This window comes from Serratia sp. ME47 (genome assembly GCF_903970925.1).
In the GTDB taxonomy this organism is placed as follows: domain Bacteria; phylum Pseudomonadota; class Gammaproteobacteria; order Enterobacterales; family Enterobacteriaceae; genus Serratia; species Serratia ureilytica.
The window spans coordinates 1-54,892 of the sequence record NZ_CAJCKE010000003.1 but is presented as its reverse complement, the minus strand read 5'-3'; the positions used below and the strand labels follow the sequence as shown (position 1 = coordinate 54,892).

58 protein-coding genes (1 of these 58 cut by a window edge) are annotated in these 54,892 nt (G+C 62.3%); 27 read left to right on the top strand and 31 right to left on the bottom strand.

From position 1 onward, the window contains the following. Positions 1-1,357, top strand: the 3' portion of a protein-coding gene (locus H7A77_RS04240; RefSeq protein ID WP_033642396.1) for a GntP family transporter. The gene continues 14 nt to the left of window position 1, outside the view; the window shows 1,357 of its 1,371 coding nt (coding positions 15-1,371); its start codon lies beyond the left edge, outside the window; the stop codon is at positions 1,355-1,357. A gap of 63 nt (positions 1,358-1,420) precedes the next feature. Continuing rightward, positions 1,421-1,951 (top strand): GNAT family N-acetyltransferase, encoded by a 531-nt coding sequence (locus H7A77_RS04235; RefSeq protein ID WP_033650561.1) that lies wholly within the window; start codon positions 1,421-1,423, stop codon positions 1,949-1,951. 4 nt (positions 1,952-1,955) lie between these two features. Here H7A77_RS04235 and H7A77_RS04230 read toward each other — a convergent pair whose 3' ends face one another. After that, positions 1,956-2,828: a LysR family transcriptional regulator gene (locus H7A77_RS04230; RefSeq protein ID WP_047572167.1), complete on the bottom strand. Its 873-nt coding sequence runs from the start codon at positions 2,826-2,828 to the stop codon at positions 1,956-1,958. 91 nt (positions 2,829-2,919) lie between these two features. On the opposite strand from H7A77_RS04230, the gene H7A77_RS04225 reads away from it, so the two are divergent. Then, on the top strand, positions 2,920-3,903 hold the full coding sequence (locus H7A77_RS04225) for a nitrilase family protein (RefSeq protein WP_149542594.1): 984 nt from the start codon (positions 2,920-2,922) through the stop codon (positions 3,901-3,903). Between the two features lie 87 nt (positions 3,904-3,990). Here the strand turns inward: H7A77_RS04225 and ompX are convergent, their stop codons facing one another. Further along, on the bottom strand, positions 3,991-4,509 hold the full coding sequence (ompX, locus tag H7A77_RS04220; RefSeq protein ID WP_019454480.1) for an outer membrane protein OmpX: 519 nt from the start codon (positions 4,507-4,509) through the stop codon (positions 3,991-3,993). Between the two features lie 400 nt (positions 4,510-4,909). Here ompX and rhtA point away from each other — a divergent pair, with 400 nt between their 5' ends. Continuing rightward, positions 4,910-5,797, top strand: a complete 888-nt coding sequence (gene rhtA / locus H7A77_RS04215; RefSeq protein ID WP_033650558.1) for a threonine/homoserine exporter RhtA — start codon at positions 4,910-4,912, stop codon at positions 5,795-5,797. Positions 5,798-5,929: 132 nt separating this feature from the next. Beyond that, positions 5,930-6,397: an N-acetylneuraminate anomerase gene (gene nanQ / locus H7A77_RS04210; RefSeq protein ID WP_033642391.1), complete on the top strand. Its 468-nt coding sequence runs from the start codon at positions 5,930-5,932 to the stop codon at positions 6,395-6,397. Here the strand turns inward: nanQ and H7A77_RS04205 are convergent. After that, positions 6,379-6,930 carry a shikimate kinase gene (locus H7A77_RS04205; protein WP_047025035.1) on the bottom strand — a complete coding sequence of 184 codons (552 nt, stop codon included), beginning with the start codon at positions 6,928-6,930 and terminating at the stop codon, positions 6,379-6,381. The two genes, nanQ and H7A77_RS04205, sit on opposite strands and share 19 nt — an antisense overlap. Before the next feature lie 357 nt (positions 6,931-7,287). On the opposite strand from H7A77_RS04205, the gene dps reads away from it, so the two are divergent. From dps to ybiO, 6 genes are all read left to right on the top strand, one after another. After that, entirely contained in the window at positions 7,288-7,791 is a 504-nt protein-coding gene (dps, locus tag H7A77_RS04200; RefSeq protein ID WP_016928514.1) for a DNA starvation/stationary phase protection protein Dps, read from the top strand. Between the two features lie 142 nt (positions 7,792-7,933). Next, positions 7,934-8,200, top strand: a complete 267-nt coding sequence (locus tag H7A77_RS04195; RefSeq protein ID WP_033642389.1) for a DksA/TraR family C4-type zinc finger protein — start codon at positions 7,934-7,936, stop codon at positions 8,198-8,200. 338 nt (positions 8,201-8,538) lie between these two features. Beyond that, a complete protein-coding gene (glnH, locus tag H7A77_RS04190; protein WP_016928516.1) occupies positions 8,539-9,282 on the top strand; it encodes a glutamine ABC transporter substrate-binding protein GlnH in 744 nt (247 codons plus the stop codon). A gap of 103 nt (positions 9,283-9,385) precedes the next feature. Beyond that, entirely contained in the window at positions 9,386-10,045 is a 660-nt protein-coding gene (glnP, locus tag H7A77_RS04185) for a glutamine ABC transporter permease GlnP (RefSeq protein ID WP_004939229.1), read from the top strand. Continuing rightward, complete coding sequence (glnQ, locus tag H7A77_RS04180; protein ID WP_004939230.1) at positions 10,042-10,764, top strand: glutamine ABC transporter ATP-binding protein GlnQ; 723 nt, start codon at positions 10,042-10,044, stop codon at positions 10,762-10,764. Before glnP ends, glnQ begins: the two co-directional genes overlap by 4 nt. A 154-nt stretch (positions 10,765-10,918) precedes the next feature. After that, positions 10,919-13,138: a mechanosensitive channel protein gene (gene ybiO, locus H7A77_RS04175; protein ID WP_182073862.1), complete on the top strand. Its 2,220-nt coding sequence runs from the start codon at positions 10,919-10,921 to the stop codon at positions 13,136-13,138. A gap of 2 nt (positions 13,139-13,140) precedes the next feature. Here ybiO and H7A77_RS04170 read toward each other — a convergent pair whose 3' ends face one another. The 5 genes from H7A77_RS04170 to rlmF all read right to left on the bottom strand — a co-directional run bounded on the left by H7A77_RS04170 (position 13,141) and on the right by rlmF (position 18,104). Continuing rightward, a complete protein-coding gene (locus tag H7A77_RS04170; RefSeq protein ID WP_047572173.1) occupies positions 13,141-14,151 on the bottom strand; it encodes a S9 family peptidase in 1,011 nt (336 codons plus the stop codon). Continuing rightward, positions 14,139-14,777 carry a GNAT family N-acetyltransferase gene (locus tag H7A77_RS04165; RefSeq protein WP_149542592.1) on the bottom strand — a complete coding sequence of 213 codons (639 nt, stop codon included), beginning with the start codon at positions 14,775-14,777 and terminating at the stop codon, positions 14,139-14,141. Before H7A77_RS04165 ends, H7A77_RS04170 begins: the two co-directional genes overlap by 13 nt. An 11-nt stretch (positions 14,778-14,788) precedes the next feature. After that, a complete protein-coding gene (locus tag H7A77_RS04160; RefSeq protein WP_033642384.1) occupies positions 14,789-15,358 on the bottom strand; it encodes a TetR/AcrR family transcriptional regulator in 570 nt (189 codons plus the stop codon). Between the two features lie 180 nt (positions 15,359-15,538). Next, positions 15,539-16,843 (bottom strand): PAS domain-containing methyl-accepting chemotaxis protein, encoded by a 1,305-nt coding sequence (locus H7A77_RS04155; protein ID WP_033633761.1) that lies wholly within the window; start codon positions 16,841-16,843, stop codon positions 15,539-15,541. A 295-nt stretch (positions 16,844-17,138) separates the two neighbouring features. Continuing rightward, on the bottom strand, positions 17,139-18,104 hold the full coding sequence (gene rlmF / locus H7A77_RS04150; RefSeq protein ID WP_167325058.1) for a 23S rRNA (adenine(1618)-N(6))-methyltransferase RlmF: 966 nt from the start codon (positions 18,102-18,104) through the stop codon (positions 17,139-17,141). Between the two features lie 118 nt (positions 18,105-18,222). Here rlmF and H7A77_RS04145 point away from each other — a divergent pair, with 118 nt between their 5' ends. The 3 genes from H7A77_RS04145 (at position 18,223) to H7A77_RS04135 (ending at position 20,202) form a co-directional block, all read left to right on the top strand. Beyond that, positions 18,223-18,852, top strand: coding sequence for a flavin reductase family protein (locus H7A77_RS04145; RefSeq protein WP_047025039.1), 630 nt, complete (start codon positions 18,223-18,225; stop codon positions 18,850-18,852). 167 nt (positions 18,853-19,019) lie between these two features. Then, entirely contained in the window at positions 19,020-19,280 is a 261-nt protein-coding gene (locus H7A77_RS04140; protein WP_015377148.1) for a YdgH/BhsA/McbA-like domain containing protein, read from the top strand. Between the two features lie 286 nt (positions 19,281-19,566). Next, on the top strand, positions 19,567-20,202 hold the full coding sequence (locus H7A77_RS04135; RefSeq protein ID WP_182073861.1) for a carbonic anhydrase: 636 nt from the start codon (positions 19,567-19,569) through the stop codon (positions 20,200-20,202). Between the two features lie 62 nt (positions 20,203-20,264). On the opposite strand, the gene H7A77_RS04130 is transcribed toward H7A77_RS04135, so the two are convergent. From H7A77_RS04130 to H7A77_RS04115, 4 genes are read right to left on the bottom strand one after another with little or no spacing between them, the layout of a single operon-like run. Continuing rightward, positions 20,265-22,121, bottom strand: coding sequence for a M3 family metallopeptidase (locus tag H7A77_RS04130; protein ID WP_182073860.1), 1,857 nt, complete (start codon positions 22,119-22,121; stop codon positions 20,265-20,267). 46 nt (positions 22,122-22,167) lie between these two features. Next, the gene (gene ybiB, locus H7A77_RS04125) at positions 22,168-23,127 is read right to left on the bottom strand and encodes a DNA-binding protein YbiB (protein ID WP_033642380.1); all 960 of its coding nucleotides are present in this window, start codon (positions 23,125-23,127) and stop codon (positions 22,168-22,170) included. A 37-nt stretch (positions 23,128-23,164) separates the two neighbouring features. Then, positions 23,165-23,794 carry an FMN-binding negative transcriptional regulator gene (locus H7A77_RS04120; RefSeq protein ID WP_033650546.1) on the bottom strand — a complete coding sequence of 210 codons (630 nt, stop codon included), beginning with the start codon at positions 23,792-23,794 and terminating at the stop codon, positions 23,165-23,167. A gap of 57 nt (positions 23,795-23,851) precedes the next feature. Next, complete coding sequence (locus H7A77_RS04115; protein ID WP_182073859.1) at positions 23,852-25,276, bottom strand: MFS transporter; 1,425 nt, start codon at positions 25,274-25,276, stop codon at positions 23,852-23,854. 99 nt (positions 25,277-25,375) lie between these two features. On the opposite strand from H7A77_RS04115, the gene H7A77_RS04110 reads away from it, so the two are divergent. Continuing rightward, positions 25,376-26,215 (top strand): helix-turn-helix transcriptional regulator, encoded by an 840-nt coding sequence (locus H7A77_RS04110; RefSeq protein WP_046686666.1) that lies wholly within the window; start codon positions 25,376-25,378, stop codon positions 26,213-26,215. Here the strand turns inward: H7A77_RS04110 and H7A77_RS04105 are convergent. The 4 genes from H7A77_RS04105 to prpB all read right to left on the bottom strand — a co-directional run bounded on the left by H7A77_RS04105 (position 26,212) and on the right by prpB (position 30,510). Next, positions 26,212-26,841 (bottom strand): LysE family translocator, encoded by a 630-nt coding sequence (locus H7A77_RS04105; RefSeq protein ID WP_046896927.1) that lies wholly within the window; start codon positions 26,839-26,841, stop codon positions 26,212-26,214. The two genes, H7A77_RS04110 and H7A77_RS04105, sit on opposite strands and share 4 nt — an antisense overlap. Before the next feature lie 79 nt (positions 26,842-26,920). After that, entirely contained in the window at positions 26,921-28,372 is a 1,452-nt protein-coding gene (locus H7A77_RS04100) for a bifunctional 2-methylcitrate dehydratase/aconitate hydratase (protein ID WP_147823035.1), read from the bottom strand. A gap of 50 nt (positions 28,373-28,422) precedes the next feature. Further along, complete coding sequence (gene prpC, locus H7A77_RS04095; protein ID WP_015377141.1) at positions 28,423-29,586, bottom strand: 2-methylcitrate synthase; 1,164 nt, start codon at positions 29,584-29,586, stop codon at positions 28,423-28,425. Positions 29,587-29,619: 33 nt separating this feature from the next. Then, positions 29,620-30,510 (bottom strand): methylisocitrate lyase, encoded by an 891-nt coding sequence (prpB, locus tag H7A77_RS04090; protein WP_043137053.1) that lies wholly within the window; start codon positions 30,508-30,510, stop codon positions 29,620-29,622. Positions 30,511-30,754: 244 nt separating this feature from the next. On the opposite strand from prpB, the gene prpR reads away from it, so the two are divergent. Next, positions 30,755-32,356, top strand: a complete 1,602-nt coding sequence (gene prpR / locus H7A77_RS04085; RefSeq protein ID WP_182073858.1) for a propionate catabolism operon regulatory protein PrpR — start codon at positions 30,755-30,757, stop codon at positions 32,354-32,356. Between the two features lie 3 nt (positions 32,357-32,359). Here the strand turns inward: prpR and H7A77_RS04080 are convergent, their stop codons facing one another. Then, positions 32,360-33,268: a DMT family transporter gene (locus H7A77_RS04080; protein WP_182073857.1), complete on the bottom strand. Its 909-nt coding sequence runs from the start codon at positions 33,266-33,268 to the stop codon at positions 32,360-32,362. 136 nt (positions 33,269-33,404) lie between these two features. On the opposite strand from H7A77_RS04080, the gene H7A77_RS04075 reads away from it, so the two are divergent. Further along, the gene (locus tag H7A77_RS04075; RefSeq protein WP_042783967.1) at positions 33,405-33,839 is read left to right on the top strand and encodes an Lrp/AsnC family transcriptional regulator; all 435 of its coding nucleotides are present in this window, start codon (positions 33,405-33,407) and stop codon (positions 33,837-33,839) included. Here H7A77_RS04075 and dinG read toward each other — a convergent pair whose 3' ends face one another. From dinG to H7A77_RS04055, 4 genes are all read right to left on the bottom strand, one after another. Beyond that, complete coding sequence (dinG, locus tag H7A77_RS04070; protein WP_182073856.1) at positions 33,840-36,038, bottom strand: ATP-dependent DNA helicase DinG; 2,199 nt, start codon at positions 36,036-36,038, stop codon at positions 33,840-33,842. Positions 36,039-36,104: 66 nt separating this feature from the next. Then, entirely contained in the window at positions 36,105-36,497 is a 393-nt protein-coding gene (locus H7A77_RS04065) for a tautomerase family protein (RefSeq protein WP_042783965.1), read from the bottom strand. Next, the gene (locus H7A77_RS04060; RefSeq protein ID WP_042783964.1) at positions 36,487-36,819 is read right to left on the bottom strand and encodes a carboxymuconolactone decarboxylase family protein; all 333 of its coding nucleotides are present in this window, start codon (positions 36,817-36,819) and stop codon (positions 36,487-36,489) included. Before H7A77_RS04060 ends, H7A77_RS04065 begins: the two co-directional genes overlap by 11 nt. A 123-nt stretch (positions 36,820-36,942) precedes the next feature. Next, on the bottom strand, positions 36,943-37,599 hold the full coding sequence (locus tag H7A77_RS04055) for a glutathione S-transferase family protein (protein ID WP_182073855.1): 657 nt from the start codon (positions 37,597-37,599) through the stop codon (positions 36,943-36,945). Positions 37,600-37,839: 240 nt separating this feature from the next. On the opposite strand from H7A77_RS04055, the gene ompC reads away from it, so the two are divergent. From ompC to H7A77_RS04040, 3 genes are all read left to right on the top strand, one after another. Beyond that, the gene (gene ompC, locus H7A77_RS04050; protein ID WP_033637639.1) at positions 37,840-38,937 is read left to right on the top strand and encodes a porin OmpC; all 1,098 of its coding nucleotides are present in this window, start codon (positions 37,840-37,842) and stop codon (positions 38,935-38,937) included. A 179-nt stretch (positions 38,938-39,116) separates the two neighbouring features. Then, positions 39,117-39,965, top strand: a complete 849-nt coding sequence (locus tag H7A77_RS04045) for a GNAT family N-acetyltransferase (protein ID WP_042783961.1) — start codon at positions 39,117-39,119, stop codon at positions 39,963-39,965. 15 nt (positions 39,966-39,980) lie between these two features. Next, complete coding sequence (locus H7A77_RS04040; protein ID WP_049866662.1) at positions 39,981-40,811, top strand: 5'-nucleotidase, lipoprotein e(P4) family; 831 nt, start codon at positions 39,981-39,983, stop codon at positions 40,809-40,811. A 3-nt stretch (positions 40,812-40,814) separates the two neighbouring features. On the opposite strand, the gene H7A77_RS04035 is transcribed toward H7A77_RS04040, so the two are convergent. The 3 genes from H7A77_RS04035 to H7A77_RS04025 all read right to left on the bottom strand — a co-directional run bounded on the left by H7A77_RS04035 (position 40,815) and on the right by H7A77_RS04025 (position 43,494). Beyond that, positions 40,815-41,333: a GNAT family N-acetyltransferase gene (locus H7A77_RS04035; protein ID WP_172756124.1), complete on the bottom strand. Its 519-nt coding sequence runs from the start codon at positions 41,331-41,333 to the stop codon at positions 40,815-40,817. A 2-nt stretch (positions 41,334-41,335) separates the two neighbouring features. Beyond that, a complete protein-coding gene (locus tag H7A77_RS04030) occupies positions 41,336-41,905 on the bottom strand; it encodes a helix-turn-helix domain-containing protein (protein ID WP_033642366.1) in 570 nt (189 codons plus the stop codon). 134 nt (positions 41,906-42,039) lie between these two features. After that, complete coding sequence (locus H7A77_RS04025) at positions 42,040-43,494, bottom strand: MFS transporter (RefSeq protein WP_182073854.1); 1,455 nt, start codon at positions 43,492-43,494, stop codon at positions 42,040-42,042. A 103-nt stretch (positions 43,495-43,597) separates the two neighbouring features. On the opposite strand from H7A77_RS04025, the gene H7A77_RS04020 reads away from it, so the two are divergent. The 4 genes from H7A77_RS04020 to H7A77_RS04005 all read left to right on the top strand — a co-directional run bounded on the left by H7A77_RS04020 (position 43,598) and on the right by H7A77_RS04005 (position 46,235). Beyond that, on the top strand, positions 43,598-44,251 hold the full coding sequence (locus H7A77_RS04020; RefSeq protein WP_033642364.1) for a metalloregulator ArsR/SmtB family transcription factor: 654 nt from the start codon (positions 43,598-43,600) through the stop codon (positions 44,249-44,251). Positions 44,252-44,428: 177 nt separating this feature from the next. After that, the gene (locus H7A77_RS04015) at positions 44,429-44,923 is read left to right on the top strand and encodes a DUF2878 domain-containing protein (protein ID WP_046896911.1); all 495 of its coding nucleotides are present in this window, start codon (positions 44,429-44,431) and stop codon (positions 44,921-44,923) included. A 108-nt stretch (positions 44,924-45,031) separates the two neighbouring features. Beyond that, positions 45,032-45,955 (top strand): drug/metabolite exporter YedA, encoded by a 924-nt coding sequence (yedA, locus tag H7A77_RS04010; RefSeq protein ID WP_033650530.1) that lies wholly within the window; start codon positions 45,032-45,034, stop codon positions 45,953-45,955. Between the two features lie 103 nt (positions 45,956-46,058). After that, positions 46,059-46,235, top strand: a complete 177-nt coding sequence (locus H7A77_RS04005) for a hypothetical protein (RefSeq protein ID WP_004939348.1) — start codon at positions 46,059-46,061, stop codon at positions 46,233-46,235. On the opposite strand, the gene H7A77_RS04000 is transcribed toward H7A77_RS04005, so the two are convergent. Beyond that, positions 46,223-47,134 (bottom strand): LysR family transcriptional regulator, encoded by a 912-nt coding sequence (locus H7A77_RS04000; RefSeq protein WP_182073853.1) that lies wholly within the window; start codon positions 47,132-47,134, stop codon positions 46,223-46,225. The genes H7A77_RS04005 and H7A77_RS04000 overlap by 13 nt on opposite strands. 98 nt (positions 47,135-47,232) lie before the next feature. Here H7A77_RS04000 and H7A77_RS03995 point away from each other — a divergent pair, with 98 nt between their 5' ends. From H7A77_RS03995 to H7A77_RS03985, 3 genes are all read left to right on the top strand, one after another. Beyond that, a complete protein-coding gene (locus H7A77_RS03995) occupies positions 47,233-47,598 on the top strand; it encodes a DUF6516 family protein (protein ID WP_182073852.1) in 366 nt (121 codons plus the stop codon). A gap of 2 nt (positions 47,599-47,600) precedes the next feature. After that, entirely contained in the window at positions 47,601-47,978 is a 378-nt protein-coding gene (locus tag H7A77_RS03990) for a MarR family transcriptional regulator (protein WP_033638702.1), read from the top strand. A 106-nt stretch (positions 47,979-48,084) separates the two neighbouring features. Then, positions 48,085-48,804 carry an SDR family oxidoreductase gene (locus H7A77_RS03985; protein ID WP_033650527.1) on the top strand — a complete coding sequence of 240 codons (720 nt, stop codon included), beginning with the start codon at positions 48,085-48,087 and terminating at the stop codon, positions 48,802-48,804. A 6-nt stretch (positions 48,805-48,810) separates the two neighbouring features. Here H7A77_RS03985 and H7A77_RS03980 read toward each other — a convergent pair whose 3' ends face one another. From H7A77_RS03980 to H7A77_RS03955, 6 genes are all read right to left on the bottom strand, one after another. After that, positions 48,811-49,572: a phosphate/phosphite/phosphonate ABC transporter substrate-binding protein gene (locus tag H7A77_RS03980; protein ID WP_080273377.1), complete on the bottom strand. Its 762-nt coding sequence runs from the start codon at positions 49,570-49,572 to the stop codon at positions 48,811-48,813. 28 nt (positions 49,573-49,600) lie between these two features. Further along, positions 49,601-50,374: an ABC transporter permease gene (locus tag H7A77_RS03975; RefSeq protein ID WP_046896907.1), complete on the bottom strand. Its 774-nt coding sequence runs from the start codon at positions 50,372-50,374 to the stop codon at positions 49,601-49,603. Continuing rightward, a complete protein-coding gene (locus H7A77_RS03970; protein WP_047572208.1) occupies positions 50,371-51,306 on the bottom strand; it encodes an ABC transporter ATP-binding protein in 936 nt (311 codons plus the stop codon). The genes H7A77_RS03975 and H7A77_RS03970 overlap by 4 nt, the downstream gene beginning before the upstream one ends. After that, positions 51,303-52,463: an ABC transporter permease gene (locus H7A77_RS03965; RefSeq protein WP_072628081.1), complete on the bottom strand. Its 1,161-nt coding sequence runs from the start codon at positions 52,461-52,463 to the stop codon at positions 51,303-51,305. The genes H7A77_RS03970 and H7A77_RS03965 overlap by 4 nt, the downstream gene beginning before the upstream one ends. A 61-nt stretch (positions 52,464-52,524) precedes the next feature. Beyond that, positions 52,525-53,454, bottom strand: a complete 930-nt coding sequence (locus H7A77_RS03960; RefSeq protein ID WP_033650522.1) for an ABC transporter substrate-binding protein — start codon at positions 53,452-53,454, stop codon at positions 52,525-52,527. A gap of 13 nt (positions 53,455-53,467) precedes the next feature. Continuing rightward, positions 53,468-54,526, bottom strand: coding sequence for a fatty acid desaturase (locus H7A77_RS03955; RefSeq protein ID WP_182073851.1), 1,059 nt, complete (start codon positions 54,524-54,526; stop codon positions 53,468-53,470). Between the last annotated feature and the right edge of the window lie 366 nt (positions 54,527-54,892).

Below are 54,892 nucleotides of genomic sequence, written 5' to 3'. Positions count from 1 at the left end.
GCTGTTGCTGATTGCCGTACTCGGCGTGGTGCTGCTGTTATTGATGGTGATTAAGGCGAAGGTGCAACCCTTTGTCGCGCTGTTGGTGGTCAGTTTGCTGGTGGCGCTGGCCAGCGGCATTCCGACCGGCGAAGTGATGAAAGTGATGACCGCCGGAATGGGCGGCGTGCTCGGCTCGGTGACCATCATCATTGGTCTGGGGGCGATGCTCGGCCGCATGATCGAACAATCGGGCGGCGCCGAGTCGCTGGCGCAGCGTTTCAGCCAGGGTCTGGGGCCGAAACATACCGTCGCGGCGCTGACCCTCGCCGCGTTTATTCTCGGCATTCCGGTCTTCTTCGACGTCGGCTTTATCATTCTGGCGCCGATTATCTATGGTTTCGCCAAGGTCGCCAAAGTGTCGCCGCTCAAGTTCGGCCTGCCGATGGCCGGCGTGATGTTGACGGTACACGTCGCGCTGCCGCCGCACCCCGGCCCGGTCGCCGCCGCCGGCTTGCTCAACGCCGACATCGGCTGGCTAACCATTATCGGCCTCGCGATCTGTATTCCGGTCGGCGTTATCGGCTATTTCGCCGCCAACTACCTCAACCGCAAAACCTATCCGTTATCGATAGAGGTGCTGGAACAGCTGCAGCTGGCGGCGCCGGAGCCGCGTCCGGAAGATCACGCGCCGCTCAGCGATCGCATCAACCCACCCGGCGCCGGCCTGGTGGCGGCGCTGATCGTCATCCCGATCGCCATCATCATGCTCGGCACCGTCTCCGCCACGCTGTTGCCGGCCGGCTCGGCGCTGCGCGACGCGCTGTCGCTGCTAGGGTCGCCGGCGGTGGCGCTGATGATCGCCCTGCTGTTGGCCTTCTATTTCCTGGCGCTGCGCCGCGGCTGGAGCCTGCAACACGCCGGCGACGTGATGGGGGCCGCGCTGCCGACCGCCGCAGTGGTGATCCTGGTAACCGGCGCGGGCGGCGTGTTCGGCAAGGTGCTGGTGGAGTCCGGCGTCGGCAAGGCGCTGGCGGAAGTGCTGACGGCCATCGGCCTGCCGCTGGTGCCCGCCGCGTTTATCATTTCGCTGGCGCTGCGCGCCTCGCAGGGTTCCGCCACCGTGGCGATCCTGACCACCGGCGGCCTGTTGTCGGAAGCGGTCAGCGGCTTGAATCAGCTGCAGCTGGTGCTGGTAACGCTGGCGACCTGTTTCGGCGGGCTCGGGCTTTCGCACGTCAACGACTCCGGTTTTTGGATCGTCACGCGCTATCTGGGGCTGTCGGTGGCCGATGGCCTGAAGACCTGGACGGTGTTGACCACCCTGCTCGGCCTGAGCGGCTTCCTGTTCACCTGGCTGTTGTGGCTGGCGGCGTGATTTCTCTGGCATACTGAACGCCGTTGTTTTTCATCGCCTTTCACCCTGTGCAGGAGCAGCAACATGACCGTAATCAACACCGCGCCAACGCTTATCACCGAACGCCTGCGGCTGGACGCGCACACGCTGGACGACTTCGACTCGCTGGCCGCGCTGTGGGCCGACCCGCTGGTGGTGCGCTATATCGGCGGCACCCCGCGCGACCGGGAAGACTCCTGGGGGCGCCTGATGCGCTACGTTGGCCACTGGGCGCTGTTGGGATACGGGTATTGGGCGGTGCGTGACAAGCAGAGCGGCGAGTACCTCGGCAGCATCGGCTTTTCCAACTTCCTGCGCGACATCACCCCGGCGCTCGATGCGCCGGAGATGGGCTGGACGCTGGTGAGTTCGGCGCACGGCAAAGGCTATGCCACCGAGGCGCTGCGGGCGGCGCTGGCCTGGGGGAAAACGCACCTGCCGGGGGAAAAAACCGTCTGCATCATCTCACCTGAAAACCAGGCTTCGCTGGCGTTGGCGAAAAAGGTCGGCTTCAGCGAAAGCCACCGCAGCGAGTACCATCAAAACCCGATCGTGGTGATGCACTGCCCGCTTTGAATGCCTAAGCGCGTTGCACCGCCAACGCCGTCTGAATGAAGTTGTCCCGCAGCGCGTCGGTGCGCTGCGGATCCCAGGCGATACCGACCTGCCACTCCGTCTCCTCGCCGCTCAGCGGTAAAATGTCGATGCCGGCCGGCGCGATATGCGTGATGCTGTGCGGCAGCAGCGCGACGCCGACGCCGGCGGCGACCAACGCCAACAGCGTCTGGATGTCGCCGGCCTGCTGCACCACGTTCGGCGTCAGGCGGTGAGCGGCGATAAACCGCAGCGACTGATCGCTCAGCCCGCGCCCGCGTTTAGGGGTCAATTGCAACAGCGGCAGCTGATTGAAACGCGTCATCAGCTCGTCGGCGCGCAGCGCCAGCGCGCCCGGCGCGGCCAGCACCAACCGATCGCTCAACAACGCGACGCCGCACAGCGGCGTATTGACCGGCAAGCGCACGAACCCCGCCTGCAACTCTCCCTGCAGCAACAGCTGATACTGCCGCTCCGACGGCAGATCTTCGAGGCCAATCGCCACCTCGGGAAACCGTTGGCGAAAGGCGGCCACCAGCTGCGGCGCCAGATGAAAACTGGACAGGCCAAACCCCAGCGCCAGCCGCCCCGCTTCCCCGAGCGCTACCCGCCGCGCGCGCCGCTGAAACTGCTGATACTGTTCCACCAGCGCCTGCGCCTCCGGGTAAAGCCGCCGCCCGCCGGCAGTGAGCACCGCCCCTTGTCGGCCGCGCTCGAACAGCCGAACGTCAAGCTGGGCTTCCAGCGCCTGAATTTGCTTGCTCAGCGCCGGTTGGCTGATACACAGCAGGCTCGCCGCCTGCCGATAGTTGCCCTGCTCCGCCAGCGCCACCAGGGCGCGCAGTTGTTTTATATCCATTCCATTAGGTTATCAAATAAGGAATTTAATTGATTATACAGTAATCAATTCGCCTGCTGTAATCAATGCAGACCCCAACCGGAGAGATCCCATGACCACCTCATTACGCGCCGCCACGGTGCAATTCCAGCATCGCGCCAATGACAAGAATTACAACCTGTCGACCATGGAACGCTTTATCGCGGAAGCGGCCGAACAACAGATACAACTGTTGGCCTTCCCGGAAATGTGCGTCACCGGCTATTGGCACGTGCGCCATCTGTCCGACGCCGAAGTGCGGGCGCTGGCGGAGCCGATCGTGAGCAGCCCTTCGCTGGCGCGCATTCGCCCGCTGGCTGAGCGTTACAACATGGCGATTGGCGTCGGGCTGATCGAGCTGGGCGATGACGGCCTGTGTTACAACGCCTATGCCGTTTGTCTGCCGGACGGCGAACTGCATGTGCACCGCAAACTGCACGCCTTCGAGCACCCGGCTATCGCCAGCGGCGACCGCTATACGGTGTTCGATACCCCCTGGGGCGTACGCGTGGGCGTATTGATCTGCTGGGACAATAATCTGGTGGAGAATGTGCGCGCAACGGCGCTGCTGGGCGCGGAGGTGCTGATCGCCCCGCACCAGACCGGCGGCACCCATTCGCGCAGCCCGCACGGCATGAAGCCGATCCCGCAGGCGCTGTGGCAGCGGCGCGTGGAAGATCCGCAGGCGATAGAAGCCGCCTTTCGCGGCGAACACGGCCGCGGCTGGCTGATGCGCTGGCTGCCGTCGCGCGCTCACGACAACGGGCTGTTCTTGCTGTTCAGCAACGGCGTGGGCCGAGATGACGATGAAATACGCACCGGCAACGCGATGATCCTCGATCCTTACGGCCGGATCGTGGCGGAGACCTGGGCGGCGGAAGACCGGATGGTCAGCGCCGAGCTCGATCTGACGCTAATCCCGCTCAGCACCGGTCGCCGCTGGATCTACGGGCGGCGCCCCGAGCTGTACGGGTTGTTGACCGAGCCGCAAGGCTACGAGCGCGATGCCCGCAGCGCGCGCTTTTCGACGCAGCCGACGGGGCGCGGCGGTGAATGACAGATAAAAAAAAATCCGCCCGGAGGCGGATTTTTTATGGGTGCGGCAAACAAGGCCGCAGGTTCATGCCCGCAGGCACGAACACACTTAGAAGCGGTAGCCTACGCCAACGTTCCAGGTGCCAACGTCAACGCTGCGAATGCGGTTCTGCTCGTAACCGACATCCAGGGCAACGTTCTCGATTGGGTTGAACTGCAGACCGGCGCCGTAGGTGAAGCCGTAGTCAGCGGTGTCGTGACGAGAAGTGCCGTTCTGAGCGTTGGTAGTGAATTTACCGTAACCCAGGCCAACCAGACCGTAGATGCTCGCCCAGTCATTGATGCGGTATGCTGGACCGGCAGAGATAGAGTTGTACTGAGCTTTGTTATAGAAACCGTCCTGAGAACCGTCCTTTTCCAGGTGGGTAAAGGAACCGATTACGCCCAGTGGGTTGTTGTCGAACTCGTAACGGTATTTCAGGTTGAAACCGTCGGCTTTGTTAGCAACGCCTTGGAAATCACCCTGCGCATAGCCAGCGGATACGGTGCTCTGACCAGCGAATGCGGTACCTGCGCTAACTGCTAATACGCAAGCTGCTACTGCGGAAAGACATGCAATTTTTTTCATAACCACCTCAAACGCGTTTTATTATTAAGTACATCCATTTGTTCATGCTTTGAAAATATAACAAAAATTAGCGTGAAACTCTGCCTTGAAATGAGTGTCTAATGCTTTATATCGTGTAACAGAAGATTTCAAGAACAGTGTATCTTCTTCTTTTCGCTCTATTTTCGGCCGTATTCTACGACTTTCTGTGACAAAAATCACCTATTTAATATCCAGATAATTCTTAAGAAAAAGCGCATTTTTTGACCAAATCCGCCACATCTCATCCGAGGATCGGCGGATTTCACCGCGATGCGCGCTTTTCTCAGACAGATTTTCGCCATTTCATTTACACTGCTCGCATCCCCGTTTCGACCGTTTTCTCAAGGCTGAGGAACGGCGCATAAAAGGCCCGTTAAGGATGTCGTTATCTACTGCCGGCAGAGCGCCCTCCGCGCTGCTGCCCATTTGTCTGTTAATCATCGCCATGGTGTCGATCCAGAGCGGCGCTTCGTTGGCCAAAAGCCTGTTCCCGATCGTGGGCGCGGAAGGCATCACGACGCTGCGTCTTTTCATTGGCACCCTGATTCTGTTCATCATCTTCCGCCCGTGGCGCATGCGCATCGCCGCCGGCAGCCGCTTGCCGCTGTTGATTTACGGCCTGTCGCTCGGCGCGATGAACTACCTGTTCTACCTGTCGTTGCGCACCGTGCCGCTCGGCATCGCCGTGGCGCTGGAGTTTACCGGCCCGCTGGCGGTGGCCATGTTCTCGTCGCGGCGGCCGATTGACTTCCTTTGGGTGGCGTTGGCGATCGCCGGGCTGTGGTTCCTGCTGCCGCTTGGTCACGGCGTAGGCGGAATCGACCCGTTCGGTGCCGCCTGCGCGCTCGGCGCCGGCGCCTGCTGGGCGGTCTATATCATCTTCGGCCAGAAGGCCGGCGGCGATCACGGCCCCGGCACGGTGGCGCTCGGCTCGCTGATCGCCGCGTTGGTGTTCTGCCCGATCGGCGCCTGGCAAACCGGCAGCGTGCTGTTCAACGTTGAGATTCTGCCGATAGCGCTGGCGGTGGCGATCCTCTCCACCGCGCTGCCTTATTCGCTGGAGATCATCGCGCTGCCCAAAATTCCGGCGCGCACCTTCGGCACCTTGATGAGCCTGGAACCGGCGATGGCGGCGTTATCCGGCATGCTGTTCCTCGGCGAACACCTGAGCGGCGTGCAATGGCTGGCGCTGGCGGCGATCATCGCCGCCTCCATGGGCTCCGCCCTCACCATTCGCCCCAAACCTCGCCTCGAAAGCCTTTCCTGATGACCCGACTCGCCTGCAGACCGCAACGTCGGAATGCAGGCGGGTTAACTGTTTTCCTCGTGACAAGTCGGCATACTTCCCCTTAGCCTGTATCGCAGGCTCTTTGGACTTTCGCTCACATGGAGAATAACAGTGATTCACAACAGCCTGTTCAACCCACGCTTCGGCCGCGGACTCGCGCCGGCGCTGGTTTCAACCCTGACCGAATTGCGCCGATGCGACCTGCCAGAACTGGCGCTGGGGCATCACCCGATCGACGGCGACAACATCTTTATGGACGTGATGACGCTGACCACCGCGCCGGCGGCGGAAAAGCGCGCCGAAATGCATCAGGAATACATTGCGCTGCATCTGCTGATCAGCGGTGAAGAGCGCATCGAATACGGTCTGGCGGGCAACGGACATCGCGAACAACCCCACGCGGAAAATAGCGATCTGCTGCTGCTGGACATCAAACGCCACCCGCAAACACTGCACATGACGCACGGCATGTTCGCCCTCTTTTTCCAGATGGAGCCGCACAAGACCGGCTGCGTGTGGCAGCGGCCACAGCAAATCAAGAAAGCGGTGGTGAGGATCCATCACCGTCTGCTGCTGTGAACCTGCGGCAGCGCCCGTAGAAAATCGGCGGCCTGGCGGGGAGAACGCAGGCGCACGAAACGGCGTCCGGCGTCGGGACGAGCCATCTCCGCCAGGTATTTTCGCCGGTTCTTCGAGTAAGTGCGGATCGTCCAGAGCACGATCGACTCGCGGCTGAAGAAAGAACGGCGGAAGCTTTCCCGATTGCCGGTGCCCGGCCACAGCTCGCTTTTGCCGGCCGCGCGTCGGCACGCGCGGCGCACGGCCTGCCACAGCGTGCGGCCGAAACCGTAGTCCAGCCACAGAATATAATCGACCTCGCGCCACTTGATCGGCTGCGTGCGGCTGTAATTGCCGTCCAGCACCCAGCCCTCCCCCGCTTCGGCCAGCGTCTGTTCAAGCCGCGCCAGGAACGCGTCATCGGGCGTTCCCTGCCATTCGGGCCGCCAATACAGCCTGTCCATCTCGATATAGGGCACACCAAGCCGTTCCGCCAGTTGACGCGCCAGGGTACTTTTACCGCTGCCGCTGGTGCCGACGACGTTAATTTTCATTATTCGCCTATAAAGAGAGAGGATAATTGCCCTACTGTAGCGGCATCAATTACCGCTATCAATATGAATGGATGAGAAATTAACACCACGATAACAAAGCGGATATTTAGCCGAAGCCCGCAGGCGAAAAAATAAAATAACCAAGGTAAATTTTCACAGCCATAAACAATAAATCAGCGAATGATAAATAACTATATTTTTCATGGTGTTGCATTAATTAAAAATTCAACCAGATCCATTATTCGTAGGCTAACCCTATTTGTGCAATAGCCATTTTCGTCCGGCAAAAATAAACAGCCCTGCTATAATTGATCCCGTAACGAAATAGGACAACGACTAATCAAGAGGATATCTGATATGAGTACCGCTAAACTGGTGAAAACGAAATCTTCTGATCTGCTGTATACCCGTAACGATCTGGACGAAAAAATCAAACTGGCCGCCATCAAGGCGCTGAACCATCAGGTCGTGCAATTCATCGATCTCTCGTTGATCACCAAACAGGCGCACTGGAACATGCGTGGCGCGAACTTTATCGCGGTTCATGAAATGCTGGACGGCTTCCGCACCGCCATCATCGAGCACCAGGACACCTTCGCCGAGCGCGTGGTGCAGCTGGGCGGCGTGGCGCTGGGCACCGTACAGGTGGTGAACGATCGCACGCCGCTGAAAAGCTATCCGACCAATATCCACAGCGTGCAAGAACACCTGAAAGCGCTGGCCGATCGCTACGGCGCGGTGGCGAATGACATCCGTAAGGCCATTACCGAAGTGGAAGACGAAGACACCGCCGACATGTTCACCGCCGCCTCGCGCGATCTGGACAAGTTCCTGTGGTTCATCGAATCCAACATCGAATAACGCCGCAGCGCGTTGCAGACCGCCCGTTGTGCCGGGCAGAACAGGCTGGGCTTCGCCCGGCCTGTTTTCTTTTGCGCGGCCGTTGAATTGTGCAAAAAACGGCCCATATTAAACGGTAGGTTTCCCTTGTCAGGAGGTCATGATGGCCAGCGGCTGGGCGGCGGACGGCGCCGTACAAGATCAAATTGATTCTACCGTCGACGATGCGGTGCAGCGCGCGCGTGATGCGCTCGGGCATGGCGAGAGCGAGCGCTATTGCCAGGAATGTGGAGAACCGATCCCCGAGGCGCGCCGCAAGGCGCTGAAGGGGGTGCGTTTTTGTGTCACCTGCCAGGCCGAACAAGACAAAAAACACGCGGCCAGCAGCCTGTACAACCGGCGCGGCAGCAAAGACAGCCAGTTGCGCTAGCATTATCTGCTCCCCTTTTTCCCCTCTCGCGGTCACGCTTGCACCGTCAATGGATCATGAAAGTTAGAGTTAGTTATCAATATTGAAGCAAAAACGTTAAAGAACGGTTGTTTCACAGCCAAAATTTGGTTAATGATAGCCCCGTGCACCAAGATAATTCTTACGCACCATTTCGGTGCCTCATTGTGGTGCATAACCATAACTATTCGCCGTCACGGCACAACATCACGCAGTAACTCTTTGTTTTTATATTAGTTGAAAACATGGCACGATTTTTTCATGGCACCAACTGCAATATAAAAAATGGGTAATCCGCAACCTGTACAGGAATTCCTCTCATGAAGTCGATTTTTAAAGTCTCCCTGGCCGCACTCTCCCTGGCCTTTGCCGTAAGTTCCCACGCAGCAGACAAACTGGTGGTCGCCACCGACACCGCTTTCGTTCCTTTTGAGTTCAAGCAAGGCGACAAATACGTCGGCTTCGACATCGACCTGTGGGCCGCCGTCGCCAAAGAGCTGAAGCTGGACTACACCCTGAAACCGATGGACTTCGGCGGCATCATTCCGGCGCTGCAGACCAAAAACGTCGATCTGGCGCTGGCCGGCATCACCATCACCGATGAGCGCAAGAAAGCCATCGACTTCTCAGACGGTTACTACAAAAGCGGCCTGCTGGTCATGGTCAATGCCGACAACAACAGCGTGAAAGGCATCGACGATCTGAACGGTAAAGTGGTGGCGGTGAAGAGCGGCACCGGCTCGGTGGATTACGCCAAGCAGCACATCAAAACCAAGGATCTGCGTCAGTTCCCGAACATTGACAACGCCTATATGGAACTGGGCACCAAGCGCGCCGACGCGGTGCTGCACGACACGCCAAACATCTTATACTTCATCAAGACGGCCGGCGCCGGCAAGTTCAAAACCGTCGGCGATTCGCTGGAAGCGCAGCAGTATGGCATCGCCTTCCCTAAAGGCAGCGATGCGCTGCGCGAGAAGGTGAACGGCGCGCTGAAAACCCTGCGCGAGAACGGCACCTATAACGAAATCTACAAGAAGTGGTTCGGCACCGAACCTAAGTAAGCGGTGAACTTGGCACGCTATTAACTTAAGCACAGGGGGTCGCTTAACCCCCTGCGCTTCGTTGTATCTGATACCCACGTTTGGGATCACCGGGAGAAATATCATGCAGTTCGACTGGAGCGCCATCTGGCCCGCCATTCCTATCTTGTTAGAGGGCGCCAAAATGACCCTGTGGATTTCGGTCCTCGGTCTGATTGGCGGCCTGATCATCGGCCTCGTCGCCGGCTTTGCCCGCACCTACGGCGGATGGATCGCCAACCACATCGCGTTGGTGTTTATCGAAGTGATCCGCGGCACGCCGATCGTGGTGCAGGTGATGTTCATCTACTTCGCCCTGCCGATGGCGTTCACCGATTTGCGCATCGATCCGTTCACCGCGGCGGTGGTGACCATCATGATCAACTCCGGCGCCTACATCGCGGAAATCACCCGCGGCGCGGTGCTGTCTATCCATAACGGTTTCCGCGAAGCCGGGCTGGCGCTCGGCCTGTCGCGCCGCGAAACCATCCGCTACGTCATTATGCCGCTGGCGCTGCGCCGCATGCTGCCGCCGCTGGGCAACCAGTGGATCATCAGCATCAAAGATACCTCGCTGTTCATCGTGATCGGCGTGGCGGAGCTGACCCGTCAGGGTCAGGAAATTATTGCCGGTAACTTCCGCGCGCTGGAAATCTGGAGCGCCGTGGCGGTTATCTACCTGATTATTACTCTGGTGCTGAGCTTCGTGCTGCGTCGTCTGGAAAGAAGGATGAAAATCCTGTGATTGAATTTAAAAACGTCTCCAAGCATTTTGGCCAAACCCAGGTGCTGCACAACATCGATTTGAAGATCGACAAAGGCGAAGTGGTGGTGATCATCGGGCCGTCCGGCTCCGGCAAATCCACCCTGCTGCGCTGCATCAACAAGCTGGAAGAGGTGACCAGCGGCGATCTGATCGTCGATGGCCTGAAAGCCAACGATCCGAAAGTGGACGATCGGTTGATCCGCCAGGAAGCCGGCATGGTATTCCAGCAGTTCTACCTGTTCCCGCACCTGACGGCGCTGGAAAACGTCGCCTTCGGCCCGATCCGCGTGCGCGGCGCGAAGAAGTCCGATGCGGAAAAGCTGGCGCGCGAGCTGCTGGCCAAGGTCGGTCTGGCGGAGCGCGCCCATCACTACCCGTCCGAACTGTCGGGCGGCCAGCAGCAGCGCGTGGCGATCGCGCGCGCGCTGGCGGTGAAGCCGAAAATGATGCTGTTCGACGAGCCGACCTCCGCGCTCGATCCGGAGCTGCGCCACGAAGTGCTTAAGGTGATGCAAGACCTGGCCGAGGAAGGCATGACGATGGTCATCGTCACCCACGAAGTCGGCTTTGCCGAAAAAGTGGCGTCGCGCCTGATCTTTATCGACAAGGGCCGGATTGCCGAAGACGGCAACCCGCACGATCTGATCAACCATCCGCCGAGCCCGCGTCTGCAGGAGTTTCTGCAGCACGTGTCCTGATCCTGGCGATTTAACGGCGGGCGTTGCACGCGCCCGCCGCTTTCATTCCGCACGCTCTCCCACGCCCCATCGCGCTTCCTTTCCTACTATATTGATTGTTTTTCATCGTATTGCTCTGACATCCGCCGATCACAGAACGCCAAAGAGAGGAACCATGCCGCCAAACGCAGACTCCCGACGAGGTTCTCATCTGCGAGAACACCTGCTTTTCCTGCTGCTGCTGTTGACCCTGAGCGTCTTCGCAGCACCGGCGCTGGCGCAAAATGCGCCGCCTGCGCCCGCCGACAAGAGCGAGCAGCAGAAAGCCGCCTACGCCGCGCTGGCCGATCTGCTGCAAGACGACCAAGCGCGCGCGGAACTCATCGACCACCTGAAACAGACCGCCGGCGACGCTACGGCCGCCGCGCCGACAACGCCGGAGGAATCGACGCCCGTTACGCTGAGCGACAGCCTGAACTCGCTGGCGCAGGAAGGCATCGGCATCTTTAACCAGAAGCTCGGCGCGCTGCAAAAGCTGATCGATTCCGGCCCGAAGCGCGTTTTCAATCCCGCCGGCTTTTTCCGCGCGCTGGGCTACTTTCTGCTGACGGTGGCGGTCACCTTTGCGCTGTTCCACCTGATCCGCCGGCTGATCGCGCCGCTGTACAAGCGCATGGGCAGTTGGGGGCACAACGCCAGGCTGCAGCGCGGCCCGTGGTATAAGCGCCCCGCCGCCATTCTCGGCGCTTTCGCCATCGATCTGCTGGTGCTGCTGCTGGCGCTGGCGGCAGGCAACCTGTTCGCCCGCCACGTCCACGCCGACAGCGCCACCATCCTGCGGCTGCAGACCCTGTTTCTCAGCGCCTTCGCGGTAATTGAATTTTTCAAGGCGGTGCTGCGGCTGATTTTCGCCCCCAGCTTCGACTATCTGCGCCCGTTCCCCTTCAGCGATCGGAGCGCGCGCTATTGGAACACCCGCCTCGCCTGGCTCAGCGGCCTGATCGGCTATGGCCTGATGGTGGTGGTGCCGGTGGTGGCGGTGCAGATCAGCTATTCGGCCGCCGCCGCCGTCAACCTGGTGGTGATGCTGGCGCTGACGCTGTACGCCATTTGGCTGATCCTGCACAACCGCAAACCGATACAGCAACAGATCAACCTGCTGGCCGAACGGTCGATGGCGTTTTTCAGCGTGATCCTGCGCGGGCTGGGGCATGTCTGGCACCTGCTGGCGATCGCCTATTTTCTGGTGCTGTTCGTGCTGTCCCAGTTCGACATCGGCAACAGCCTGCGCTTTATGATGAGCGCTACGGTAAAAAGCCTGCTGGTGGTCGGCGTCGGCGCCCTGCTGTCCGGCATGCTGACCCGCTGGATTTTCCGCCGCATTTCGCTGCCGACCGACGTCAATTTGCGCTATCCGATGCTCGAGCGGCGCATCAACTCTTACATCCCCAACGGGTTGAAGATACTGCGGGTGATGGTGGTGCTGGCAGTGACGCTGTTTCTGCTCGATGCCTGGCATCTGATCAACCTGTATCAATGGGCGGGCAGCGAAAATGGCCAGCGGACGCTCGGCGGACTGGTGCATATTCTGCTGATCCTGTTGATCGCCGTGTTCAGCTGGACGCTGATGGCCAGCATCATCGAGCACCGCCTGGCGCTGGAGCTGAGCAACGGCGTGCGGCCGAGCGCGCGCGAACGCACGCTGCTGACGCTGTTTCGCAACGTGTTGGCTATCGTTATCAGCACCATCACCGTGATGATCGTGCTGTCGCAGGTCGGACTGAACATCGCGCCGCTGCTGGCGGGCGCCGGCGCGCTGGGGCTGGCCATCAGCTTCGGCGCCCAGACGCTGGTGAAAGACGTGATCACCGGCGTGTTCATCCAGTTTGAAAACGGCATGAACACCGGCGAATACGTGACCGTCAGCGGCATCACCGGCACCGTGGAGCGCATGACCATCCGCTCGATCGGCCTGCGCGACGACTACGGCGTCTATCACATCGTGCCGTACTCTTCGATCACCACGCTGGCCAACTATGCGCGTGAGTTCGGGGTATACCGCGCCAATTACACCGTCAGCCGCGACGAGGACATCGATCGGGTCAATGCGGTGCTGCATCAGGCCATCGAGGCGCTGAAGCAGGATGAACAGGTGAAGCATTTCCTGATTGGCGAGCCGGTCTTCAACGGCGTGGTGGCGCTGGGCGATCGCTCGTTCACCACCCGCGTGACGGTGCGCACGCAGGCGCTGAAACAGTGGGTGGTGCAATACGCCCTCGACCGGCTGGTGAAAATCCATTTCGATCGGGCCGGCATCGGCATGCCGCAGCAGGCGATGCAGATTTCCCGCGCGCCGCAGCCGCATGACGAGCAGGCGCCGCCCGCGGCGATCTGAGGTTAGCGCCCGCGCCCGCAGGGCTGAGCGGCCAGGAAGGCCGCCACGTCCTGCCGGTAGGCGTCGTATTGCACCGAGCGCGGGGCAAACAGGCCCACCACGTTGATCAGCCACGGATGGCGCGCGAACAGCGGCTTGACCATCACATGATCGGCCTCGTCGATGCGCGTCACCGTCAGCAGCGAGGCCGGGATCGTTTGCCGATACACGCGCTCGGTTTCGTCCGCGTCCACGTTGACGTCGCGCCCGCCCAGGATCAGGTGCACCGGCGTGGCGAAATGCCGCAATCCCGCCGTCGCGTCGCTGGCCATGTTGGCGCGAATAAAGCGCCAGCGGTCGGCGCTCAATGCAGCGGCGGCGCCAGACTCACGGCGGTACTGTTCGTAGCCGTCCGGCTGTTCGAGCAGCGTTTGGATGTGGCGCCAGTGCGCCTCGCGCGCGGCGATCGACGCTTCATCGTCCCCTGCCGCCGCCATCGCCGCCCGGGTGTTGTAGCGCCCCTGCCGCAGCCAGTTGATCGCCGGCGCCACCGCCAGCGTAAACGCGATGTCGGGGCGCAAACGCGCCACCTCCGGCATCACCCACCCCGCCTGACTGGTGCCCCACAGCCCCACGCAGCGCGCATCGAAGCGCCCGTCCCGCCGGGCCCAGTCGATGATATCGGCGGTTTCCCGCGCGCGATCCGCCATGGTCTGATGCAGCCAGTTGCCGCCGGAGCCGCCCACGCCCGGCTTATCGAAGGATAAAACCGCATAGCCCTGCTGCGCCATCGTCTCCCAAATGCCGTAATAGCCTTCGTCGCGGCTGGCGTTGGCCGGTCCATCGCCGTGCACGAACACCACGACGCCGGGCTTCACCGGCGCATGCTCCGGCAGCACCAGCGTGCCGGTCAGCCGATTGCCGCCGGCGGTCACCACGACCGGTTCGGTGACAAAGCGAAAGTCGTTGACGTAAATCACCCAGCCGAGCACCGGCAAGAGCAGCGCCACGAGACACAGCCCTATTCTGCGCACGTCGCCTCCCCGCTGCGTTTCTCCATCAACACCCAATCGGCCTTGCCGAACAGCAAGCCCAGCGAGGCGTAATGTTCTTCGCGCCGCACCTGAAAACCGCAGCGCTGATACAGACGCTGCGCATCGACGTTGCACCGGCTGACGTGCAGGCTCAGGCGCCGGCCTGCGCCTTGTTCGGCGGCGTAGTCATTCATCCACTGCAGCAGTCGCCTGCCCACCCCTTTGCCGCGCTGACTCTCGGCCACCGCCAGGTAGGAAAGATACAGCTCATCGGCCGCCGGGGTGTGCTGCAACACCGCAATTTGCAGATACATACGCCAAACGTTTAGCCAGCCATAGCGGCGACACAGCCGCCAAATCGGCAAGGCGCGCGGACGTGGCCCAGCGCGGTTCTCGCCATCGATGGCATTCAGGGCAAAGACCGCCACCACCTGTTCATCCTGTTTCACCACGAAGCTGCGCTCCCGGCTGCCGCTTTGCTTCCAACTCCACAGCCGATAGAACAGACGCCACTGAAGGCGGGCGCTCAGACTGCGCGCGCGCTGGAATTTGTCGCAGAACGCGGCGTAGATCAACGCCGCCGTTTGCAGGCGGTCAGCGTCGCGATAAGGCTCAATGTGCAACATATCAACCTCGACTAGGGTTGGCGGTAGAGCAGCTGTTCCAACAGCCGCACCGGCGTGATCGCCTCCGGCGAAGGCGACGCGAAGATCGCCTGCCGCCAAGCCTGGCTTTCGATCACGTCCAGCACCAGCTGCGCGAGCGGCAAGGGCGCTATCGCCGGCGCGATCTCGCCGATTTGCTGAGCCTCGGCGATCGTCGTCGCCAGCGCCTCAATCAACTGCCGCTGGTTGGCGCTGAACGGCTCGGCCAATGCCGGGTTACGCGCCACTTCAGCCACAATCTCCGCCGACAGTTGCACATTGTCCGGTTCGGCGACAAAAGCGTGATAGGCGGTGAAAAAGGCCGACAGCGCCTGTTTCGGCCGCTTTTTCTCGGCCCGCAATGCGGCGGCGAACTCGGCGAATACGCCGTTTTCCAGCAGCGCGATCTCGCCGATCAGCGCCTCCTTGCCGGAAAAATGGTTATAGAGGTTGCCCACGCTGACGCCCGCCGCCTGGGCGATATCCCGCATGCTGGTCTGGTGAAATCCCTTATGGGTAAAGCTGTGCAGCGCAGCGTCGACAATCTTTTCTCGGTTTCCCATCGGCAGCTCCCGAAGCAATGAGGGCGCTGGGCGCCGTAAATTGATACAAACAAGTGAACGAACGTTCGTTCATTTTCAAGTCTAGCATAGACCGGTAAAATTGAACTACGGCTCAACGGGGCAGAGATCGGTGGGAAGAGACAAACGCCGCCCCACTTTCAGGGGCGGCGCCCGGCAAACTCAGTGCAGCGCGTCGCCCTGCTTCACCGACGTAAACGCCTGCATCAGTTTCACGACGTCATGCATGCCGATGTTGACCTGATTGATCACTTCTCCGGCGTCATGGGTCAATGCCACACCGCCGCCGGCCTGTTCCACGCAGGTCGCCATGCCGGCGATCGCCGCCGCCACGCCTTGCTGGATAGACTTGGTCATGCGTTCGATCTCGGTCGCCGCCTTGCGCGACTGTTCCGCCAGCGTGCGCACCTCGTTGGCCACCACCGCAAAACCGCGCCCGTGCTCACCGGCGTGGGCGGCTTCGATGGAGGCGTTAATCGCCAGCAGATTGGTTTGCGAGGCAATTTTACGAATGGCTTCGACGATGGTGCCGATCTGCTGAGAACACTTGCCAAGCTCGGTGACCACGTCCGACGTTTCGCGCGCCGCCGCTTCGACCTGCTGCATGCCCTTCACCGCCTGCTGCACGATGACCGCGCCCTGCGCCGCCTGCCGGTCGGTATCGAGCGACAGATGATGCGCGTTGCGCACCATCTCTTCTTCATGCTGCTGCTGTTGCATCAGCCGGGTGATGTCCTGGGCGATCTTCACCACTTTCACCACCTGGCCGTCGTTGTCGAGGATCGGGTTATAGCTGGCCTCCAGCCAGACCCGTTCGCCGCGCCGGTTGACGCGCTCAAAACGCCCGGTGATGAACTCGCCGCGCGCCAGGCGCTGCCAGTGCCGCCGATAATCGTCGGAAGCGGCGAACGCCGGTGGGCACAGCACCGCATGCGACTGCCCGCACGCCTCATCCAGCCGATAGCCCATCAGCGCCAGCATATTGTCATTGGCGCTGACAATGTCGCCCTGCGGCGTGAAAGAAATCATCGCCATCGAGCGATTCAGCGCCGCCAGCAGGCTGCGGTGTTCCTGCGCCTGGGTCACTCGCTCGGTCACTTCGCTGGCTATCTTGACGATTTCCACCACCTTACCCTGTTTATTCAGCACCGGCGCATAGGTGCCCTGCAGCCACACCGCCTCGCCGTTTTTCGCGATGCGCTTTATCGTGTCCGTGATGGGTTGCCCTTTATTCAGCGTCTCCCAATGTTCGCGATATAACGGGCTGGCGACATAGTTCGGATCGCAGAAAATACGGTGATGCCGGCCTATCACATCATCGCGTTGAAATCCGAGCGTGCTGAGAAAGAGATCGTTGGCGCGCAATACCGTGCCGTCGGGCGAGAATACAATCATGGGAACGGCGTGTTCTATCGCGCTCAGCTCGGCGCCTTTGTGGGTAGTTAACTGACTGAATCGTAACAGCATAGGGTGTAGTCCTTGTGGCAGATGATCGCGCTTTTCTTATTTTGTCTGGCCACATGCCGCGCCCACACGCAGACGTGCCATCGCGGAAGGAGCGGGCAGCGCCGATCCTTCTGGTTATTGCTCTTAACCGGATTAAATTTATTTATTCAGTAAAGTAATTATTCGAATTTAAATAAACCAACAACCTAAGATTTTTATTATGAATAACTGTATTGAGAATAACGTAAGTGATGAAAATTGAAAGGTAAAATGCGGATTTTTGTCGGCGCCGGCAGGATAACCGGCGCCGGGAAGATTAACGCCAGCGTTCGGCTGCCCAGGCGGCCTGTTGCTCGGCGTCATGGAAAGTCCAGGCGACGAAGCGGCTGATCTTCTGCCCTTGCGCCATCTCGATGGTGCGCACCTCGGCCGCCCCCGCCACTTTCAGCGCATGGTAGATGGCCGGCAACGTGGTGTTTTTCGAGATAAGCGAGGTGAACCACAGGCAGTTATTGGCCTTGCTGACGCTCTCTTCCACCATCTTGCGCACAAAGGCTTCTTCGCCGCCTTCGCACCACAGCTCGTTGTTCTTGCCGCCGAAGTTTTGCACCGGCTTGTCGGCCACTTCCCCTTTGCCCAATTTATGCAGCTTGCGGCGGGTGCTGGCGCGCGCTTCCTGCTCGGACGCGTGGAACGGCGGGTTGCACAGAGTGGCGTCGAATTTCTCGGCCGCGCCGATGATGCCGCTAAAAATCAGTTCAGGCTGTTTTTGCAGCCGCAGACGCACGCTGTTGCGCAGCGTCGGGTTCATCTCGACGATCATTTTGGCTGCGTTCAGCGACACCGGATCGATTTCGGAGCCGGTGAAACGCCAGCCGTATTCGCGCAGGCCGACGATCGGGTAAATGCAGTTGGCACCGACGCCGACGTCGAGGATCGCCACGCCCTTGCCGCGCGGGATCTCGCCGCCGTTGCTGGTCGCCAGCAGATCCGCCAGGTGGTGCAGATAGTCGGCGCGGCCGGGGATCGGCGGGCACAGGTAATCAGCCGGAATATCCCAGTGTTCGATGCCGTAAAAGTGTTGCAGCAACGCACGGTTGAGCATTTTCACCGCCGCCGGATCGGCGAAGTCCACCGAGACATCGCCCCAGGCGTTCGGTTTTACGAACGGCGCCAGCGCCGGGCAGCTGGCGATCAGCGCCGGGAAGTCGTAGCGCGAACGATGACGGTTGCGCGGATGCAGGCCGCTTTTCTGCTGCGGGAAGGTTTTCTTTTTTTCCACCGTGACGGGCTCTCTTGAAGGTATTTCCGGCGCGTAAGATAACACATCCGGCCCGGAATGGCGCAGCGGCGGGAAACCCGGCACAATGAAAGCTTCATCGATTGCCACAGGGGCCCCCATGAGCCGTGAATCTCGTTATTATTATGAACCCGCCGCCGGCCACGGCCTGCCGCACGATCCGCTGAACGCCATCGTCGGCCCGCGCCCCATCGGCTGGATCTCTTCCCGCAGCGCCGCCGGCTTGCGTAATCTGGCGCCCTACAGCTTTTTCAACTGCTTCAACTACCGCCCGCCCATCATCGGTTTCGCCAGCACCGGCTGGAAAGACAGCGTGGCGAATATCGTGGAAACCGGCGAGTTCGTCTGGAACCTGGCGACGCGCCCGTTGGCGGAAGCGATGAACAACAGTTCCATCACCCTGCCGCGCGGTGAGGACGAATTCGCCTTCGCCGGCGTCACGCCGCTGCCCGGGCGTCGGGTCAAAGCCGAGCGCGTGGCCGAAAGCCCGGTGAACTTCGAATGCCGCCTGACCCAATGCATTCAGTTGCAAACCGCCGCCGGGGAACAGGTGGAGACCTGGCTGGTGTTGGGCGAAGTGGTGGCGGTGCATCTCGATCCGGCGCTGCTGGATGAACACGGCGTTTACCAGACCGCCGCCGCCGAACCGATCCTGCGCGCCGGCGGCCCGAGCGCCTACTACGGCATTTCCGAGCAGCACCGTTTCGATCTGACGCGCCCGACGCGCTGATCGCCTCCCCCCGTTTATCTCGGATGTAAACGGGGGGATTAACAATCAAAAAATCTGAACAAAACTATCAACACTCTCCGATTTCATCACGTCTTCTCCTGCGCAATAATCTTCCCATCGAAAGGCACTCCCTTTCTCCCTAATCCGCTTTGACAGGAATGACGAACATGAAAACCATCAAAACTTTTGCTGCTGCTATTGCTCTGGCTACCGTTTCTTTCACCACTTTCGCCGCTGAACACGTCAGCGCGCAGGATGCCGCCCAATTCGAAAAAGCCGGCGTGATCGTCGCCAGCGGCGCGACCGACCTGAGCAGCCTGAAATCCCAGTTGGCCGCCAAAGCCGATGCGGCGGGCGCCAAGGCTTTCACCATCACCTCCACCAGCGGCAATAACCTGATGCACGCCACCGCGGTTATCTACAAATAATCGCCGCCCCAGACGTCAAAAAGCCCGCCGGCTATCACCCCGGCGGGCTTTTTTTATGTTCGCGTACGTCAGCGCTGAATGGGTACGACAGCTATTTTCCTATCGTCAGCTTCGTCAGCCCCCATGCGTAAACGAGCCGGAAAATTCTGTCGCCAACAGGCAGAAACCCTGTATTCAATGGGGTTTGCGGGGGGTTTGCACACACATTTTTTTACCTGCCCATAGCTGGACTAACGGGAGAGGATGATTATCATGTTACGCAGACTACAGATGCAGAGAGCGTTGTATGCAACATATCATTGAAGGTTTCCTCAGTTTCCAGAAAGAGATTTTCCCGCAGCGCAAGGAACTGTTCCGCAGCCTTGCCTCCAGCCAAAATCCCAAAGCGCTGTTTATCTCATGCTCTGACAGCCGTTTAGTGCCCGAGCTGGTCACACAGCAAGAACCTGGGCAGCTTTTCGTTATCCGTAACGCCGGCAACATCGTCCCTTCCTTCGGCCCGGAGCCGGGCGGCGTCTCTGCCACCATCGAGTATGCAGTGGTGGCGTTGAGGGTTACCGATATCGTGATTTGTGGCCACTCGAACTGTGGCGCCATGAAGGCTATCGCGTCCTGCCAGTGCCTCGACCCCATGCCTGCGGTAGCTCACTGGCTGCACTACGCGGATGCGGCCAAAGCGGTGGTCGAGAAGAAAACGTGGAATAGCGAAACAGACAAAGTTAACGCTATGGTCGAAGAGAACGTTATTGCTCAGCTAAATAATATCAAAACCCACCCTTCTGTGGCGGTGGGTCTGCGCAACAGCGGGCTGCGCCTGCACGGCTGGGTGTACGACATCGAAAGCGGCGAAATTCGCACGCTGGATAGAAACACCAAGAGCTTCGTGTCTTTGGCCGATAATCCCGACGTCTATTTCGAATAAAATAGCGTCCGGTTTAGCCATTAAATAAAATCCACGCCGCGGCGTGGATTTTATTATCCGCCTTAAGCCAAGCGCGCCTCTATCGCCGCAGCGAAGTCGCGGCACATCCGGTCGTCACCCTCAGCGTTGTCCGCCAATACCGTCTCGCCATCCACCACCCGGATGTGCGCCTGCAAATCGAAATCTGCCGGCGGCTGCGGGCGCTTGGCCGCGGCGGCCATCGTCTGCTGCGCCTCGTGCCACGCCTGCGCCACCGTCTGGTTGCAGGCCTGCGCCAGATAGTCCGGATTGAACCCTTCGCCGGTCAGGCTGCGCAGCGTGTCGTCATGGCTGACGCTGTTGCCCGGCAACCAGTAGTGTTGCGCCAGATCCGGGCCGATGGCCGGGTTGTCCGTCAGGTAACCGTCGCGCTGCAGGAAGAAGTGACGGGTTTGCTCCACCGCCATCATCGCCAGCAGATAACCCTGATAGGAACAGGCGGACTCCAGCGACAGCAGGTGCGGGATCGCCAACGTCGGGCGCGGGCTGCCGCTGATGCCGAGGATCTTTTGCTCGACCTCGCGCGCCAGCGCGGTGATGGCTTCCGGCGTGCGCTGCTCGTCATCCCACTGATACAACGCCCACTCGAAGTACGGCACCAGCAGGATATGGCGTTCGTTGAACGCGCGCATCGGCTGGCGCGCCGCGATGCCGGCCTCAATCAGCGCATCGGGCACCGCTTCGCCGGCGGCGTTTTTCGCATAGCGTTTCAGCCAGTCGGCGTCGTCCAGCAGGCTGTCGCAGAACATCGACTGGGTTTCGGCATAGGCCATCGAGGTCGGCGGGAACTCCTGCGAGAAGCACGGTGCATTCTGGCGGATGTTGGCGAAGTGCGCCGCGTGGCCGCCCTCGTGGAACAGGGTGTTGAGCCCGGAAGCGCCGCTGCCCACCTGCCCCGGCTGCGCCAGGCTGGTGAAGTTGATGCGCGCCGGCACCCATTCCCCCTGGCGCACAAACGGCGGCACCGGGCCGTGCATGAAGCCGTTCTCAAACTTGCCTTTGCGCACCAGCAGATCGAGATTCATCTCGGCGCCGCCAAAACCGATGTGCAGACGTTTGAAGCTGTCGACCCAGCGTTCCAGCGAACGAGAAAACGGGAAGTAAGGATCCAGTTGACGGGTAACGTCGCCGGCACTGGCGAAGCGTACGTTCCACGGCTCCAGCGCCTGGTCGCCCTTGTCGGCCGCCAGCTGCCGCAGGCTGCGCGCGTTGGCCGCGCGGGTTTCCCGCTCGAAGCGATCCAGAATGGCGAACAGCTGCTCCGGCGTCATGCGCTCGGTTTTGTTCACCTTGTAATCGAAGTAGTTGCGATAGCCCATCTGGCGCGCAAAGCGGTTGCGCAGGCCGATCAGCTCCGGCAGGCCGTTATGCAGCAGCCATTGCTCCAAATCGCGCAGCGCCTGCTGCGAGCTGCGGCGAGAGTCTTCATTCGGGTTGGTCGCCTGGTTGGTCAACAGCTCGCCGAGCGAGGCCGCCACCCGCCGCCCGTCGGCGTTCAGGTGCGTGACCTGATAGCCCTTGCGGCGCGAGTAGAGATCGGACTCGGCGTGGATGATTTGATCCAACAGCGCCTGCGCCTGCGAGTCTTCAATGGCGTTGCAGTCGAAGAAACGCAGCCAACCTTGCAGACCATGGATCAGCGCATCGCGCTGCGCCTCCTGCGGCAGCGCTTCCAGCCCGGCAAGCAGACTGCGGATCTCGGCCAGCCGGCGCGGTTCGGCGACGAAGCGCTTATAGGCGCTTTCCGCGGCGGAAAAGCGCGCCGAGACGTCTTCATCGCCGGTGCCCATGTAGTTTTGCCAGAACAGCTCTTCTTTGGCGCGGTGAACGTCGAGGTAATCCTGGTTCAATTGATTGAAGTAATCGAGAGCCTGTTGCATAACCGTCCTTCTCAGCCGATGAGGAAATATCCCAGTATAGTCGCGCTTAGGCCTGACGCAGGCGCTGCAGCCCCTGCTCCAGCGTCTCGCTCTCGCCGGCGGCCACCAGGCAACAGGCGACCTGCCGCTGGATGGCCTGCGGGATCGCCACCTCGCCCGCCAGACAGCGTTCAGTCCAGCGCGCGGTGGTTTCCGCGTCTTTCGCCGCCGGCAATGCCGGTGTTTCATCCGGCAAGGTGCGCTCCAGCAGCACCTGCTGTTCGCCGCCAACGATGTGGTGAATCTGCGGGCAGCGCAGCGGGTTGGCGTAGGCCTCGCCTTCCGTGCCGTGCATCAGCAACCCGCGGGCGCCGATCTGGCGGAAAAACGACGCCACCCGGCCAACATACTCCGGATGTGAGACGCTGGCGAGGCGCAACGCATCCTGTTCGCCAAACGGCGTCGCCAGCTTGGCCAGCGTATGGGCGCTGTTGCGCACCCCCATGCGCCAACGCAATCCGAGCTGCCGCGCCAACGGCGCCGACAGCGTGGAAACCGGCATGAATACCGCCTCGCCGTTATCGAGACGCCGCTGGGCGTGAGCGGCCTGTTCCGACCACGGCAGCCCCAGAGCGCGGAAAATCTCGGCGCTGGTCACGCGGGTGCTGTCGTCCAGGACGCCGTGCACCACCACCGGCAGGCCCACTTTCGCCAGCAGCAGCGCCAGCAGCGGCGTCAGGTTGGCCTGCTTGCGCGCACCGTTGTAGCTCGGCAGCACTACCGGCAGCGGGCGCCCTTGCGGCGCCTGCAGCGACAATACCTGCTGCTGCATCGCCTGGTAGAACCCCAGCATCTCCTCTTCGGCTTCGCCCTTGATGCGCAGCGCGATCAGAATGCCGCCCAGCTCAAGTTCGGGGACCTCCCCGGCCAGCATCGCCTGATACAGTTGAAAAGCGGTCTGTTGATCCAGGTCGCGCGCATGATTTTTGCCGCGGCCTATTTCTTTGATAATTTTGGTGTAATCCATCCGAAGGTTCCCCTGGCTGCCCTTCAGTTAGCATACCCTATCCGCGCCGCCGCTCAACCTCCTGCGCCAGCCGCCGCTGCGCGTCATCGCCCTCGCGCAGCCCGGCGATGACCCCGCCGGCGTCGTCGGCGCTGCGGTTTTGGCTCATCTTCCATTTGCCTTCACGCCGGGTGACGGCGATCTCGATGCCGACGATGCCTTTAAGCTGCGCGGCGATGTAGTTGGCCGGCGCATCATCGAGCCGCCAGGGTTCCGGGCGTCGCCCTTCCTGCTGCGCGGTAAGAGCGATCAGTTGGCGGCGCAGCCAGGCCGGATCGTCCGTCACCGTCGGCACGCCATAAAGCTGCACCACGCTGTAATTCCAGGTCGGCACCACCTTGCCGGTCTGGCGTTTGCTCGGGTACCAGCCTGGCGACACATAACCTTCCAGGCCTTGAAAGATCACCAGGCATTCCGCGGCGTGCCGCAACCGCCGCCAGTGCTCATTGGCGCGCGACAGGTGCGCCCGCAGCCGCAGCTGCCCCTGCTCGACATCAGCCACAAACGGCAGCGGGTCGGCCGTCAATCCGTGCTCGCCGTGGCTGACCAACAGCCCCAGCGGGTGGGCGCGGATCAACGCCAGTTGGGCATCCAGATCGTCTTCGCGAAATGCGGCGGGTTGAAACATCAGTGGGGCTCCTTATCGCGCTCTCATGATGACGACAGTAAAGCACCCGCCGGCGGCCTACTTAAGATCCGCTTTCTGAGTATTTCGAGTGATCCGCTTTAACAACAACAGGGCCACGCCCATCGCCAACAGATTAAATACCATGGCGCCGGCAAAGGCCTGGGCATAGCGCTCCGCCGCGCCGCCGCTCGCCAACAGCGGCACAAAACCGACGCCGCTGACCACGATGCCCAACGCGCCTCCCACCTGCTGCACGGTGGCGACCAGACCCGCCGCCATCCCCGCTTGCCGCTCCTGCGCCAAACCCAGCACCAGATTCAGCAGCGGCGTCATGCTCAGCGCCTGACCGAATCCCAGAATCACCAACCCCGGCAGCAGCCGCAGCGGATGCGCCAGCGCCTCACCCCACAGCGCCTGCGCCATCAATAGCGCCAACCCGGCGGCGTAAATCGCCACGCCCACGCTCAGCACGCCGTTGCCCCACCGCTGCGCCAACCGGGGCGCCAGCATCGAGGCCAACATAAAGGCCGCGCTGGCCGGGGCGAACAGGCTGCCCGCCTGAAAAGGCGTCAGCCCCGCCCCCGCCTGCAGCAGCAGTGCGAAACACAAGAAAAACGAGGAGGCGGTGGCATAAATCGCGAGCACCACCGCCATACCCGGCGCGAAACCCGCCTGGCGAAACAGCGCCGGATCGAGCACCGCATCGTCACCGCGCTGCGCCAGACGCCGCTCCCAACGCAGGAAGCCCCACAGCGTCAGCATCGCCAACGCCAACATCGGCGCTATCCACCACGGCCAGCCGCGCGCCGGCCCTTCCAGCAGCGGCAGCAGCAACAGCGACAGGCCGGTCGCCGCCAGCCACAGGCCAACGCCGTCCAGCCGCTGCGCCTGCGCCACCCGCGATTCGGGAATGCGCCGCGCCGCCCACAGCGCCAGTGCGCCGATCGGCAAATTGATCAAAAAGATCATGCGCCAGCCGCTGCCGAACAGGTTGGCCTCAATGATAAATCCGCCGAGGATCTGGCCGAAGATCGCCGCCAACCCCAGCGTCATGCCCAGCCAGGCGAAGGCGCGCCGCCGCTGTTGCGGCGCGTACAGCACCCGCATCAAGGCGTAAATTTGCGGGAACAACAGCGCCGCCGTCGCCCCCTGCAGAATACGCGCGGCGATCAGCAGGATGAGCGATCCCGCCAGCCCGCACAGCAGGGAGCTCAACGTGAATCCCAGCATGCCGAGGCTGAACAAGCGCCGACGCCCGAAGCGATCGCCCAGGCGCCCACCGGCGATCAACAGCACCCCAAACGCCAGCTCGTAACCGGCGACGATCAAACCGACCCCGGCGAAATCGGCGGCGAACTGCCGCTGGATCACCGGCGCCGCCACGTTGACCACGAACAGATCGAACACCGTGACGAAACCGCCCAACAGCAGCACCGGCAGGCCGGGCAGCCCTCGCCGCTCACGAGATAATGAATGTTCCATACCACCTCCAGAGATTATGATGGCCGCAGTATGGAACAAGGTTTAAACTGTTACTATATAGCCATTTATACTATTACTGACAGCAACAGGACGGCCGACATGCCCCCACGCACCCTCGAACGCACCCGCCACGAACTGGGGGATTTTCTGCGGCAAAAGCGAGAACAACTGTCGCCAGAGGCGGTCGGCTTGCCGAGCGGCAGCCGCCGCCGCACGCCGGGATTGCGGCGCGAGGAGGTGGCGGCGCTGGCCGGCGTCGGCCTCACCTGGTACACCTGGCTGGAGCAAGGCAGGGAAATCAATGCGTCGGTGACGTTTTTGGAAAATCTGGCGCGGGTGCTGCAGCTCGACGCCGCCGGCCGCTACCACCTGTTCTTATTGGCGCATCAGCGCCCGCCGGTGCCGGTTGGGCATCAGTGGTGCCAGGTTTCGCCGTTGGTGCGGCGTCTGCTGGACGATTTGGCGCTGCGGCCGGCCTACGTCATGAACCTGAGTTGGGACATCATCGCCTGGAATCCGGCGGCGCAGCGGCTGTTCGCCATCGGCGAGCGCCCGGCGCAAGAGCGCAACATGTTGTGGATGCTGTTTGCCGATCCGCAGCTTAATGAGCGCCTGCTGGAGTGGCAGGCGCAGGCGCCGCAAATCCTGGCCAGCTTCCGTCGCGACTACGCCCGCGCGCCGGAGGATGAGGTGATGCGCCAACGGGTGCAGGCGCTGGAGCGGGTGTCGCCGCCGTTCCGCCGGCTCTGGCGGCAGCATGACATTCACGGACGCTGTCAGGGGCGGCGCAGCTTCGTCGTCCCGGAGATCGGCCCGGTCACCTTTGACCACGCCTCTTTCATCGTCGACGAAGAAAACCATCTGCGGCTGGTGATGTACAGCGCGCTGCCGGACGAACCGGCCAGCGCGGCGTTTGAAGCGCTGCTGCGCGAGGATTAACGACGGCTGTCGAAAATGAGTTTGCAGGCCAGCCCGGCGAACACGCCGCTCAGCAGGTAGTTCGGCCAGCGGGCGCTGAAACGGCGGCCGGCGAAACGGCTTTTCATGCCGCTGACCGCCAGGATCACCCCGCCATTAATCAGCAAGCCGACCAGATTCAGCACCGTCGCCAGCGCCAGCATCTGCACCACCACCGAACCGGCGCGCGGATCGATAAACTGCGGGAACAGCGCCAGCACGAACAGCGCCATCTTCGGGTTGAGGATGTTGGTCAGCAGCCCCTGTCGGAAAATGCGCGCCGTCGGTACCGCCTGCAACCCGGCGGAAGCCTGCAGACTGCTGCCGGATCGCAGCGTTTTCCACGCCAGATAAAGCAGATAGGCTGCGCCCAACATTCTCACCGCGTCGTAAGCCAGCGGCACCGCGACGAACAGTTGCGACAACCCCAGCGCCGCCGCCAGCGCATGGCAGTAAGTGCCGAGTTGAATGCCCGCCAGCGAAGCGAAACCGGCCCGCCGCCCCTGGCTGACGCTGCGCGAAGCGATCAGCAGCATATCCGGGCCGGGGGTCAGCGCCAGCGCCACGCAGGCACCGGAAAACAACAACAGCGTTGCGGCATCAATCATGAATCACCTGATAAGAAGACGGACGGGGATGGAGCGTTCATCATAGCGACGCCGACCTGGCTTGTCAGCGCCGCTCGCGTCAGATCACCCACAAATCGAGATACTCGTTGACCGGCATCTGCGCCAACCGCTGCCGGTCCAGCGACACCTCAAGAATGCGCTGCTGCTGCAGGGCCGGGAACTGGCGCGCCAGGTTGGTTTTAAACTTCTCGATCAGCAGCGGGATGCCCTCTTCGCGCCGCCGCGCATGGCCGATAGGATACTCCACGGCCACCTCATCCAGACGGCTGCCGTCGGCGAACTCCACCGTCAGCGCATTGGCTATCGAGCGTTTTTCCGGATCGTGATAATCGCGCGTGAAGGCGGGATCTTCATGGCAATGTATCTTGCTACGCAATGCGTCGATGCGCGGATCTTCGGCCACCCGGTCCTCGTAATCCGCCGCCGTCAGCCGGCCGAACAGCAGCGGGATCGCCACCATATACTGAATGCAGTGATCGCGATCCGCCGGATTATCCAGCGGCCCCTGCTTGTCGATAATGCGCAGGCAGGCCTCGTGGGTGCGGATGCTCACCCTGGCGATATCGGCGGCGGTTTTGCCGGCGGCCTGCATCTGGCGGTGCAGCGTCATGGCCGCCTCCACGGCGGTCTGGGCATGGAACTCCGCCGGGAACGAAATTTTAAACAGCACGTTCTCCATCACATACGCGCCGTATGGCCGCTGGAAGCGGAAAGGTTTGCCGTTGAACGAGACGTCGTAGAATCCCCAGGTCGGCGCCGTGAGCGCCGAGGGATAGCCCATCTCACCGGTGGCGGCCATCAGCGCCAGCCGCACCGCACGGGCGGTCGCATCCCCCGCCGCCCAGGATTTGCGGGTGCCGGCGTTCGGCGCGTGGCGGTAGGTGCGCAGCGACTGCCCGTCCACCCACGCCAGCGACACCGCGTTCAGGATCGCCTCGCGGCTCAGGCCGAGCAGCTGCGCCACCACCGCGGTGGACGCCACCTTCACCAGCAGCACGTGATCCAACCCTACCCGGTTGAAGGCGTTTTCCAGCGCCAGGCAGCCCTGGATCTCATGCGCCTTGATCATGGCGATCAGCACCTGCCGCATGGTCAGCGGCGCTTTGCCCGCCGCCACCGCCTGGCGAGAGAGCCAATCGGCCACCGCCAGGATCCCGCCCAGGTTGTCCGACGGGTGGCCCCACTCCGCCGCCAGCCAGGTGTCGTTAAAGTCGAGCCAGCGGATCATGGCGCCGATATTGAACGCCGCCTGCACCGGATCCAACTGGAAACGGGTGCCGGGCACCCGGCTGCCGTTCAGCACCTCGGCGCCCGGCACCACCGGCCCCATCAGTTTCTTGCAGGCCGGGTAGCTCAGCGCCTCCAGCCCGCAGCCGAGGGTATCGAGCAGGCAATAATGGGCGGTGCGGTACGCCGCCGGGGTATCGACGGCCTCTTTCATCACATAATCGACGATATCGACCATTTCGCGATCGAACGGCGGACGGCGGGTATTGGCAGACTCAAGCATCATGATTCCCAAAGGCTCCAGAGTGAAAACAACACGATAACGACCGGCGCTCAGCGCTGATCCAGCGGTACGAAGGCTCGCGCTTCCGGCCCGGTATAGTTGGCGGACGGGCGAATGATTTTGTTGTCCTGCCGTTGCTCGATGATGTGCGCCGACCAGCCGCTGACGCGCGCCATGACGAACAGCGGCGTGAACATTTCGGTGGGCACCCCCAGCTGGTGGTAAGACACCGCCGAGAACCAGTCGAGGTTGGGGAACATGTTTTTGGTGTCGCGCATCACGCTTTCCAGCCGGTCGGCGATGTCATACAGCTTCATCGCACCCGCTTCCTGCGACAGGCGCAGCGCGATCTCTTTGATCACCTGATGGCGCGGATCGGAGACGGTATACACCGGGTGCCCGAAGCCGATCACCACCTCTTTGTTGTCGATGCGGCGGCGAATGTCGGCTTCCGCTTCGTCCGGCGTTTCATAGCGTTGCTGGATCTCCAGCGACACCTCGTTGGCGCCGCCGTGCTTCGGCCCGCGCAGCGCGCCAATGGCGCCGACGATCGCCGAATAGACATCGGATCCGGTGCCGGCGATCACCCGGCCGGCGAAGGTCGAGGCGTTGAATTCATGCTCGGCGTACAGGATCAATGACGCGTGCATCGCCTGCTCCCAGCTGGCGGAAGGCGCTGCGCCGTGCAGCAGGTGCAGGAAGTGGCCGCCGATGGAATCGTCGTCGGTCTCCGGCTGAATGCGCTCGCCGTTGTGGCTGTAGTGATACCAGTAGAGCAGCATCGATCCCAACGACGCCAGCAGCCGGTCGGCGATGTCGCGCGCGCCGGCCGCGCCGTGCTGCTCTTTTTCCGGCAGCGTGCAGCCGAGGGCCGAAACGCCGGTGCGCATCACGTCCATCGGGTGAGATGCCGCCGGCAGCGCCTCCAGCACCGTGCGCACGCTGGCGGGCAGGCCGCGCAGCGCTTTGAGCCGCTGCTTGTAGGCATGAAGTTCGTCGCGGTTGGGCAACTTGCCGTGGATCAGCAGATGGGCGACCTCTTCAAACTCGCAGTGGCGCGCGAGGTCGAGAATGTCGTAACCGCGGTAGTGCAGATCGTTGCCGCTGCGCCCTACGGAACACAGCGCGGTATTCCCGGCGGGCACGCCGGATAACGCCACAGATTTTTTCGGCTTAACGCCAGTCGGGCTTTGCGGGGGGATCGCTTGGCTCATACTGTCCTCATTTGGCTTCTGCGTGAATGGCGCTTATTCGTCGCGTTGGCGAGCGAACAGAGCGTCGAGTTTCTCTTCGAACAAATAGTAGTTGATGCTTTCATACAGCTCGTTGCGGGTCTGCATGGTGTCGATGACGTTTTTCTGCGTGCCCTCTTCGCGCAGGGCGCGGTACACCCGCTCCGCCGCCCGATTCATCGCCCGGAAGGCCGACAGCGGATACAGCGCCATATCCACCCGGGCGCTGCGCAGCTCCTCGGTAGTGAATAGCGGCGTCGCGCCGAATTCGGTGATGTTGGCGAGGATCGGCACCTGCGTCGCTTCGGCGAAGCGGCGGTACATGCCCAGCTCGGTAATCGCTTCCGGGAACAGCATGTCGGCCCCGGCCGCCACGTAAGCCTGAGCGCGCTCGATGGCCGCCTCCAGCCCCTCCACCGCCAGCGCATCGGTGCGCGCCATGATCACGAAGTCCGGATCGCTGCGCGCATCTACCGCCGCCTTGATGCGATCCACCATCTCTTCGGTGGAGACGATGGCCTTATTGGGCCGATGGCCGCAGCGCTTGGCGCCGACCTGATCTTCGATATGCAGCGCCGCCGCCCCGGCCTTGCTCACCGAGCGCACCGTGCGGGCGACGTTGAACGCCGATGCGCCGAAACCGCTGTCGACATCCACCAGCAGCGGCAGCGGGCAGACATCGGTGATGCGGCGAATATCGGTCAACACATCGTCCAGCGTCGAAATCCCCAGGTCCGGCAGCCCCAGCGAACCGGCCGCCACGCCGCCGCCGGAAAGATAGATGGCCTGGAACCCCGCCCGCTGGGCCAGCAGGGCATGGTTGGCGTTGATCGCGCCGGCGATTTGCAAGGGTTTTTCTTTACTCAGGGCCTGACGAAAGGCGAGCCCGGGTGAGCGCAGCGTCATGACGTTCTCTCCAATTAGCTAGATGGAACAGATAGAGCAAGGGGCGGGCCAGGTTGCACTTTGGCGAGGAAAAAATTAAAAGCGATAAAAATAAGTGAGTTATAAAATTCGCATCGCCATTGGGCAGACCAAGCGATAAAAAACGTTTCAGTTAACGTTTCAATCGCGGTTTCAGTCGGCATATTTGAAACATGACTGAAACAAGGCTACACCTAATGCAGCCACTTTCATTCGGTAACCCACCATGAGCGATCACATCACGCCGTCCCGCACGCCGGACAAACCGGTGATCTGGACCGTCTCCATCACCCGCCTGTTCGATCTGTTCCGGGATATCAGTCTCGAGTTCGACCATCTGGCGACCATCACCCCGATCCGTCTCGGCTTCGAGGAGGCGGTGCAGCATATCCGCGCTCGCCTGGCTACCGAGCCTTGCGACGCCATCATCGCCGCCGGCTCCAACGGCGCTTACCTGAAAAGCCGCCTGTCGGTGCCGGTCATTTTGGTCAAGCCCGGCGGCTTCGACCTGCTGCAGGCGCTGAGCCAGGCGCGCAGAACCGCCGACCGGATCGGCGTCATCACCTATAAAACGCCCCTGCCCGCGCTGATGGAGTTCCAGCAAACCTTCGATCTGCCGCTGGAGCAGCGCAGTTACGTCACCGAAGAGGACGCGCGCGGCCAGATCGCCGAGCTGAAAGCCGCCGGTATTCAGGCGGTGGTCGGCGCCGGCCTCATCAGCGATCTGGCGGAAGAAGCCGGGCTCACCGCCATTTTTCTCTATTCCGCCGCCACCCTGCGCGCCGCCTTCAGCGATGCGCTGGACGTAACGCGCCTGATGCTGGGCGGCGCCAAGCGCGGCGGCGATTACGCCGCACGCGATACCCTGCAGCCGCGCTATGGGCTGAGCGATTTACAGGGCGATTCCCCGCAGATGGAACAGACCCGGCGCACCATCATGCTGTACGCCCGCTCGCCGGCGGCGGTGTTGATCGAAGGCGAAACCGGTACCGGCAAAGAGCTGGCGGCGCAGGCGATCCACCGCGAATACTTTTCCCGGCGCGGCGCGCCGTCCAGGGGCGCGACGCCGCCGTTCGTCGCCATCAACTGCGGCGCCATCGCCGAATCGCTGCTGGAGGCGGAGCTGTTCGGCTATGAGGAAGGCGCCTTCACCGGTTCACGGCGCGGCGGCCGACGCGGGCTGCTGGAAACCGCCAACGGCGGCACCCTGTTTCTGGATGAGATCGGCGAAATGCCGCTGCACCTCCAAACCCGGCTGCTGCGGGCGCTGGAAGAAAAAACCATCACCCGGGTCGGCGGGCAACAGCCGGTAAAGGTCGACTTTCGCGTCATCAGCGCCACCCACACCCGCCTGGAGCAGGCGATTCAACAGGGCGATTTTCGCGCCGATCTGTTTTACCGCCTGAGCGCCCTGCGGCTGCGGCTGCCGCCATTGCGGGCGCGCGGCGACGATATCGCGATGCTGGCGGAACACTTTCTGAAACAGTCGCTGGCGGCGCTCGACGTGCCGCTGACGGAGCCGCTGCGCGCCGCCCTGGCCGGGTGTTACGCCGCGCTGGGTCATTACGCCTGGCCCGGCAACCTGCGCGAGCTGCGCAACATGATGGAGCGGGTGGCGCTGATGCTGAGCACCGGCGTCGCGCCGAGCGGCGAGACCCTGCAGTGGCTGCTGCCGGAGCTGGCGGTGGCGCCGCCGCCCGAGACGCCGGCGGCGCCCGTCCCCGCCCACGAAGCCCTGGCGCGGTGCGGAGGCGACCACGCCGCCGCCGCCCGGTTGCTCGGGATCAGCCGCACCACTTTATGGCGCCGGCTGAAAAAACCGCACTGAGCATCAGCCGGCGCGCCGGCCGTCCGAGGCCGGCAGCAGTCGCGCTCGCCGCTCGCCCAACAGGTTCATGCCCGCCGCCGCCAGCAGGATGATCGCCGTCCCCAGCAGTTGCCATGCCGACAGCCGGTGGCCAAACGCCAGGCGATCCACCAGCATGGCGGCGATCGGGTAGATGAACGACAGCGAGCCGATCAGGTGGGTCGGCAGCTTCTGCAACGCGCCGTACATCAGCACGTACATCAGGCCGGTATGCAACACGCCGAGCGTCGCCAGCATCCCCCACTGCCCCACGCTGGCCGACGCATGAAAATCCACCAGCGGCAGCAGCATCACCGCCCCCACCGTTACCTGGATCAGCGCAATAAGATGGGGCGGCGTGCCCTTCAGCCGCTTGGCCGCCAGCGCCATCAGGGCGTAGAAAAACGCCGCGCCGAGCGCCAGCGCGATGCCCGCCAGATAATGGCTCTGCTCCCCCGCCTGCCGCGGCTGCGCCAGCACCACCAGCATCATGCCGCCGAACGCCAAGTCCAGCCACAGCAGCTTGCGGGCGGTCAGCCGTTCCCCCAGAAACAGCGCCCCCAGCCCCACCAGCATAAACGGCTGGGTGTTGTACACCGCGGTGGCGATGGAGATAGAGGCATAGGAATAGGCGGCGAACAGCAGCAGCCAGTTGATCACCAGCGCGACGCCGCCGGCGATCGCCAGCAGCAGCGTGGCGCGCGTCAGCGCATCGCGGCGCAGCTGGCCCAGCGCGCCGCACACCGCCAGCAGCACCAGCGCCCCCACCGCGCAGCGCCAAAACACCACGTTGACCACCGGCTGGCCGGACATCAGCACAAACCAGCCGATGGAGCCGGAAATCAGCATCGCCGCCGCCATCTCCAGCGAGCCGCGTTTTATCTCTGCATTCATTCTGCGTTCCTCAAAGCTTGCCCAGAGACATAGCTTGCGGCTTCGCAGGGCGGCTTTCCATAGCATAAAAAAGGCAGATATGCTTAACTGCCTTTTTCTCGCAGCTACAATCAAGAAAACACCTAACGGAGGCGTTATGGATGATATCGATCGCCAAATCCTGACCATTCTGGCGGAAGATGCGCGCGCATCGTTGAAGACGCTGAGCGCGCAGGTGGGCCTGTCGTCGCCGAGCACGTCGGAAAGATTGCGGCGGCTGGAGGAAAGCGGCGTGATCCAGGGCTATACCCTGAACGTCAATCTACAGGCGGTGGGTTACGCCTTTCAGTCGCTGGTGCGCATCAAGCCGCTGCCGGGCATGCTGAAGAAGGTCGAACAGCTGATTCAGGCGATCCCCGAAGTGGTCGAATGCGATAAGGTGACCGGCGAAGACTGCTTTATCGTGCGGCTGGTGGCGCACTCGATGGAACAGCTCGACCACACCCTCGATCGGCTGGCCGAACACGCGCAGAGCAACACCTCGATCGTGAAAACCACGCCGGTCAAGCGCCGCCTGCCGCCGCTGCTCTGATCAACGCCGCCGTTTGCGGGCGAACGGGTTGCCGCGCTTCTTCTCTTTTTTAGTCGCGTCGGCGGCGGATTTCAGCGCCGCCAGATGCGCCTTGTCTGGCTCCGGCACCGCGCGCTGCTCAATCGGGAACACCGGCAACGACGCCAACAGCCGCGAACCGTAGTTTTTGGTCAACAGCCGGCGATCGTAGATCACGATCTCGCCGTAACATTGGTTGCTGCGGATCAGGCGGCCGACCTGCTGGATCAGGTTGAACGAGGCGCTCGGCAGGCTCTGCACTTCGAACGGATAACGCTTCAGCGATTTCAGCCACTCGCCTTCGGTGATGATCACCGGGCTGTCGATCGGCGGGAACGCGATTTTGTGAATATGCACCTGGGTCAGCAGTTCGCCTTTCAGATCCAGCCCTTCGGCGAACGATTGCAGCCCCACCAGCACGCTGGCGACGCCCTTCTCCACCCGCTTGCGGTGCTCTTCCACCAGCCGGTAGCGCGGCTGGTCGCCCTGCACCAGCAGCATCAGCCGCAGATCGGTCACGTAGCTGAGGAAAGTCTGCATCGCCCGGTGGCTGCTGAACAGGATCAGCATGCCTTTGTGCTTGCCGCTCGCCTGCTCGGCGCGGAAAAACCGCGCCATTTCCTCGAGGTGCTCCGCCTCGTTGGCGAGCGCCGGTTCGTAGCGCATCTGCGGAATGACAATCTTGCCCTGTTCGACGTGATTGAACGGCGATGAGAGCGTTTCGAAGCGATCGCCGGCCTTCTCGCTCAGCCCGCTCATCTCTTGCAAACGCGCGAAGCTGTTCAGTGAACGCAGCGTGGCCGAGGTGACCACCACGTGCGGCACCTTGCGCCACAGCAGCTTTTCCAGCTGATCGCTGACGCGAATGCCGACGCAGTGCAAATACAGATGGGTGACGTTATCGCGCAGTTCGCGCGTGACCCATTTGGAGATCGGCGCGTTGGACGACTTGTCGAGCGCCGCCAGCCGCCACAGCTTGCTCATCGCCTCCAGATAGCCCAGCGTGCGGCTCATCTGAATGATCGAGCGGTGCAGACGCATGATGTCGTGCTTGCCGGTCTGTTCGGTAAGATCGTTAAGCACGAACTCCGCCAGCCCGCGCAGCGCATCGGTCAGTTTGAACAGCCGCGCGCAGCTCTCCACCATCTCCGCGGGCAGCTCGCCCATTTCAAAACGGTGCTCGGCCGCCACGCTGTCGCCGGGCAGATAGGCGCTGACCTGATGCTCGAAGATCTGCACCAGCTCGCGCAGCTCCTCGCAATGGTTTTTCAGCCGTTCGCTGTTGGCCAGCCCCGGCGGATTCTTCGGCCGGTACTGCGTCATGCACTGTTCGACCTGGCGCACGATCATGTCCAGCTGCAGGTTGGTCGACAGCGCGGTGATTTCCCCGTCGATCTCCAGCGCGTCGCGCGCCACCTCCGGCAAATGGTGGCCTTCGTCCAGCACCAGCAGCAGCTCTTTCGGGTTCGGCAGCACCGATTCCGTCTCCAGCGCCGCCATCACCAGCGCGTGGTTGGCCACCACCACGTCGGCGCTCTCGATCTCTTTGCGGGCGATATAGAACGGGCATTCGCGAATGTAGTGACAGTTGCGCCCCAGGCAGTTGGCCTTGTCGGTGCTCAGCTTGGCCCACAGCGGATCGTCGATGCTCTGCTGATAGTGATCGCGCAGCCCGTCCCACTCAAAGCGGGCCAGCGCCTTGGTCAGCTTCTGACACAGCGCCTGCTCTTCACCGCTGGACGGCGCCAGCTCGTCGTCGAGAAACAGCGTCAGATCGCCCTGTTGGCTAACGTCGGTGCTCATCGCCGCCAGATTGCGCGGGCAGACGTAACGCCCGCGGCCAAAGGCGCCGGTAAATTTCAGATCGGGAATAATCTTCTTCAGCAGCGGCAAATCCTTGCTGTAGATCTGATCCTGCAGCGCCACGTTGGCGGTGCTGACCACCAGCGGTTTGCTCTCCGCCCGCCCGACGGCGATGCCCGGTATCAGGTAAGACAGCGTTTTGCCGACGCCGGTCGGCGCCTCGATCGCCAGATGGCGCGGGTAGTCGCCGGCCAGCGTCTTCGCCACCTCGGCGATCATCTGACGCTGGGGCGCGCGGGAAATGAAATCCGGTATTTGCTGCTGCAGGGCTTTGTACCACTGGCCAATCTGATCTTTAACTGCGGAGGAGAGCGCCATTCAACTCTTATCTAAACGAAATGATGGCGCTATTGTCCCACAGACCGCCGGCGGCGTCAGCCCGAGTTACGCCTGCGGATCGATCATCGAGGCGCGACCGCCGCCGAACGACCACTCGTCCAACTGGGTGGTGGCGATCACCACCATCACATCCTCGGGGTTCAGCCGCAGGTTCTCCGCCAGCAGCGTCGCCAACCGCCGGTAAAAACGCCGCTTGGTGTCGCTGTCGCGCGGCCGCCCGGCGGTGATGTAAAACAGCACGAAATCCGCGCTGCGCGGCCCGCCGAGATAATCGCGATCGTAGATAAGCTCACCGGGGCGGTATTGATCGATCGCCTGAAATTTGTCCGCCGGCGGCACCTCGAAGGCCTCCACCAGCGCCTGATGCAGGCTGTCGGACAAGGTTTGCAGGTAGTCGGCGGATTTGCCCTGATGCAGGGCGATGCGGCTAAACGGCATGGGGCGCCTCCGGTTCCAGCTCGCGCAAGCGCGCCACGGCCGACGCCGCCGCGGGCCAGCCGGCGTAAAACGCCAGGTGGGTGATGAGCTCAGCCAGCTGCTGATGCGCCACGCCGTTGCGCTGCGCCAGCTGCAGATGAAACGGCAGTTGCTCCAGGCGGTTGAGCGCCACCAGCGCGGCGACGGTGATCAAGCTGCGCTCGCGCGGGCTCAGCTCTGGCCGCTGCCAGACATCGTCAAACAAGACGCTGTCGCTGAGCTGCGCCAGCTTGGGGGCGATATCGCCGAACGCCTGTTGTCCGGCCCGGGATTCTGATTGCATCACACTCTCCTGTCAGTTGCGGATAGCCTTACGCTACCCGCCGACGAGGCGAGTGAAAATCGGGATTTTCGGCAGTCTCGGTTCAGAAAAACGGGAGGGTTCCCCGCCGGCGGCGGGGAGATGTCACGATTCCAGCGGCGCAACGCCGTCGAAATGGGCGCTCAGCAGCGCATTCAGCTCCGGCCGCTGCTCCACCCGTTCGGCGATGGCGTAAAGCCGCGGGCAGTGTTGCCGGAACCACGCGCGCCCCGGCCGCCAGTTGCACATCACCGCCACGTACAGGTCCAGCGCGCTGAAGCTCTTGCCGAGAAACCACGGGCCGGCGGCGCCGGCGGCGGCGTTCAACTGCCGCAATAAACGCTCGCGATAGCTCATCACTGCGTTTTTCAGCTGTTCCGCCCCTTCCGTTTTCGGCTGCCAGCGCTGCGGATGGTCGGCGTAGGTGAAAGTGGGATAAATCTCCGCGTTGATGAACAACAGCCAGCGCAAAAAGCGCGGCAACAGCGGCGAGCCGCCGGACGGCGCCAATTCGGCGTGCGGCGCGCGATCGTGCAGCAGCAGGATAATCGCCGCGCTCTCCGTCATCACTTCGTCATCAGGCAGCACCAGAGTGGGGACCTGACCGAGCGGGTTCAACGCCAACAGGCGATCCCGCTCCGGGCCGTCCTGGGTGTAATCCACTTCCTCGTAGCCCCAGGGGAACGCGGTCAGCACCAACGCGGCGGCCACGATGGTCGAGCCACACCCCTGCGTACCGAACAATGTATAAGTATCGTGCATGATTCCTCCGGAAACCGATCAGGCTATCGGTAACTGTAGACCAGCCGCAGACCGTCGGTTGCAGAAAAAATTCACCCTTTGCGCGACTTTTTTAATCGTTCGACATGAAAATGAATTTTTTGTCATAAATAGATCACATTACTACGGTAAAAATTCTCCGCCGCCAACAACCGGACGGCACAGTAAAGCAGCAATGCAACTGATGATAGCGTCTTTTAATCGAATAAAGCAGGGTAACCCATGAAACGTAATCTTCTGGCCGTTATTATTCCGGCACTTTTACTTGCGCAAGCGGCACAGGCAGCAGAAATCTACAATAAAGACGGCAACAAGCTCGATTTTTACGGTCGTGTGAAAGCCCTGCATTATTTCTCCGATGATGCCGGCAACGATGGCGATAAAACCTACGTCCGTATCGGCTTTAAAGGCGCGACTCAGATTAACGATATGCTGACCGGTTACGGCCAGTGGGAATATCAGATCGCCGCTAACCATTCTGAATCCGACGGCACCAAAGACACTAAAACGCGTCTGGGCTTCGCCGGTCTGAAATATAAAGACCTCGGTTCTTTCGACTACGGTCGCAACTACGGCATTATTTACGACGTCGGCGCCTGGACGGATATGCTGCCTGAATTCGGCGACGACGCATACGTCAAAACCGACAACTTCATGAACGGCCGCACCAACGGCGTCGCCACCTACCGCAATAACAACTTCTTCGGTCTGGTCGACGGCCTGAAATTCGCCGTCCAGTATCAGGGCAAGAACGAAAACGACGGCCGCTCCGCCAGCAAGGCGAACGGCGACGGCTGGGGCCTTTCCTCCAGCTATGAAATCATCGACGGCCTGAGCGTGGGCGCCGCCTATGCCTCTTCCAACCGCACCGCCAGTCAGAAAGCGGGCACCTTCGGTAAAGGCGACAAGGCCGATATCTGGGCCGCCGGTCTGAAGTATGACAATAACGATGTCTACCTGGCCGCGACCTACTCGGAAAGCCGCAACATCGCGCCAATTTCCGGTACCGCCACCATCAATAACCGCTCCACTTCCGTCAGCGGCTTCGCCAATAAAGCCGAAGGCCTGGAACTGGTTGCGCAATATCAATTCGACTTCGGTCTGCGTCCATCGCTGGGCTACGTTCAGCAGAAGGGTAAAGATATTGAAGGCATCGGCGATACCGACCTGGTGAAATATATCGACGTCGGCGCGTACTACTATTTCAACAAGAACATGTCGACCTATGTGGATTATAAAATCAACCAGCTCGACAGCAATAATAAGCTGGGTCTGAAAGACGACAACGTGATTGCCGTCGCCCTGACCTATCAGTTCTGATGTGATGAATGAATAACCACCACTGCAAACTTTAGCGTCACTTGATACCCAGAGTTTTATTTCGCCGGGCGGCTGCGTCCGGCTTTTTTGTTTTTATTTTCCCCGCCGGCGAATGCCCCCGCTTGCCTTGCCAAACAAACGGGTCTACATGTATAGCTTTCCCCCGAGCGGAATCAGCCATGCATAACGACGGTCGGTTTAACTATCACAACGCCGTGCGCTACAGCAGCGACGAACTGGCGAACATCCTCAACCACTGTTTTGAAAACTACATCGTGCGTTTCGTCCTCGACGGGCCGACCTTCGCCGCCCGCTTCGGAGCCGAAGATCTCAGCCTGAACGACAGCCTGATCGTCACCCATCGCAATGAACCGGTGGCGGTGGCGCTGATCGCCCGCCGCGGCCGGCACAGCCGGATCGCGGCCTTTTCCGTACGCCCCGAGATGCGCGGTCAGGGGCTGGGTAAGGCGCTGATGCAGCGGGTAGTAGCGGATGCCCGTCAGCGCGGCGATCATCGGCTGTCGCTGGAAGTGATCGAAGGCAACGAAGCCGCGCTGGCGCTGTACCACCGCGCCGGGCTGCGCATCGTGCGCACCCTGACCGGCCATCAGGCGCCGGCGGCCGTGCCGCCAGGCAAGGCGGTGCTGCAGGCGGTCGATCCGCTGACCGTCAGCCATCGCCTGACGGCGGAAGGCGCCACCGACCTGCCCTGGCTGATCGCCCCCGAGTCGTTGTTCAAACTGCCGGGCAAACCGCGCGCTTATACCCTCGAACGCCAAGCCTACGCCGTGGTGATGCCCGGTACCGAGCACTGCTGGCTGCGCCTGATCTACGTGCCGCCGCAGCATCGCGGCCAGGGGCATGCCCGCGCCTTGCTGGCCGCTCTGCAAGCGCAGTTCGCCCCTTTGCCGCTGACCGCCAACGTTTTTGTGCCCGAGGTGGCCGCCCCCTTCTTTACGCATCTTGGCTGGCGGCAGGATCCCCTGCGTCAGTTCGAGATGGATATGCTGCTGGACAGTCCACAATAAAAAAGAGAGATAACAATGGCAGGAAAACAGGTACGCACACTCACCCTCGGCGCGGCGATGGGCGTCGCGCTGCTGGCCTTGACCGGTTGCGCACAGCCGCCGCACGCCGACGCGCAGGCCCAGCAGCGGTTGGCGGATCAATCGGTGCTGGCGGTCAACTGGTTCCAACAGTCCGGCGAATACCAGGCGCTGGCGCATCAGGCGTTCAACAGCGCGCAGCGCGCCTTCGATCAGGCCAGGGCCGCGCCAGGCCGTAAAAAGGCGGTGGTGGTCGATCTGGATGAAACCATGCTGGATAACAGCGCCTACTCCGGCTGGCAGGCGCAGCAGGGCCGACCGTACGACGGCGCGACTTGGGCCAAATGGACGCAGGCCGAACAGGCCGCCGCGGTGCCGGGCGCAGTGGCGTTCGCCCGCTATGTTAACGCCCATCAGGGGACCATGTTCTACGTGTCGAACCGTAAACAGAGCGACTACGCCGCCACGGTGGCCAACATGCAGAAGCTCGGTTTCACCGGCCTGTCGGCAAAAACCGTGCTGCTCAGCACCGACACCGCCAATAAACAGGCGCGCTTCGACGCCATCAAACAAGCCGGCTATGACATCGTGGTGTACGCGGGCGACAACCTGAACGACTTCGGCGCCGCGACTTACCACCAGGACAATGCGCAGCGCCGGGCGTTCGTCAGCAAGAACCAGGCCAAGTTCGGCACCGAATTCATCGTGCTGCCCAACCCGATGTACGGCGACTGGGAAAGCGGCCTGGCTCGCGACTACAACAAGCTGACGCCGCAACAGAAGCTGCAGGTGCGCCAACAGGCGATCAAGGCCTGGCGCGGGCGCTAACCCTCACAGCAGTTTGTACATATAGCAGGTGGCCTCCAACGCCCCGCCGTCGCTGGCGCGGGCGTATTGCGGGATGTCGCCCGCCGCCTCGAACCCCAATTGACGGTACAGCCCCTGCGCCGCGCTGCCGCTCAGGGTATCCAGCACCAACAGGCTGCGGTGATGACGCGCCGCCAGCGCCTGCACTTCCTGCATCAACAGCCGGGCGACGCCCTGCCGCCGCGCCTGCGGGTGCACCATCAGCTTGACCACTTCCGCCCGGTGACGGCCGTTGTCCGGCATCGCCAGTAACAGCTGCACGGTGCCGACCGGCCGGCCGTTCGCGAGCGCCACCAGCATCGCACGCTCTCCCCGCGCGATGGCCGGCAGCAACCCCTGCCAAAACGCCTGCGCCTGCGTCAGCGTGAAAGGCATGACAAAACCGATGCTGGCGCCGTGCGCCACGCTGGCGTGCAGCATTTCGGCCAATTCGGCAATGGCGCTTTGCGCCGCGCCGGCGTCCCACTGTTGCAATTCAATCATGGCTATGGCCTGCAAATAACGAGGGTGTAATGGGCCGGCTCATCGCCGGGGACATGGAAACGGGAGGCGCCGAACAGGCGGTAGCGCAGGCAGTCGCCGGATGATAACCGAAAAACACGCCCTTCCAGCGTCAACTCCAGCTGCCCGGACAGCAGCCAGAGATGGTGCTCCAGCGCCGGAATCGACGGCAGGTCGTAATCGATCTGCGCGCCGGCATCAAGCCGGGCTTCGATAAATTCAGCCTTATACAACGCAGCGGGGGGAGAAACAGAGCGACGGTGAAAACCGCTGGCGCGATCGACCCACACCGGTTGCTGCTGCGGCCGCAACAGCTCCGGCGGCTCGTCTTCGATCTCGCTCAGCAGGCGCGACATGGTCAACCCATAGGCGGCGCACAGCCGGTTCAGCAACGACGCCGTCGGGCTGGTCTCGGCGCGCTCCACCCGCGAGAGCGTCGCCCGGCTAAGGCCAGTGCGCTGCGCCAGCTCCTCCAGCGACCACGCCCGTTGCTGGCGCAAATCCGCCAGCCGCTGCGCCAACCTCAGGTCGGCATTGTCCAGACCGTTATCCATCGTTCACACTCCGCTTGAAAATCCCATATAAGAGAAATAATCTCAAATTAGAGATATAGCAAGCGAATTTTAACAATGTCGCGCAGGAATAACGCCAGGATCACCGCAAACATCGCCGAATGAGGAGAAGCGTTCTAGCACTCGCGCGAGGACGGGTTGGGTACAAAATTGCCCGTCTCGGCGGCCGGCGGCGCGATCGCGCAGCAGCGCCAGGCGCTGAATACCGCCAGCAGCGGCGCCAGCGCGAACGCCAGGAACAGCCAACGCGCCGCCGATGCCGCGCCCACCGCGCCGCCCGGATCGTTCAGCCCCGCCAGGTTGGCGATCATCCCCGCCAGCGCCGCGCCGAATGCGGTGGCGAACAGCTGCACCGTGGTGATCGAGGCGCCGGCGATGTCTTTGTCCGCTTCAGGCGCCACCTGCAAAATGCGCGTCAGCAGATGCGGCCAGCCGAAGCCGATGCCGAATCCCACCAGCGACAACGCGATGACGATCGGGGTCAGCGCCTGCCAGTGACCGCCGGAGGGCGTCGGCATCAGGATCGCCAGCGCCAGCAGGCCCACCAGCACGAACAGCGGCCCGCTGACGATCGCCCGGCGAATGCCCGCCCCGCGCCAGCCGGAACTGAGGATTTCGGACAACGTCCAGCCGGCGGCCATGGTCGCGGCGATATAGCCGGAGATCAGCGGCGACTGGCCGTGCAGCAACTGCAGGAAATAGGGCACGAAGATTTCGCTGGTCATGCCGATCACCAGCAACGACACCGTAATATAGAGCGCCGCCAACGATGAGCCGCGCCGCAGCGCACCGTGCGGCAACAGGCGCGCGCGCGAGCGCGCCTCGCGCTTCATCAGCCAGGCCATCAGCACCAGCGAAAGCGCGATGCCCGCCAGGTTGATCCAGACGCTGTGCGCCAGGCTGCCGGCGGACACCACCAGCACCGCCACGGTCAGCAACAGCAGCTGCGCGGTCGGCAGCGGCGCGGCCGCCTGCTGCGCCTGGCCCTTGGGCAGGATCAGGAAGGTAAACGCGGCGTACAGCGCCATGATCGGCAGCAGAATGCCGAAGGCCCAACGCCAGGCGTGCAACTCGGCGAAAATGCCACCTACCGCCGGGCCGACCAGCGTGGCGATGCCCCACATCGCCGAGATAAGCGCCATGGCGCGCGGCCACAATCGCTGCTCGAACACCAGATTGATCATCGCGTAGGAGAGCGCAAAGATCAGCCCGCCGCCGAACCCCTGCACCGTGCGGCCGATCAGCATCACCGGCATGCTCGGCGCCAGCGCGCACAGCCCCGCTCCGGCGATGAAAAACAGCGAAGCGACCAGATAGGCGTTGCGCGCGCCGTAGCCGCTGAGCAAGCGGGCCGACAGCGCGGAGCCGAGGATCGACGCCACCACGAACAGCGTGGTGTTCCAGGCATAGAGATCCAGACCGCCGATATCCTGCACCACCGAGGGCAGAATGGTGGTGGCGACCAGAATATTGATGGCATGCAGCGCCACGCCAAGCGAGAGCGCGATCGCACTGGCCGCATTTTTGCCGGAGAAAAGGTCGCTCCAGCGGCTATCATCATGGGTTATCACGGTTGTTGTCCTGTTTTCAGAGGAATGGCATTGAGTTGGTCATGAGATTGCGTTAAATTTAACAAGAGTTATCTTGGAATAAGTTAGGGCGAGGCGGAGAAATATGTCAAGAATAAACTTGGAAAATGGCGGCAGCACCGCACAATCGGTCAGTGACCGTTTGCTGACGCTATTGAAGACCCGCGGCCCGCAGCAAGCCTCAGACGCAGGAAAAGTGCTCGGCACCACCGGTGAAGCGGCCCGCCAGCAGTTCGTCAAGCTGGCGAAAGAGGGGCTGGTCGAAGCGATCGCGGAAACGCGCGGCGTGGGCCGCCCGGTGCAGCTGTGGCATTTGACTGCCGCCGGTAACGCACGCTTTCCGGACACCCATGCGGATCTGACGGTGCAGCTGCTGCGCACCGTGCGCGACAAGCTGGGTGAACAGGCGATCGACCTGCTGATCGAGACCCGTGAGCAGGAAAACCGCATCAACTACAAGCAGGCGATGATCGGCGCCACCGATCTGCGCGAACGCGTGGCGCGTCTCACCGAGATCCGCTGCCGCGAAGGGTATATGGCCGAATGGCGTCAGGAGGAAGACGGCGCCTATCTGCTGGTGGAAAACCACTGCCCGATCTGCGCCGCCGCCACCGTCTGCCAGGGCTTCTGCCGCGCTGAGCTGAGCATCTTCACCGAAGTGCTGCAGGCGCAGGTGGAGCGCGCCGAACACATTCTGGCCGGCTCTCGCCGCTGCGCCTACCGGATTTCTCTCTTGTAACACCGGTTTTTGCCCGCGTTTTCAACCGGTACAGATTATTCTGCTTGTGCACCCCGCACCTTCCCTTCTAAGGTTGAATTATCGAATATTCAGGCAAACAACGGGCCCCGCGCCCGTTCTGACACCTCCGTCGGCGCGCTGCGCACGGCGGCAGAGTAACCCCACGGGAGTTGAACGATGAAGAAGCCGCATGCCGGATTCTGGCTGGCGACGCTGGGGCTGGGCGTCTGCTGGCTGCTGGCGCTGCTGACTCGCGATCGGCTCAACGGCATACTGCTGGCCGGTGCGGCGCTGGCGCTGATCTTTACCCCCGCCGCCCGCCGCAAGGGCGCCGCCCTGGCCGCCTTGGGCGGCATCGGCATGGATGGTCTGTGGAGCTACAGCGGCGTGCTGCATTACAGCGGGCAACACGGCCTGCCGCTCTGGACCATCGCGCTGTGGATCGGCTTCGGCTGCTGGTGGTATTGGCTATTGGACGTGGTCAGAGCGGCGCCCTGGCCGCTGGCGGTATTGGGCGCCGCCCTCGGCCCCTTCGCCTACGCCGTGTCCTGGAAACTGGACGCCCTGCTGCCCGGCGTGCCGCCGGAGTTCATGCTGCTGCTGCTGGCCATCGGCTGGTCGATTTATCTGCCGGCCGTCAGTTGGCTGCAGTGGAAACAGCAAGGCCATTGAACGGCTTTCGGCCGCCGGAAAAATAATGCCGCAGGCCATTGCTTATCGGTTGCCCGATCGGGTTTACTGAGCATTCTAATAATAATCATTCCCGCAAAATACAATCCTATGCTTAGCCAACAAAGCCGTAGCGTCCTGCCGTTGATCGGGGCGTTGTTCACGTTATATATCGTTTGGGGTTCCACCTATTTCGTCATTCGTCTGGGCGTCGAACAGTGGCCGCCGCTGATGATGGCCGGGATTCGCTTTCTGCTAGCCGGCATCGTGTTGTTCAGTTTCCTGGCCTGGCGCGGCCACGCGCTGCCGACGCCGAAGCAGTGGCTGGCCGCCGGCGCCATCGGCATTCTGCTGCTGGCGGTGGGCAACGGCCTGGTGACGGTGGCGGAACACCAACACGTGCCGTCCGGCATCGCGGCGGTGATGGTGGCGACGGTGCCGCTGTTCACCCTCTGCTTCAGCCTGCTGTGGGGCATGCGCAATACCAAGCTGGAATGGGCCGGCATCGCGCTCGGGTTGGTGGGCATCGTGCTGCTTAATACCGGCAACAACCTGGTGGGCAATCCGACCGGCGCGCTGCTGATTTTGCTGGCGTCGGCCAGTTGGGCCTTCGGATCGGTGTTGGGATCGCGCATCTCGCTGCCGGCCGGGCCGATGGCCGGCGCGGCGGAGATGCTGGTCGCCGGCGTGGTGTTATTGGCAGCCAGCCAGCTGAGCGGCGAGCGCCTCGTTCAGATGCCGAGCACCGGCGGCTTTCTGGCGCTGGGCTATCTGATCGTCTTCGGTTCGATGCTGGCGATCAGCGCCTATATGTTCTTGTTGAAGAACGTGCGCCCGGCGGTCGCCACCAGCTATGCCTACGTCAACCCGGTGGTGGCGGTGCTGCTCGGCATCGGTTTTGCCGGTGAATCGCTGGCGCCGCGCGAGTGGCTGGCGCTGGTGATCATCGTGGCGGCGGTGGTGCTGGTGACGCTGGGAAAATACCTGTTCGCCCGCCCGGCCAACGTACAGGCCATCGACTGCGAACGGCGGTGATCACAAAGGGCGGTCTGCGGGCCGCCGTTAAAAACGATTCTTGTTTCACCCGGCGAAGGGGCTATAATTCCCGCTGTTCCAAGCAACCTGCGAAATTATTCCTATGCTGAAAAAAGCGTTCGTCATCGTCATCGCCCTGTGCGCCTTCGGTTCTCTGGGCGGCGTATTCCTCGCCGGGCTGAACATCTACACCCGTTCCACCACCCCGCACGAAGAAAGCGCGCCTGCCGGGGATACCGCCGCCACGCCGGCGCAAACCGAAACCCTTCAGGCCAAGTGATCGTCCATCCAACGCTGGCAGCGCTGCTGTAAAAAGCGCTGCAGCTGCCTAACGCGTTCCGACACCTGCGAACGATGCGGGCAGACCAGATTGATCGGCACCGCGTCGCTGCGCCATTCCGGCAACAGTTGCACCAGCCGCCCGGCGTGAATGTCGGCCGCCACGTCGATCGCCGACTTGCGCACCACGCCGTGCCCCGCCAGCGCCCAGCGCCGCGCCACCTCGCCGTCATCGGTAAAATAGCTGCCGTTCAGCGGCACTTCGACCCCCTCCTCACCGCGCCACAGCCGCCATTCCACCTGCCGTTTGCCGCTGGGCTGATACACCAGAATGCTGTGCCGAACCAGATCGGCCGGCGTTTGCGGCGCGCCGTGACGCCGCAGGTAATCCGGGCTGGCGCAGATCAACCGCCGATGCTGCGGCAAGATCGGCAGCGCCACCAGCGAAGAGTCGGCCAGCGGCCCGAAGCGCAACGCCACATCCACCGGTTCGCGGAACAGGTCGGCCTGCCGATCGTTGATCAGAAGCTGCAGCTGAATATGCGGATGCTGCAGGCGGAACTCATCCAGCCAGCAGAGCAGCAAATTGCGGCCAAAATCCGACGGCGCGGAAATCTGCAGCACCCCGGACAGCCCCTGATGCTTCTCGCGGATCGCCTGCTCTCCTTCGGCTAACGCGCCCAGCGCCAGGCGTGCGCTGTCGAGATAGCGAGCCCCCTCCTCCGTTAACCTCAGGCTGCGGGTGGAGCGCACCAGCAGCCGCGCGCCCAACTGCTGCTCCAGCCTTTTCACCGCAATGCTGGCCGCCGCCGGCGTCATGTCCAGCGCGCGCGCCGCGGCGGAAAAACTGCCGCTGTCCACCGTGCGGACAAACACCTCGAGATCGACAAATGAGGTCATGTATTTCCCTTCTTAGAGAGCCGGATTCACGGCGTATCGGATTGACGATAAAATGCCCAACAGTTATGATTAAATCATAATAAATGGAGCTTTGATCAATGGATGAACACAACGGACTGGACTACATCCTTAGCCTGCATGGCACGCGGGTCAATCGTGAGGATGGCTATTGGTGGAAAATCGAGGCTTGGACGGTGACCCAAACGGCCTTTATCCCTCACGGCATCCGTTACAATTTGACCTTGCATGATAACCACAATACCCGGGTTTTTGGCATAGACAACGCGCATGCCATTAAAACACCCCGCAAAGGTAAATTTTCGGGCCGCGTCATTTACGATCACCAACATGACTCCCCGACGGACAAAGGCTCACCCTACGAGTTTCATTCCGCCTATCAGTTGGTGGAAGATTTTTTTACCCGGATAGACGAAGTCATACGCAAGAGAGAAAACCGAGGTTGATGATGAAAGCACTGATTGGCGTGATGCCTGAAGAACTGATTCGCAAGCGCACACTGGCGATCGCAAAAGGGGAATACCAGCCACAGGAACGTGAGCCCAAAGTGTGGTTTACGTCAATGATTGCGCTGGCCCAGGTGCTCAGCAACGAGAATATTGCCCTGCTGCGTCTGATCGACACTGCCCGCCCCGAGACCATCAGCCAGTTGGCCGAACTGTCGGGGCGCCAGGTCAGCAATCTGTCCACCACGCTGAAAACGCTGAGCGGGCACGGCCTGGTGGCACTGGAAAAACAGGGGCGTTCAGTGAAACCCCGAGCGCTGTTTACCGATTTCGAAATCATCGTGGATCAGAAGCTAAACGCCCGCTTTAGCGCCGCATGATCTTTAAAAAATATTAATAAGAGTTTGTCAGCAAGGCCGATTGTTAGGTGATTTTCAATCAGGAAAGATAGATCCCGTTGAAACTTACCTAAAAAGAGGCCTTAACATGACAATTCCTGACTCCCCCCTGAAACGACAAAAGCTGGTGATCCTGGGCGGCACCAGCGGCATTGGCGCCGCGGTGGCCTACGCGGCGGCGGCGCGCGGCGCTGAAGTGGTGCTGGCTTCGCGCCGCCTTCCCCACGCCGGGGAGAAAAACGACGCGCTGCATCTGATGCAGGCCGATCTGACCGATGAAGCGTCGCTGCATGCGCTGTTTGCCGCCGTCGGCGCTTTCGACCATCTGGTGATCACCGCCGGGCCGCTGGTGCAGGCGAAACCGCTGGCGGAGACTGCTTTTGAGCAGGCGCAGGCCGACTTCAACGTCAAATTCTGGGGCAGCTTGCGCGCGGTGCAGGCCGCGCTGCCGACGCTGGCGCCGCAGGGCTCCATCACTCTGACCTCCGGCCAGCTGTCGCGCAAATACCTCGGCGGTCAGTTGATCAAAACCGGCATCAATGCCGCGCTGGAAGCGGTCGGTAAACAGCTGGCGAAGGAACTGGCGCCGCGGCGGGTGAACGTGGTCAGCCCCGGCATCACCGCCACCGAAGCCTACGGCGGCATGGGCGCCGCGCAGCGTCAGGCGCTGTTCGAGCGCGTGAGCGTCAGTCTGCCGGTCGGCCGGATCGGCCAGGCGGCCGACGTCGCAGCGGGTTACCTGCTGGCGATGGAGAACGGTTTCGTCACCGGCAGCGTGATCGACATCGACGGCGGCGGCCTGCTGTAACGGCGGCTAGAGCGCCGTTACGCCCTGTGCGGCTGCCTGCTGCTCCAGCACGGTGATAATCTGGTAAGCCGAGCGCGGCACCAGGCTGAAATCGCCGATCAGCAGGCGGTCGCTGACCGCCTCATCCAGCATCGCTCGGGCGCCGGCGCGCAGGATGTCCACCTGTTCCGGCGGCGTGCCGGCTGCGGTGATCAGCGGCAAACCCGGCACCGCCGCCGTGCGGCCAATGATTTTCAGCCCCTCCAGCGCCTGCGGCTGCGCGCGGCGCAGCAGTTCCATGCTGATGGAATCGATGGCGGCGATATCCGCCTGCCCGCTGCGGATCAGTTTCAGCGACTGATAATGCGCTCCGGAGGCGATAGCCGCACCGAAGAATTTCCCGTCCTGCGCCAGCGGCGCGATCAGCGCGCGCAAGCCGTTGTAGCCGGACTGGGAATCGGTGCTGTTATACGCCACCGTCCGGCCGCGAAAATCCGCCAGCCGTTCGCCGGAGTCGCCCGCGCGCACCACCAGCCAGCTGCGGTAATTTGGCCCGTCGCACCCTTCCACCCGATAATGATAGGTTCCGATCAGCTGCACCTGCGGCAGGCTGCTGACCAACGGATAACCACAGGTTTGGCTGAGCAAGAGATCCTCGCGCCGCCAATGCTGCGCCAAATCGTCCGGCCAACTGAGCCGTTCCGGCGCCGCCGGCAGCCCCAGCCGCAGCAGCTTGCCGCGCAAGACCTGCCAGAAAGCGTCGGCCTGCTCCCGGCCAACGCCGTACATCGGTAGAGACACCTGCATCATTTCCCCCTTACCCCGCCGGAGTGGCCGCCAGCGTCTGCTGACGCCAGGCGGTGAGATAACGCACCCAACGTTCGAACAGCATATCGGTGATAATAGCCAACAACGCCACAACCGCCGCGCCCTGGATCACATAGGCGGTGTTAAACCCGGTCAGGCCGATGATGATCGGCGAACCGAGCGTTTTGGTACCGACGGTGGAAGCGATGGCCGCCGTGCCGATGTTGATGATCACCGACGTGCGGATCCCGGCGACAATCACCGGCGCCGCCAGCGGCAGTTCAACCCGCCACAGTATTTGCCAGGCGCTCATCCCCACGCCGCGGGCGATCTCGCGCGTGGCGGGCGGCACCGATTCGATGCCCGCCAGCGTGCCCTGCAGGATCGGCAGCAAGCCGTACAGCACCAGCGCGATGATCGCCGGCTGCTCGCTGAAGCCCATCACCGGCACCGCCACCGCCAACACCGCCACCGGCGGGAAGGTCTGCCCCACCGCCACCACCGTTTCCAGCAGCGAACGAAACTCCCGGCCGCCGCGTCGGGTCACGGCGACGCCCGCCGCCACGCCGAGAGCCACCGCAATCAGGCTGGAGATCGCCACCAGCGACAGGTGCGCCCCCACCAGCGCGATAAAGCTGTCCTGCTGATAAATGGGCCGGTCCAGATCGGGGAACCAGGCGGCAAACAGACCGCGCAGATGATCCATGCCGAACACCAGCGCCAACAGCAGCGCCAGCGTCCAGGGCAGCGGATCGCGCAGCAGGCGCCAGAGACGCCCGCTCATGACAGCGCCTGCCCGGCGATCAGATCGTGGAAGTGCAGAACCCCCAACGCTTCGCCCCGTTCATCCACCACCGGCAGGCAGTCGCTGCCGCGCGCCACGAACACCGACAGCGCCTCGCGCAGGCTCATGGCAGCGGCGATCGGTTCGCCCCCGGCGACACCGGGCCGCACCCGCTCCGCCACCGTCCCCAGCGACAGCAGCTTGATGCCGCGATCGCTGCGCCCGAAGAAGTCACGCACGAAGTCGTTGGCCGGGGCGGTCAACAGCGTCAGCGGCGTGCCTTGTTGCACCACCCGCCCCTGATCGAGCAGCACCAGACGATCCGCCAGGCTCAACGCCTCGTCGATGTCGTGCGTCACCAGCACAATGGTACGGCCCGAGATCTGATGAATACGCGCGATTTCCGCCTGCAGCGCCGCGCGGGTGACCGGATCCAACGCGCCGAACGGTTCGTCCATCAACAACACCTCGGGATCGGCGGCGAGCGCGCGCGCCACCCCCACCCGCTGCTGCTGCCCGCCGGAAAGCTGGTGCGGGTAGCGACGGCGAAACAGATCCGGCTCCAGATGCAACAGCTCCAGCAGCTCGGTCACCCGATCGCGAATGCGCGCGCGCGGCCATTTCAGCAGCTGCGGCACGGTGGCGATGTTCTCCTCCACCGTCCAATGTGGAAACAGGCCGATCGATTGGATCGCATAACCCATGCGCCGCCGCAGATCCTGCGGTTTAAACGACTGGATCTCTTCGCCGGCAAAGAGAATCTTGCCCCGATCGTGTTCGATCAGGCGGTTGATCATTTTTAACGTCGTGGACTTGCCGGAACCCGAGGTGCCGATCAACACGGTGAATTCGCCCTCGGCGATGTGCAGCGTGAGATCGTCCACCGCCGGCTTGCCCTGAAAAATTTTGCTGACTTGCTCAAAGTGAATCATCGGCGCGATACGTCCAGGATTGAAACCCAAAATTTAAACAGCGAATCGACGATGACCGCCATCATGACCACCGGGATCACCCCCAGCAGAACCAGATCCAGCGCGCTGCTGAGCAGCCCCTGAAACACGATGGCGCCAAAGCCGCCGGCGCCGATCAGCGCCGCCACCACCGCCATGCCGACGGTTTGCACCGCCAGGATGCGCACGCCGGTCAGGAACAGCGGCAACGCCAACGGCAGTTGCACGCGCAGGAAGATCTGCCCGCGCGTCAGCCCCATGCCGGTGGCGGATTCAATCACCCCGGCCGGCACGCTCTGCAGCCCCGCCACCACGCTGCGCACCAACGGCAACAGCGCGTACAGCACCAGCGCCACGATCGCCGGCGCCATGCCGATGCCGCTGACGCCGTGTTCCGCCAGCCAGGGCACCGCCGCCGCCAGCCCCGCCAGCGGCGCGATCAGCAGGCCGAACAGCGCGATGGAAGGCACGGTCTGGATAATGTTCAGCGCGGAGAAGATCGGCCTCTGCCAGCGCTCGGAGCGAAAACACAGCACCCCGAGCGGCACGCCGATCGCCAGCGCCGGCGCCATCGTCGCCAGCAGAATGGTCAGGTGCTGCAGCAGCGCGGCGTCAAACACCTCCTGGCGATTGTGATACTCCTTCAGCAGCGACAGCTGATCGAGCTGATGCCCGAACAGCAGCAGCGCCGGCGGCACCAGCACCAGCGCGTTGCCGAGCATTCGCCGCAGATGCGACGCGGTGAGGCGCGTCATCGCGTCGGCGGCGATCAGCAGGCTCAGCGCCATCGTCAGCCAGGCACCGCTGCCCCAAGAGGTGCGCGCCAGGCGCGATCCCTCCTGCGCCAGGCGTTCAGCGGCCTGTCCGCCGATCCAAAAGACCAGCGTCAGCACTCCGCAGGCGGCCAGCGCCGTCAACAGCGCACGCCCCCGCGTCGGCGGCAACAGGCTGAGGATCGCCAACGCCGCCAGCGGCAACAGCAGCCACAGCGCCGGGCCGTGCAACAGGGAGAATAAGGACAGGCTTTTACCCGACAGCAGACGATTGGGGGCATAACTGAGGAACGGCAGGCCGAAGGCGGCCAGCAGCAACAGCACGAACAGCGTTAACAACACGCGATGTTTTACGGCAATAGTCAAAGAAACTCTCCGGCGCCATCGGTTTTCCCCCTCTTCCGTAGCAAGAGGGGGCACCTCGGCGTTATCCCTTAACAAATCCTTTCTCTTTCAGGTAAGCGGCCGCCACCTGTTTGGCGTCCTGGCCTTCCACGGCGATCTGCGCGTTGAGCTTTTGCAGCGTCGGCCCGTCCAGCGAGGCGAACACCGGCTTCAGCAGTTCAGGCAGATTGGCGTGCGCTTTCAGCGCCGCTTCGCGCACGATCGGCGCCGGCGCGTAGATGGGTTGTACGCCTTTCGGGTCCGCCAGCGTCTGCAACCCCAGCGCCGCCACCGGGCCATCGGTGCCGTAGGCCATCGCCGCATTGACGCCGGAGGTCTGCTCCGCCGCCGCCTTGATGGTCACCGCCGTGTCGCCGCCGGCCAATGACAGCAGCTGATCCTGATTCAGCTTGAAACCGTAGGCGTTCTGGAACGCCGGCAGCGCATCCGGCCGCTCGATAAACTCCGCCGAGGCCGCCAGCTTGAACTTGCCCCCGCCGTTGATCCACTTGCCGAGATCCGCCAGCGTTTTGAGATGGTTGGCGTCCGCCACGTCCTGCCGAATGGCGATAGTCCAGGTATTGTTGGCCGGCGCCGCGTCCAACCAGACGATTTTGTTTTTGTCGTAGTCGAGCTGTTTCACCTTCTCGAAGCCGGCCTGGGCGTTCTTCCATGCCGGATCTTTCTCATCAGAGAAGAAAAACGCGCCGTTGCCGGTGTACTCCGGGTAAATGTCGATCTCGCCGGAGGTAATGGCGCCGCGCAGCACCTTGGTAGTGCCGAGCTGCAGTTTGTTGGTGGTTTTGATGCCGTTGGCTTCCAGCACCTGCACGATGATGTTGCCGAGCAGCGAACCTTCGGTATCGATCTTGGAGCCGACGCGTACCGAGTCGGCCGCCTGCGCCAGGCCGCCGGTGGCCAGCAGAGCCAGCGCGATGGCAAAGGAACGTCCGCGTGATAAGGTGATTGCCATACTTTTCCTCTGGTTATATGTTTTCCGGCTCATGGGCCAGTTCGGTTGGAAAATCCTGAGAAACGCGCTTCCAGCGCGCAATAAATTTTTTCTTCGGCCGGGCGCCGCGTTCCTCCCGCCGTTCGCCGGCGCTCAGCGGATGCACGCCGACGTCGATCGGCGTCAGCGCGTAATCGCGCAGCCACTCGCCGTAGCCTTGCGCGACAAATCCCTGGCTGCGGCGCTGATACGCTTCGCGTTCCGCCAGATAGACTTCGCGCAAACCATACCAGGGCAGGCCGGGCAGATCGTGATGCACTAAATGGTAGTTCAGATTGAGAAACAACAGCCGCCACGGCCAGCCCGCCTCATTAATAATAGAACGTGCCTGCGGTGCGTCCACGGCGCGATGCTCAAAAAACGATCTTACCTTGGTCAGCGCCAGAGCCGGATAGCTGATGGCCAACAGGTAAAACGCCGTACCGATACCCTGCGTCTGCAGCCAGTGCAGCAGCGCCGCCAACAACGACAGGTGCACCAGCCACATCGCCCAGGCGCGCCATGCGCCACCGGCAAGCGCCTTCACCGTCGCGGCCAGGGTCGCGGCGATATCCAGCGCCGGGCCGAGGAGCACCCGGCCGATCAGCGTATTGCGCACCGCGGCCAGCAGCGGCAACAGGCGGGGATAACGCCGCCACTGCGCGGCGCTGAAGTAGTAGCTTTCGGGATCTTCGTGCGGATCGGTCAGGTGTTCATTGCGATGGTGGCGCAGATGCGAATCGCGATACAGCCCATAGGGATACCACACCGCCAGCGGCAACAGGCCGAACAGCTGATTGACGCGCGGCCGGCGCGTCGGATGGCCGTGGATCAGCTCATGCTGCAGCGACATATACCCGGTGGTCAGCAGGATCAGCAGCGGCGTGCCAAGCCACGGGCCCAGCGCCTGCCAATAATGCGCCACGCCAAACCAGCCACCGTACACCGCCGCCATGATCCCCCAGGTGGGCAGTTCCAGCCGCCAGTACCAACGCTGATAAAGCCGCCGGATCCGGTCGCGTTGTTCGGGGTGCAAATAGTGGGCGTGGGACATGCTGCGGCTCGCGGTTGGGGATTTCTCCCCAGTATCCGTGAGCCGCAGTGACGTTCAAAATAACGAAAATGGCAAAGCTAAGTGAAAATTCAGCGGGTTGCGTACGCGTCAAAGCGAAAAAACGGGCCGCGCAGGCGGTGATATCTGTCAGTTAAACCTGACTGGCATTTTTTATCCCATCTTTGTGTGTTTTGTGTAGCCTGAATTGCCGTAAATGTTCCGCATTTCTCTGTTACTACAATGAACGGCAATTGGAGGGGCCGAAGGCGCGGCCCCTCCACCCGCGCCTTCGCTTAACACCGTCTGTCCGCTACGCGGATACCCTCGCCGCGTCTGCATTGTCGGGCGGGTCGGCTACGACAAACG

What these genes read in the sequence shown, in the direction of transcription:
- H7A77_RS04165 (WP_149542592.1), bottom strand. Translation starts at nt 14,777, where the DNA reads ATGTTGCACATTGAGCCTTATCGCGACGCTGACCGCCTGCAAACGGCG.
- H7A77_RS04100 (WP_147823035.1), bottom strand. Translation starts at nt 28,372, where the DNA reads ATGCTTGAGTCTGCCAATACCCGCCGTCCGCCGTTCGATCGCGAAATG.
- H7A77_RS04230 (WP_047572167.1), bottom strand. Translation starts at nt 2,828, where the DNA reads ATGGATATAAAACAACTGCGCGCCCTGGTGGCGCTGGCGGAGCAGGGC.
- H7A77_RS04110 (WP_046686666.1), top strand. Translation starts at nt 25,376, where the DNA reads ATGCCCCCACGCACCCTCGAACGCACCCGCCACGAACTGGGGGATTTT.
- H7A77_RS03975 (WP_046896907.1), bottom strand. Translation starts at nt 50,374, where the DNA reads ATGAGCGGGCGTCTCTGGCGCCTGCTGCGCGATCCGCTGCCCTGGACG.
- H7A77_RS04155 (WP_033633761.1), bottom strand. Translation starts at nt 16,843, where the DNA reads ATGCTGTTACGATTCAGTCAGTTAACTACCCACAAAGGCGCCGAGCTG.
- H7A77_RS04020 (WP_033642364.1), top strand. Translation starts at nt 43,598, where the DNA reads ATGTCAAGAATAAACTTGGAAAATGGCGGCAGCACCGCACAATCGGTC.
- prpB (WP_043137053.1), bottom strand. Translation starts at nt 30,510, where the DNA reads ATGACGCTGCGCTCACCCGGGCTCGCCTTTCGTCAGGCCCTGAGTAAA.
- H7A77_RS03990 (WP_033638702.1), top strand. Translation starts at nt 47,601, where the DNA reads ATGAAAGCACTGATTGGCGTGATGCCTGAAGAACTGATTCGCAAGCGC.
- H7A77_RS04035 (WP_172756124.1), bottom strand. Translation starts at nt 41,333, where the DNA reads ATGATTGAATTGCAACAGTGGGACGCCGGCGCGGCGCAAAGCGCCATT.
- H7A77_RS04140 (WP_015377148.1), top strand. Translation starts at nt 19,020, where the DNA reads ATGAAAACCATCAAAACTTTTGCTGCTGCTATTGCTCTGGCTACCGTT.
- H7A77_RS04205 (WP_047025035.1), bottom strand. Translation starts at nt 6,930, where the DNA reads ATGAAAATTAACGTCGTCGGCACCAGCGGCAGCGGTAAAAGTACCCTG.
- H7A77_RS04160 (WP_033642384.1), bottom strand. Translation starts at nt 15,358, where the DNA reads ATGGGAAACCGAGAAAAGATTGTCGACGCTGCGCTGCACAGCTTTACC.
- H7A77_RS04105 (WP_046896927.1), bottom strand. Translation starts at nt 26,841, where the DNA reads ATGATTGATGCCGCAACGCTGTTGTTGTTTTCCGGTGCCTGCGTGGCG.
- H7A77_RS04135 (WP_182073861.1), top strand. Translation starts at nt 19,567, where the DNA reads ATGCAACATATCATTGAAGGTTTCCTCAGTTTCCAGAAAGAGATTTTC.
- H7A77_RS04045 (WP_042783961.1), top strand. Translation starts at nt 39,117, where the DNA reads ATGCATAACGACGGTCGGTTTAACTATCACAACGCCGTGCGCTACAGC.
- H7A77_RS04060 (WP_042783964.1), bottom strand. Translation starts at nt 36,819, where the DNA reads ATGCAATCAGAATCCCGGGCCGGACAACAGGCGTTCGGCGATATCGCC.
- dinG (WP_182073856.1), bottom strand. Translation starts at nt 36,038, where the DNA reads ATGGCGCTCTCCTCCGCAGTTAAAGATCAGATTGGCCAGTGGTACAAA.
- ybiO (WP_182073862.1), top strand. Translation starts at nt 10,919, where the DNA reads ATGCCGCCAAACGCAGACTCCCGACGAGGTTCTCATCTGCGAGAACAC.
- ompX (WP_019454480.1), bottom strand. Translation starts at nt 4,509, where the DNA reads ATGAAAAAAATTGCATGTCTTTCCGCAGTAGCAGCTTGCGTATTAGCA.
- H7A77_RS04005 (WP_004939348.1), top strand. Translation starts at nt 46,059, where the DNA reads ATGCTGAAAAAAGCGTTCGTCATCGTCATCGCCCTGTGCGCCTTCGGT.
- H7A77_RS04130 (WP_182073860.1), bottom strand. Translation starts at nt 22,121, where the DNA reads ATGCAACAGGCTCTCGATTACTTCAATCAATTGAACCAGGATTACCTC.
- H7A77_RS04120 (WP_033650546.1), bottom strand. Translation starts at nt 23,794, where the DNA reads ATGTTTCAACCCGCCGCATTTCGCGAAGACGATCTGGATGCCCAACTG.
- yedA (WP_033650530.1), top strand. Translation starts at nt 45,032, where the DNA reads ATGCTTAGCCAACAAAGCCGTAGCGTCCTGCCGTTGATCGGGGCGTTG.
- H7A77_RS04030 (WP_033642366.1), bottom strand. Translation starts at nt 41,905, where the DNA reads ATGGATAACGGTCTGGACAATGCCGACCTGAGGTTGGCGCAGCGGCTG.
- H7A77_RS03985 (WP_033650527.1), top strand. Translation starts at nt 48,085, where the DNA reads ATGACAATTCCTGACTCCCCCCTGAAACGACAAAAGCTGGTGATCCTG.
- H7A77_RS03960 (WP_033650522.1), bottom strand. Translation starts at nt 53,454, where the DNA reads ATGGCAATCACCTTATCACGCGGACGTTCCTTTGCCATCGCGCTGGCT.
- H7A77_RS04075 (WP_042783967.1), top strand. Translation starts at nt 33,405, where the DNA reads ATGGATGATATCGATCGCCAAATCCTGACCATTCTGGCGGAAGATGCG.
- H7A77_RS04235 (WP_033650561.1), top strand. Translation starts at nt 1,421, where the DNA reads ATGACCGTAATCAACACCGCGCCAACGCTTATCACCGAACGCCTGCGG.
- H7A77_RS03970 (WP_047572208.1), bottom strand. Translation starts at nt 51,306, where the DNA reads ATGATTCACTTTGAGCAAGTCAGCAAAATTTTTCAGGGCAAGCCGGCG.
- prpC (WP_015377141.1), bottom strand. Translation starts at nt 29,586, where the DNA reads ATGAGCCAAGCGATCCCCCCGCAAAGCCCGACTGGCGTTAAGCCGAAA.
- H7A77_RS04000 (WP_182073853.1), bottom strand. Translation starts at nt 47,134, where the DNA reads ATGACCTCATTTGTCGATCTCGAGGTGTTTGTCCGCACGGTGGACAGC.
- H7A77_RS03955 (WP_182073851.1), bottom strand. Translation starts at nt 54,526, where the DNA reads ATGTCCCACGCCCACTATTTGCACCCCGAACAACGCGACCGGATCCGG.
- dps (WP_016928514.1), top strand. Translation starts at nt 7,288, where the DNA reads ATGAGTACCGCTAAACTGGTGAAAACGAAATCTTCTGATCTGCTGTAT.
- H7A77_RS04225 (WP_149542594.1), top strand. Translation starts at nt 2,920, where the DNA reads ATGACCACCTCATTACGCGCCGCCACGGTGCAATTCCAGCATCGCGCC.
- glnH (WP_016928516.1), top strand. Translation starts at nt 8,539, where the DNA reads ATGAAGTCGATTTTTAAAGTCTCCCTGGCCGCACTCTCCCTGGCCTTT.
- H7A77_RS04065 (WP_042783965.1), bottom strand. Translation starts at nt 36,497, where the DNA reads ATGCCGTTTAGCCGCATCGCCCTGCATCAGGGCAAATCCGCCGACTAC.
- H7A77_RS04040 (WP_049866662.1), top strand. Translation starts at nt 39,981, where the DNA reads ATGGCAGGAAAACAGGTACGCACACTCACCCTCGGCGCGGCGATGGGC.
- H7A77_RS03995 (WP_182073852.1), top strand. Translation starts at nt 47,233, where the DNA reads ATGGATGAACACAACGGACTGGACTACATCCTTAGCCTGCATGGCACG.
- H7A77_RS04015 (WP_046896911.1), top strand. Translation starts at nt 44,429, where the DNA reads ATGAAGAAGCCGCATGCCGGATTCTGGCTGGCGACGCTGGGGCTGGGC.
- rhtA (WP_033650558.1), top strand. Translation starts at nt 4,910, where the DNA reads ATGTCGTTATCTACTGCCGGCAGAGCGCCCTCCGCGCTGCTGCCCATT.
- ybiB (WP_033642380.1), bottom strand. Translation starts at nt 23,127, where the DNA reads ATGGATTACACCAAAATTATCAAAGAAATAGGCCGCGGCAAAAATCAT.
- prpR (WP_182073858.1), top strand. Translation starts at nt 30,755, where the DNA reads ATGAGCGATCACATCACGCCGTCCCGCACGCCGGACAAACCGGTGATC.
- H7A77_RS04055 (WP_182073855.1), bottom strand. Translation starts at nt 37,599, where the DNA reads ATGCACGATACTTATACATTGTTCGGTACGCAGGGGTGTGGCTCGACC.
- H7A77_RS04145 (WP_047025039.1), top strand. Translation starts at nt 18,223, where the DNA reads ATGAGCCGTGAATCTCGTTATTATTATGAACCCGCCGCCGGCCACGGC.
- H7A77_RS04080 (WP_182073857.1), bottom strand. Translation starts at nt 33,268, where the DNA reads ATGAATGCAGAGATAAAACGCGGCTCGCTGGAGATGGCGGCGGCGATG.
- H7A77_RS04195 (WP_033642389.1), top strand. Translation starts at nt 7,934, where the DNA reads ATGGCCAGCGGCTGGGCGGCGGACGGCGCCGTACAAGATCAAATTGAT.
- H7A77_RS04115 (WP_182073859.1), bottom strand. Translation starts at nt 25,276, where the DNA reads ATGGAACATTCATTATCTCGTGAGCGGCGAGGGCTGCCCGGCCTGCCG.
- glnP (WP_004939229.1), top strand. Translation starts at nt 9,386, where the DNA reads ATGCAGTTCGACTGGAGCGCCATCTGGCCCGCCATTCCTATCTTGTTA.
- ompC (WP_033637639.1), top strand. Translation starts at nt 37,840, where the DNA reads ATGAAACGTAATCTTCTGGCCGTTATTATTCCGGCACTTTTACTTGCG.
- H7A77_RS03980 (WP_080273377.1), bottom strand. Translation starts at nt 49,572, where the DNA reads ATGTACGGCGTTGGCCGGGAGCAGGCCGACGCTTTCTGGCAGGTCTTG.